Origin of the sequence: Sphaerothrix gracilis Ecp01 (assembly GCF_030405905.1) — a bacterium.
Classification (GTDB): Bacteria; Cyanobacteriota; Cyanobacteriia; order Phormidesmidales; family Phormidesmidaceae; genus Sphaerothrix; species Sphaerothrix gracilis.
Map to the genome: position 1 here is coordinate 1 of NZ_JASATW010000006.1, position 48,503 is coordinate 48,503.

The 48,503-nt window shown below is 53.3% G+C and carries 48 protein-coding genes and 1 tRNA gene; 13 read left to right on the forward strand and 36 right to left on the reverse strand.

What is annotated here, in order from left to right:
- From QJQ48_RS07805 to QJQ48_RS07850, 10 genes are all read right to left on the reverse strand, one after another.
- A partial coding sequence (locus QJQ48_RS07805; protein WP_346290658.1) for an AAA-like domain-containing protein occupies window positions 1–1,470 on the reverse strand: 1,470 nt, incomplete at its 3' end.
- The gene (locus QJQ48_RS07810) at window positions 1,463–3,604 is read right to left on the reverse strand and encodes an AAA-like domain-containing protein (RefSeq protein ID WP_346290659.1); all 2,142 of its coding nucleotides are present in this window, start codon (window positions 3,602–3,604) and stop codon (window positions 1,463–1,465) included. The genes QJQ48_RS07810 and QJQ48_RS07805, both read right to left, overlap by 8 nt.
- Window positions 3,605–3,668: 64 nt before the next feature.
- Window positions 3,669–4,745: an ABC transporter ATP-binding protein gene (locus QJQ48_RS07815; protein WP_346290660.1), complete on the reverse strand. Its 1,077-nt coding sequence runs from the start codon at window positions 4,743–4,745 to the stop codon at window positions 3,669–3,671.
- A 45-nt stretch (window positions 4,746–4,790) separates the two neighbouring features.
- Window positions 4,791–5,681, reverse strand: coding sequence for a carbohydrate ABC transporter permease (locus QJQ48_RS07820; protein ID WP_346290661.1), 891 nt, complete (start codon window positions 5,679–5,681; stop codon window positions 4,791–4,793).
- The gene (locus QJQ48_RS07825; RefSeq protein WP_346290662.1) at window positions 5,678–6,589 is read right to left on the reverse strand and encodes a carbohydrate ABC transporter permease; all 912 of its coding nucleotides are present in this window, start codon (window positions 6,587–6,589) and stop codon (window positions 5,678–5,680) included. The genes QJQ48_RS07820 and QJQ48_RS07825 overlap by 4 nt, the downstream gene beginning before the upstream one ends.
- Window positions 6,590–6,598: 9 nt before the next feature.
- Window positions 6,599–7,936: an ABC transporter substrate-binding protein gene (locus tag QJQ48_RS07830; protein ID WP_346290663.1), complete on the reverse strand. Its 1,338-nt coding sequence runs from the start codon at window positions 7,934–7,936 to the stop codon at window positions 6,599–6,601.
- Window positions 7,937–8,090: 154 nt separating this feature from the next.
- The gene (locus tag QJQ48_RS07835; protein ID WP_346290664.1) at window positions 8,091–8,525 is read right to left on the reverse strand and encodes an NUDIX hydrolase; all 435 of its coding nucleotides are present in this window, start codon (window positions 8,523–8,525) and stop codon (window positions 8,091–8,093) included.
- A gap of 141 nt (window positions 8,526–8,666) precedes the next feature.
- Complete coding sequence (locus tag QJQ48_RS07840) at window positions 8,667–9,143, reverse strand: hypothetical protein (protein ID WP_346290665.1); 477 nt, start codon at window positions 9,141–9,143, stop codon at window positions 8,667–8,669.
- 105 nt (window positions 9,144–9,248) lie between these two features.
- Window positions 9,249–10,592 carry a TRAP transporter large permease gene (locus tag QJQ48_RS07845; RefSeq protein ID WP_346290666.1) on the reverse strand — a complete coding sequence of 448 codons (1,344 nt, stop codon included), beginning with the start codon at window positions 10,590–10,592 and terminating at the stop codon, window positions 9,249–9,251.
- Complete coding sequence (locus tag QJQ48_RS07850; RefSeq protein ID WP_346290667.1) at window positions 10,589–11,131, reverse strand: TRAP transporter small permease subunit; 543 nt, start codon at window positions 11,129–11,131, stop codon at window positions 10,589–10,591. The genes QJQ48_RS07845 and QJQ48_RS07850 overlap by 4 nt, the downstream gene beginning before the upstream one ends.
- A gap of 108 nt (window positions 11,132–11,239) precedes the next feature.
- On the opposite strand from QJQ48_RS07850, the gene QJQ48_RS07855 reads away from it, so the two are divergent.
- Window positions 11,240–11,764: a TrmH family RNA methyltransferase gene (locus QJQ48_RS07855; RefSeq protein WP_346290668.1), complete on the forward strand. Its 525-nt coding sequence runs from the start codon at window positions 11,240–11,242 to the stop codon at window positions 11,762–11,764.
- 10 nt (window positions 11,765–11,774) lie between these two features.
- On the opposite strand, the gene QJQ48_RS07860 is transcribed toward QJQ48_RS07855, so the two are convergent.
- The 4 genes from QJQ48_RS07860 to QJQ48_RS07875 all read right to left on the reverse strand — a co-directional run bounded on the left by QJQ48_RS07860 (window position 11,775) and on the right by QJQ48_RS07875 (window position 17,079).
- The gene (locus QJQ48_RS07860) at window positions 11,775–12,218 is read right to left on the reverse strand and encodes a GAF domain-containing protein (RefSeq protein WP_346290669.1); all 444 of its coding nucleotides are present in this window, start codon (window positions 12,216–12,218) and stop codon (window positions 11,775–11,777) included.
- A 150-nt stretch (window positions 12,219–12,368) separates the two neighbouring features.
- Window positions 12,369–12,439, reverse strand: a tRNA-Gly gene (locus QJQ48_RS07865).
- 65 nt (window positions 12,440–12,504) lie between these two features.
- Window positions 12,505–13,605, reverse strand: coding sequence for a hypothetical protein (locus QJQ48_RS07870; protein ID WP_346290670.1), 1,101 nt, complete (start codon window positions 13,603–13,605; stop codon window positions 12,505–12,507).
- A gap of 6 nt (window positions 13,606–13,611) precedes the next feature.
- Complete coding sequence (locus tag QJQ48_RS07875) at window positions 13,612–17,079, reverse strand: response regulator (RefSeq protein ID WP_346290671.1); 3,468 nt, start codon at window positions 17,077–17,079, stop codon at window positions 13,612–13,614.
- Window positions 17,080–17,327: 248 nt separating this feature from the next.
- On the opposite strand from QJQ48_RS07875, the gene QJQ48_RS07880 reads away from it, so the two are divergent.
- Together QJQ48_RS07880 and QJQ48_RS07885 are read left to right on the forward strand one after the other, a co-directional pair.
- Entirely contained in the window at window positions 17,328–17,924 is a 597-nt protein-coding gene (locus QJQ48_RS07880; protein WP_346290672.1) for a GNAT family N-acetyltransferase, read from the forward strand.
- A gap of 360 nt (window positions 17,925–18,284) precedes the next feature.
- The gene (locus QJQ48_RS07885; RefSeq protein ID WP_346290673.1) at window positions 18,285–18,719 is read left to right on the forward strand and encodes a hypothetical protein; all 435 of its coding nucleotides are present in this window, start codon (window positions 18,285–18,287) and stop codon (window positions 18,717–18,719) included.
- Here the strand turns inward: QJQ48_RS07885 and QJQ48_RS07890 are convergent.
- From QJQ48_RS07890 to QJQ48_RS07910, 5 genes are all read right to left on the reverse strand, one after another.
- A complete protein-coding gene (locus QJQ48_RS07890; protein WP_346290674.1) occupies window positions 18,716–19,819 on the reverse strand; it encodes a histidinol-phosphate transaminase in 1,104 nt (367 codons plus the stop codon). The genes QJQ48_RS07885 and QJQ48_RS07890 overlap by 4 nt on opposite strands.
- Window positions 19,820–19,945: 126 nt before the next feature.
- Complete coding sequence (locus tag QJQ48_RS07895; RefSeq protein WP_346290675.1) at window positions 19,946–20,578, reverse strand: TenA family protein; 633 nt, start codon at window positions 20,576–20,578, stop codon at window positions 19,946–19,948.
- A gap of 25 nt (window positions 20,579–20,603) precedes the next feature.
- Window positions 20,604–21,362 carry an HAD family hydrolase gene (locus tag QJQ48_RS07900; protein WP_346290676.1) on the reverse strand — a complete coding sequence of 253 codons (759 nt, stop codon included), beginning with the start codon at window positions 21,360–21,362 and terminating at the stop codon, window positions 20,604–20,606.
- A gap of 45 nt (window positions 21,363–21,407) precedes the next feature.
- Window positions 21,408–22,319 (reverse strand): AAA family ATPase, encoded by a 912-nt coding sequence (locus QJQ48_RS07905; RefSeq protein WP_346290677.1) that lies wholly within the window; start codon window positions 22,317–22,319, stop codon window positions 21,408–21,410.
- 32 nt (window positions 22,320–22,351) lie between these two features.
- Entirely contained in the window at window positions 22,352–23,428 is a 1,077-nt protein-coding gene (locus tag QJQ48_RS07910; protein ID WP_346290678.1) for a bifunctional riboflavin kinase/FAD synthetase, read from the reverse strand.
- A gap of 20 nt (window positions 23,429–23,448) precedes the next feature.
- Here QJQ48_RS07910 and QJQ48_RS07915 point away from each other — a divergent pair, with 20 nt between their 5' ends.
- Entirely contained in the window at window positions 23,449–23,640 is a 192-nt protein-coding gene (locus tag QJQ48_RS07915) for a hypothetical protein (RefSeq protein ID WP_346290679.1), read from the forward strand.
- On the opposite strand, the gene QJQ48_RS07920 is transcribed toward QJQ48_RS07915, so the two are convergent.
- Together QJQ48_RS07920 and surE are read right to left on the reverse strand one after the other, a co-directional pair.
- Window positions 23,637–24,509, reverse strand: coding sequence for an MBL fold metallo-hydrolase (locus QJQ48_RS07920; protein ID WP_346290680.1), 873 nt, complete (start codon window positions 24,507–24,509; stop codon window positions 23,637–23,639). The two genes, QJQ48_RS07915 and QJQ48_RS07920, sit on opposite strands and share 4 nt — an antisense overlap.
- Window positions 24,510–24,785: 276 nt before the next feature.
- Entirely contained in the window at window positions 24,786–25,658 is an 873-nt protein-coding gene (gene surE, locus QJQ48_RS07925) for a 5'/3'-nucleotidase SurE (protein ID WP_346290681.1), read from the reverse strand.
- 227 nt (window positions 25,659–25,885) lie between these two features.
- Here surE and pheS point away from each other — a divergent pair, with 227 nt between their 5' ends.
- The 3 genes from pheS (at window position 25,886) to thrS (ending at window position 29,740) form a co-directional block, all read left to right on the forward strand.
- Window positions 25,886–26,887 carry a phenylalanine--tRNA ligase subunit alpha gene (pheS, locus tag QJQ48_RS07930; protein WP_346290682.1) on the forward strand — a complete coding sequence of 334 codons (1,002 nt, stop codon included), beginning with the start codon at window positions 25,886–25,888 and terminating at the stop codon, window positions 26,885–26,887.
- Window positions 26,888–27,045: 158 nt separating this feature from the next.
- Window positions 27,046–27,783: a DUF6585 family protein gene (locus QJQ48_RS07935; RefSeq protein WP_346290683.1), complete on the forward strand. Its 738-nt coding sequence runs from the start codon at window positions 27,046–27,048 to the stop codon at window positions 27,781–27,783.
- A 142-nt stretch (window positions 27,784–27,925) separates the two neighbouring features.
- On the forward strand, window positions 27,926–29,740 hold the full coding sequence (gene thrS, locus QJQ48_RS07940; protein WP_346290684.1) for a threonine--tRNA ligase: 1,815 nt from the start codon (window positions 27,926–27,928) through the stop codon (window positions 29,738–29,740).
- A gap of 183 nt (window positions 29,741–29,923) precedes the next feature.
- Here the strand turns inward: thrS and QJQ48_RS07945 are convergent, their stop codons facing one another.
- The 7 genes from QJQ48_RS07945 to QJQ48_RS07975 form a co-directional block, all read right to left on the reverse strand.
- Complete coding sequence (locus tag QJQ48_RS07945; protein WP_346290685.1) at window positions 29,924–30,796, reverse strand: class I SAM-dependent methyltransferase; 873 nt, start codon at window positions 30,794–30,796, stop codon at window positions 29,924–29,926.
- 454 nt (window positions 30,797–31,250) lie between these two features.
- Window positions 31,251–31,625: a nucleotidyltransferase family protein gene (locus QJQ48_RS07950; RefSeq protein ID WP_346290686.1), complete on the reverse strand. Its 375-nt coding sequence runs from the start codon at window positions 31,623–31,625 to the stop codon at window positions 31,251–31,253.
- 340 nt (window positions 31,626–31,965) lie between these two features.
- Window positions 31,966–32,253, reverse strand: a complete 288-nt coding sequence (locus QJQ48_RS07955; protein WP_346290687.1) for a hypothetical protein — start codon at window positions 32,251–32,253, stop codon at window positions 31,966–31,968.
- A 237-nt stretch (window positions 32,254–32,490) separates the two neighbouring features.
- Window positions 32,491–32,904: a response regulator gene (locus QJQ48_RS07960; protein WP_346290688.1), complete on the reverse strand. Its 414-nt coding sequence runs from the start codon at window positions 32,902–32,904 to the stop codon at window positions 32,491–32,493.
- A 255-nt stretch (window positions 32,905–33,159) separates the two neighbouring features.
- Window positions 33,160–33,795, reverse strand: coding sequence for a Crp/Fnr family transcriptional regulator (locus QJQ48_RS07965; RefSeq protein ID WP_346290689.1), 636 nt, complete (start codon window positions 33,793–33,795; stop codon window positions 33,160–33,162).
- Between the two features lie 163 nt (window positions 33,796–33,958).
- On the reverse strand, window positions 33,959–34,384 hold the full coding sequence (locus tag QJQ48_RS07970) for a response regulator (protein ID WP_346290690.1): 426 nt from the start codon (window positions 34,382–34,384) through the stop codon (window positions 33,959–33,961).
- A 209-nt stretch (window positions 34,385–34,593) separates the two neighbouring features.
- Window positions 34,594–35,274: a M28 family peptidase gene (locus QJQ48_RS07975; RefSeq protein WP_346290691.1), complete on the reverse strand. Its 681-nt coding sequence runs from the start codon at window positions 35,272–35,274 to the stop codon at window positions 34,594–34,596.
- 490 nt (window positions 35,275–35,764) lie between these two features.
- Between QJQ48_RS07975 and QJQ48_RS07980 the strand changes: the two genes are divergently transcribed.
- Window positions 35,765–37,192 (forward strand): septal ring lytic transglycosylase RlpA family protein, encoded by a 1,428-nt coding sequence (locus QJQ48_RS07980; protein ID WP_346290692.1) that lies wholly within the window; start codon window positions 35,765–35,767, stop codon window positions 37,190–37,192.
- A gap of 130 nt (window positions 37,193–37,322) precedes the next feature.
- Here QJQ48_RS07980 and QJQ48_RS07985 read toward each other — a convergent pair whose 3' ends face one another.
- From QJQ48_RS07985 to uvrB, 5 genes are all read right to left on the reverse strand, one after another.
- Window positions 37,323–37,640: an AzlD domain-containing protein gene (locus tag QJQ48_RS07985; RefSeq protein ID WP_346290693.1), complete on the reverse strand. Its 318-nt coding sequence runs from the start codon at window positions 37,638–37,640 to the stop codon at window positions 37,323–37,325.
- A complete protein-coding gene (locus tag QJQ48_RS07990) occupies window positions 37,637–38,371 on the reverse strand; it encodes an AzlC family ABC transporter permease (protein WP_346290694.1) in 735 nt (244 codons plus the stop codon). Before QJQ48_RS07990 ends, QJQ48_RS07985 begins: the two co-directional genes overlap by 4 nt.
- 112 nt (window positions 38,372–38,483) lie before the next feature.
- Window positions 38,484–39,302, reverse strand: coding sequence for an AraC family transcriptional regulator (locus tag QJQ48_RS07995; RefSeq protein ID WP_346290695.1), 819 nt, complete (start codon window positions 39,300–39,302; stop codon window positions 38,484–38,486).
- 10 nt (window positions 39,303–39,312) lie between these two features.
- Complete coding sequence (locus QJQ48_RS08000) at window positions 39,313–39,705, reverse strand: cysteine hydrolase family protein (RefSeq protein WP_346290696.1); 393 nt, start codon at window positions 39,703–39,705, stop codon at window positions 39,313–39,315.
- A gap of 215 nt (window positions 39,706–39,920) precedes the next feature.
- The gene (gene uvrB / locus QJQ48_RS08005) at window positions 39,921–41,978 is read right to left on the reverse strand and encodes an excinuclease ABC subunit UvrB (RefSeq protein ID WP_346290697.1); all 2,058 of its coding nucleotides are present in this window, start codon (window positions 41,976–41,978) and stop codon (window positions 39,921–39,923) included.
- A 183-nt stretch (window positions 41,979–42,161) separates the two neighbouring features.
- Here uvrB and QJQ48_RS08010 point away from each other — a divergent pair, with 183 nt between their 5' ends.
- Window positions 42,162–42,734 (forward strand): Uma2 family endonuclease, encoded by a 573-nt coding sequence (locus QJQ48_RS08010; RefSeq protein ID WP_346290698.1) that lies wholly within the window; start codon window positions 42,162–42,164, stop codon window positions 42,732–42,734.
- Window positions 42,735–42,825: 91 nt separating this feature from the next.
- On the opposite strand, the gene QJQ48_RS08015 is transcribed toward QJQ48_RS08010, so the two are convergent.
- The gene (locus QJQ48_RS08015) at window positions 42,826–43,149 is read right to left on the reverse strand and encodes a nucleotidyltransferase domain-containing protein (protein WP_346290699.1); all 324 of its coding nucleotides are present in this window, start codon (window positions 43,147–43,149) and stop codon (window positions 42,826–42,828) included.
- A 109-nt stretch (window positions 43,150–43,258) separates the two neighbouring features.
- Between QJQ48_RS08015 and QJQ48_RS08020 the strand changes: the two genes are divergently transcribed.
- Entirely contained in the window at window positions 43,259–43,918 is a 660-nt protein-coding gene (locus tag QJQ48_RS08020; RefSeq protein WP_346290700.1) for a chromophore lyase CpcT/CpeT, read from the forward strand.
- On the opposite strand, the gene QJQ48_RS08025 is transcribed toward QJQ48_RS08020, so the two are convergent.
- Window positions 43,915–45,108 carry a D-Ala-D-Ala carboxypeptidase family metallohydrolase gene (locus QJQ48_RS08025; RefSeq protein ID WP_346290701.1) on the reverse strand — a complete coding sequence of 398 codons (1,194 nt, stop codon included), beginning with the start codon at window positions 45,106–45,108 and terminating at the stop codon, window positions 43,915–43,917. The genes QJQ48_RS08020 and QJQ48_RS08025 overlap by 4 nt on opposite strands.
- A 317-nt stretch (window positions 45,109–45,425) precedes the next feature.
- Here QJQ48_RS08025 and QJQ48_RS08030 point away from each other — a divergent pair, with 317 nt between their 5' ends.
- From QJQ48_RS08030 to crcB, 3 genes are read left to right on the forward strand one after another with little or no spacing between them, the layout of a single operon-like run.
- Complete coding sequence (locus QJQ48_RS08030; RefSeq protein WP_346290702.1) at window positions 45,426–46,838, forward strand: DUF4231 domain-containing protein; 1,413 nt, start codon at window positions 45,426–45,428, stop codon at window positions 46,836–46,838.
- Between the two features lie 5 nt (window positions 46,839–46,843).
- Entirely contained in the window at window positions 46,844–47,044 is a 201-nt protein-coding gene (locus QJQ48_RS08035) for a hypothetical protein (protein WP_346290703.1), read from the forward strand.
- A 3-nt stretch (window positions 47,045–47,047) separates the two neighbouring features.
- Window positions 47,048–47,449, forward strand: a complete 402-nt coding sequence (crcB, locus tag QJQ48_RS08040) for a fluoride efflux transporter CrcB (protein ID WP_346290704.1) — start codon at window positions 47,048–47,050, stop codon at window positions 47,447–47,449.
- Between the two features lie 93 nt (window positions 47,450–47,542).
- Here the strand turns inward: crcB and psbA are convergent.
- The coding region (psbA, locus tag QJQ48_RS08045; RefSeq protein ID WP_346290705.1) for a photosystem II q(b) protein at window positions 47,543–48,503 on the reverse strand (961 nt) is incomplete at its 5' end.

Sequence of the window (48,503 nt, forward strand, 5' to 3'; positions counted from 1 at the left end):
GACACTACCGCCACTATCTTTTAGCTGCTGACGCTCTCGAAATCCATACGACTGTTCTAAGTTAAATGCTTTGTAGTGATAAACAGCTTGCCTGAGCGCTGCTATAGCTGGAGTTGCTGTAACGGAATCTTGCAGGTTTTCTTGTTTGGCTAGCTGAACTGCATTGGTAGCGGCTACTAATGCTTCTAACGATTGATCGTCTAGCAAAAATCCTTTCGAGGCATTTGCTTGGGCCAAAATGGTTTGTTCCTGCGCTGTCAGCCGCAGCGCCTCTGCCTCTCGCCGCCGCACCTCCGCCACCACCCCAAACGGTACCGCCACAAACAGCACCGTCGCCATCACCGCCAGCGCCGCCCTCGCTCGCTGCAGCCGCTTCATCCAGTTCACCGGCAGGTGTTCCTTCACCCACCCCTCATCAAACACCGCCCGGTAAATCGGGTTGCGCACCTGCAAGGTTCCGGTTGCTGCCTCTCGCCGCACCGCCCCCGACAGCTTCAGGTGCGATTTAATGATTGACTGCTCCTCATCCAGCACCGGCTGACGGCCCCGCCACACCTGCCGGTACACGCTCAGCACCTCGTAAGTGTCTGGAGCGCGCTGCGTCAGCATGTCCCGCACAAACTGCAAATTGTTGTCCTGTCGCTGACTGGTCGCGCTCAAAAACGTGCTTTCCACCAGGCCGTCAATGTCAGATTGGGCCACCGCCCCGTCAGGCCGCTGCTCCACAAACGTTTGACAAAGCCGCTGCGTCAGATAGGGATGGCCGTGAGTCCAGTCCAGCACCCAGCCCAACACCTGATCCGCATTTGTCACCGCCAGCCCAGTAGCAAAGGGCAGTGCCTCTTCCAGGCTAAAGTCCGTCAGATCCACCCGCTGCCCCACATTAAAAGGCGTCCGCTGCGGATCGCGGATTAAATCCCCCGGCGTCGCCACCCCAATCAGCACAAAAGAAAGTCTCTTTAGCTCTGGGTTTTGCGCCCGCGCCGTGTAGAAATAGCGAATGGCGACAAAAAAGTCGTCCGTGAAGCTGAGGCTCAGCGTCGTGTCGATCTCATCGACAAAAATGACGATCTGCTGCGTCACCTCTGCCAGCAATACCCCCTGCACAAACCGGGTCAGTCGCTGCGTCACCCCCAAATGCTCGTGCTGCTGCCACCAGCCATAGACATCGGTATCCAGCATTAGCTGGTCTTCGATTTCCGTCAGCAGCCCCAGATACCAAGACTCAGCCGTGACCTCAGTGCCGATTTTGGTCAAGTCAATAATGACGGTTTGAATGCCCTGCTGCTGCAGCCGTTCCGCCGTTTGCACCATCAGGCTCGACTTACCCATCTGCCGGGGCGTCAGCACATAGCCAAACTGGCCCTCCTGGCAGAGCTGTAGCAGTTCCTCATCCGCCCGCCGCGACAAGTAGACGCCGCCGCCCGCCTGAACCGTCCCGCCCGTGGTGAAAAAAGCCAGATCAGCCATTGAGGTGCTCCCCAAAATAATCCGCATAGAGCTGACAGCGGGGGCTTACCGTATGGCCCTCCCGGCAGACTAGCCCCGCCCCGTGTAGCCGAAAGAAAATACGTTCATCCGGGCAAGTCCGTCGCCGCAGCACCTGCAAAAAGCCTTCCACCAGCGCCTGCTTGCCGTAAATGCGAAACAGATGATAACGCAAATGATCGCCAAACGGGCCGCGCTCATCCGTAGCGCTAGCAAACAGTTCGGCTGCCGTTAGACGACCACTGGCGACCAGGTACAAAGCGCGTCTCACTAAGTAGGGATGCCCGTTTACCAGAGCCATAAGCTGCACCTCTTCGCGCAGATTTAAGGGCGTGCCATGTAGCATATTGAGGCCACGCACCTGCTCCGGGGTAAAGTCATCCAGCCGCAGCACCTGCCCCACATTAAACGGCGACTGATTGAGATCGTCAATCAGTTGATAAGGCTCAGTTGAGGTCACCAGGGCTAGATCGAGCTGTTTCCAAATGGGGTTAGTGGCTCGGTTGTTGTGCCAGCTCCGCAACATGCTGAAAAAGTCATTGCGAAACGGCGTATCAAAAATACGCTCTACCTCGTCCATCGCCAGCACCAGCGGCTGGCCCACCCCCTTCAACAGATGCTTGCCGACGTAGCGCGTGCAGCGCTGATTGTTGCTGACAGGACGCTGCCAATACTCGGCCACATGATCATCAAGATCTAGCTCATCGGTGAGACAGGTGCAAAATTGCTGGTAGAAGTCATCGGCATTTTGCAGCGCCACGCGGTCAAAAAGCTGAAAATCTAGAAAAACAACTTGTTTACCCACCTCTCGGGCCGCCGCGATCGCCCGAATCAGCAGCGAACTTTTACCCATCTGCCGGGGGCCTTTAATCGTCACCGTCACCCCCTGCCGCCGGATAGTTTCCAGCGCCACGGCATCGGCAGGACGCTCCACATAAAATCTGGACTCTGGATCCATCGTGCCTTCCGGCAGCTCCAGCGGCTTGGCCGTTGCGGCTTGGGGCTGGGCCGAAGGCGAAGGTCGCGGAATGGGTTCAGTCGGAGTGAGCTGGAGTACCTGCGTTTTGGCCGCTAAGTTATCTAAGGGCAGAGAGCCGCCCGCGATCGCCTGCTGCAGCTCAGCCACCAGCCGGGGCGTATCAGTCGCTTGCTCCCATATCGCCCAGTTAATCGGATCAAGATACACGCTCAGGGGATACTGAAACGGTTCTCGATAGGCTAGGCGCACAGGCAAGAGCTGGGGCTTGCCCTGCCGCTCACGGGCGACCTCATGGGCAAGGCTCACCTCTTGCAAAACCATCTCACTCTGGACGGACTGCTCAGAGAGCAAGACGATTAGGGCATCAGCCTGACGAATTTCTGTTTCAATGCGCTCGGCCCAGCGCGTCCCCACCAGCATTGTCTGATCAATAAACACCGAATGCTGTAGTTCTAGCGCTTCAAAGAGAGCCATTGCTACCGATTCATCCGGCATTACGTTGCGTTTGTAGCTGATGAATAAGCGCTGTGGCGGCGTTGGTGGCGGCGGGTCAGCGATCACGACTGTCTGTGCATTCAAGACGGGTACCGACGTTTCGGGGATGCCTTCTAAATCAATCGCACTCAGACCAAATTCAAAGGCATCTGTGTAGCTGCGCTCATAGCCCAGCGCATCATAAAACCCAATAGCAAACTTGCGGGCCGCCACGTCGCCGATCGCCTGCCGCATTCCCACCACGTAGTCAACATGCTCGGCGATCGCTTCAGCCTGCACCACCGAGTAACAGGCATTTAGCACCACACACTTAACGCTGGGACAGAGCTTAAACAAGCGCGCTAAAGCCTCAGCGCTGACTAGCTTGGCCTCACCATTCCGGTCTTCAAGCGCTAACCCATTCTCACCTACCCCATGCCCAGAAAAGTGCACGATCTGAGGTTCATGTTCCAGCAGCGATCGCCGCAGATCATCCGTTCGCACCGCCCACTGCGCAATTAGCTGAAACTGATCGCGTCCCCTCGAGAGCTTTAAGCCTTCCTGAATGTCCCGCACCTCTTCATCAAGGCGCCGTTGTTCTGTATCAAGCGGGTTAGCCGCCAGGATCAGAATTTTACGGACAGCAGCCTTGTTTGCAGACATGGGTCAATTGGTAGTGAGTTAGCCCATATTCATCATATCCAGTGAATCTGTTCTGATTTCAGGCTCAAGTCGACTCAATCCGCTCCTCCGTCTTGGCATGGAACCAATGAATCCGATCGCTCGGCAGCGCCAGCGTAATGTCCTCATTGTTCCAGTGAGCATCAGACGGCAGCAGCGCCCGCAGCGCCCTATCCGGCTCACCGTCCACGTGAATGCTGAGCAAATAGCTCATGCCCAAATTCTCCACCAAAAAGACCTTGCCGTGTGCCTTCGTCACGTCTTCCTCTGGCTGGGCCAAGCGCACATGCTCCGGGCGAATGCCTAGAATAATTGCCTGGGGCGATCGCGCCGCTTTGGGCAGCGGTATTTTGAACTCTCCCAGAACAGCATGATTGGCCTGACAGGGCAGCGACATCAGGTTCATCTGAGGACTACCAATAAAGCCCGCCACAAACCGATTGGCGGGGTTGGTATAGATCACCTCTGGGGTATCGAGCTGCTGCAACAGCCCCTTATTCAACACCGCCACCTTAGACGACAGCGTCATCGCCTCAGTTTGGTCGTGGGTAACATAGACCACCGGCGACTTCTGCTTTTGAAAAATTTGCTTCAGATCTGCCCGCACCTGCTCTCGCAGCAGCGCGTCTAGGTTACTCAGCGGCTCATCTAGCAAGAATATATCTGGCTCCCGCACCAGCGCCCGCCCCAGCGCTACCCGCTGCCGCTGACCGCCAGAGAGCTTGGCCGGCTTGCGATCGAGCAGCTCATCAAGTCCCAACACTTGGGAGGCTTCCTGAATGCGGGTCTGAATTTCACCAGATGAGAGATTGCGCAGCTTCAGCCCAGACGCCATATTGTCATGCACCGTCATGTGGGGATAGAGGGCATAGCTTTGAAAGACCATTGCAATATTGCGATCGCCCGGCGCTAGGGAAGTCACATTGCGATCGCCAATAAACACCTTGCCGCTGGTAGGCTGCTCCAGCCCGGCAATCAGCCGCAAAATCGTAGACTTACCACAGCCCGATGGCCCCACCAGCGTCAAAAACTCTTCATTTTCCACCTGTAAATCCAGATCTTTTACAGGCACAATCTGACGGCTATAGGCTTTTCTCAGGTTTTTAACTTTGAGCTTTGACATGGCTTACGAATTTTTGAATTGCAAAATTTTGAGTTCGAGGCTGAATTATCCCTTCACCGATCCGGCAGTCAAGCCCTGCACAATCTTGCGCTGGAAAAACAGCACCAGCACAATTAGGGGCAGCGTTCCGATAATGGTAGCCGCCGCCAAAGGGCCATAGGGCACCTCAAAGGAGGTCGTACCGCCTAGCTGAGCCGCCGCCACCGGAATCGTCTTCATGCTCTCGCGGGTGATGAAGGTGAGGGCAAAGATGTATTCGTTCCAGGCAAAGATGAAAGCCAGGATGCCCGTAGTCACCAACGCAGGCAGCGTCATCGGTAGCACAATCTGCCACAGCATTCGCACCGTATTGTAGCCGTCCACTTTGGCCGAATCTTCCAGGTCTTTGGGCAGCTGTTGGAAAAAGCTGCGCATCACCAAAATTGTCAGCGGCAGATTGATCGCCGTATAGGGAATGATCAGCGCCAGATAGTTGTTTGCCAATCCGGCCAGGCGAATCACCTCTAGCAGTCCCAAAAACAGCAGAATATAGGGAAACAGCGTAATCACCAGCACCACGGCTAAAATAATACGCTCCCCCGGAATTCGGAGCCGCGCTAGAGCATAGGCTGCCGGAGAGCCAATCGCCAAGCACAGCACCGTAGAGACAATCGACACCAAAGCGCTGTTGAAAATATAGATATAGAAGCGATTGCGCCGAAAAAGATCAACGTAGTGATCCCAGGTGAGCTGGTCAAAGCTGGGAAAATAAACAACCGAATCCGCCGTGATCGCCGCCGTCGTTTTAATTGAAGTGAGCAGTTCCCAGAGGACTGGCCCCAGGCTGAACAAAACGACAAAGATAATGGCAACCCACTGGAGAATTTTCATCCAGGCAATTCCCTGACTGGGAGCTTTGGCTGACTGAGGGGTTTGCGGTTCTTGAACGGTGGTCATGAGCTTTCAGTTCCTGTGTTGCTGCGTAGCCGCGAGATGTAGAGTCCAGCCAGACCGACAACGGCAATCAAAATCAAAAAGGTGATCACCACCAGCGCCGCGCCGTAGCCAAAGTCCAGGTAGCGCATGACGGTGGCATAGATATAGAGGGAAACCATCTCAGTGGCACCGCCGGGGCCGCCCTCGGTCATCACCTGAATCAGGTCGAAAATGCCGAAGGCTTGGGCAAAGCGAAACAGCATGGCAATTAGAATCTGCGGCATCAGCAGCGGCAGCGTAATCTGCCGGAAGCTCTGCCAGGGGCTAGCGCCATCAATGGCATGGGCTTCGTACAGGTCTTCTGAAATTGACTGCAATCCGGCCAGCAGCAAAATCGCAATAAACGAGGTGGTTTTCCAAACATCTGCCGCAATCACGGACACCATTGCCCAGGTGGGATTCCCTAGCCAGTTGACTGGCTCATCAATGATGTGAAACCAGTTCAGCAGCATGTCGTTCCAGACACCATACTGGTCGTTAAAAATCCAGCGCCAAGCCAGGGCAATCAACGCTGTCGGTAAGGCCCAGGGCAAAATGGCGATCGTCCGCACGGCGCCACGTCCGCGAAAAGCCTGGTTTAGCGCCAGGGCCACACACATACCCAAAATTAGCTCGGTGACGAGGGAAACGCTGGTAAAAATCGCCGTATGCCAGATACTGCCCCAGAAGCGGCCATCGAGGGCCATGCGCACATAGTTGTCAAAGCCAATGAAGACCGTGTCTAGCTCAGTGCTAAGGTTCTGAGCATAGAGGCTGAGCACAAAGGCGCGGAGGATGGGATAGGCATAGACCAGCAGCAGCAGCAATATGGCTGGCAGAGCCAGCAGCCAGCCTGTGCGCACTTCTCTGGCGCGAAGCTTTCCTTGCATGAAGATCTCCTATGACTGCTCAGTTACGTCTCGACCCAGCACCCGGCGCGTCTCGCCGGCGGCGGCGTTCATGGCGTCTTCAGCACTCATCTGGTCGGTGAGGGCGGCGCTGAGGTAGCGCTGCAAAATATCAGAAATTTGAGCGTATTGACCGACCGGCGGGCGCGGCACCGTATTGTTTGCCACCTCCAAAAGCTCCTGGTAGTGATCGTATTTAGCCAGGATTTCAGGCTCGGTAAACAGGTCGCGGCGACTGGGCACGTAGGAGTATTCCAGCGCAAACTCTTTCTGGGACTCGCGGCTGGTCAAAAATTCGACCACTCGCCAGGCTTCATCCGGATGGGCCGCCGTCTTAGAAATGGCAAAGCCCCAGCCGCCTAAACAAGCCGCCGCGTTTTCATCGGGGGCATGAACCATCGGCTTCAGGCCAACCTTACCCTGCACAGTCGCTTCCGCCCGATTGACCTGGGCCCAGGCATAGGGCCAGTTGCGCATAAAGGCGGCATTGCCGTTCTCAAACAGGCGCAGGGCGTCTTCTTCGATGTAGTTGGTGACGCCGGCAGGGGTGATGTCTTGGGCAATGAGTTCTCGCAAAAACTCAACCGCCTGATAGCCCGCTGGGGTATCTAGCCCTACTTCCAAGGTGTCAGGGTTGACCCAAAAGCCGCCATACCCTGCAATCACTTCCACAAAAACGGTTGCGAGTCCCTCATACTGTTTGCCCTGCCAGGAAAAGCCCCAAGGAACAAGACCTTGCTCCTGTAAAGTTTGGGAAGCCTGCTGCAGTTCGGCAAAAGTTTCGGGTGGCTCTAGGCCCGCCTGCTGCAGCAGGTCGGTGCGGTAATAGAGCATCCCCATGTCAGAGCGGAAGGGCATCCGGTAAAAACCGCCGCGATAGCGCCCTGCCCGGACGTCAGCATCTAGAAAGGCAGAGAGGTCTTCCTCACTGACGCGATCGCTCAAATCCATTAGCCATCCCGCCGCCGCAAACTTGGGAATCCAAACCACGTCGGCGTAGACAATGTCATAGGGAGAATCACCTAGCAGAAAGGAGGTGGTGTAGAGGTTTTCCACCGCGTCAGTCGCATTCGGCCCTCGAATCATATCCAGGTCGATATCGGGGTTCTGAGCCTCAAACTCCTGCTCCAAAATTTCTAGCTGATCGACTTCTAGCGATCGCACCAAGAAAGAGACTTGCACCCTTTCCTGGGTGAAGGCATTGAGGCTAGAGAAGAGAATGCCCCCGCAGGCAATCAGCGCGATCGCCAGCCAGCCCAAGCGCGATCGCCGCCAGCGGGGCGAAAACTTTCCGGCTCTAAAGACTCTTAGCAGCGTTTCCCAAATCATGATTTCTGTACTTAAAAGCAGGCCGACAAACGGCTATGACCCGAAGCTAGCGTTCAGGTACGGAATTCACTCTATTGTAAAGAGGGATATCTTTACTAAACGAATAAGGCTATATAGGTTTGCATCTGTTAAGAAACCGAAACCTTACTCAAAGCTAAGCCTGAGACTGAGCCATAAAATCTAGCAAAATCTGCTGATGAGGCTGGCCCAGGGGCCGATCTTCCCTCAGCTTGGGCGCATAGCGATAGCCCCGCCGGATATCGGCAACCGAGCACAGCCCCAGGTCTTGACCTTCATTCAGAGTGAGGCGCTCAACCGGAACGGTGAGCGGGCCGTGATAAATATTGCGAATGACGTGGCTGTAAACGCGGCGATCGAAAAACTTGAGATCTGAGGCCGTATAGCCGATTTCCTCTTGTAGCTCTCGTACTACAGCCGTATCTGCTGACTCTCCTGGATCAATATGTCCGCCAAAAAAGCTCCAGTGCCCTGGATAAACAATGGTAGGCAGATCGTCTCTTAGCTGCATTAGAAACTGATCGTCCCGGTACAAAATAGCGATCGCAACTTCGACCGGCGCGTTAGGCATGGGTAGACCCGGAATTGTTAATTTCTTTCACCCGCTAATATAGCGGTTGCCACAGCAGCATAGGTAGTTTCTAACCGAGGTCATCAGCAGGCGGCAGGCATGGCCCGCCCTACCTGCCGAAGCGGCTCCCGGTTTAGCAGCTTATTTTTTGGTGGTGAGGTTGATAGTGGTGATGTCTTCCCCCGCCGCGATCGCCAGTGCTAGGCCGCGCTCCCCCTTCTGGGCTCCAAAGAAGCCACCCTCGGCAGTTTTCGTAGTGACGCTGATTTCCCAGCCGTCTGCCGCTAGTTCCTGCTCATAGAAGGTCATCACTTCCGCTGGCGTTGCCTTCACTTCTAGCCCCACCAGACTGCCCTGCGGCGCATTGGCAACCGTAGTAATGAGGGCATCGGGATAGAGCGGGATGTCTTCAGGAAAATCTTCTGGCAGTTCCACGCCGGTAGCGTCACTGGAATACTGCACCTCCCCTTCTGCTGACTGAATATTCACTTCGGTCGTGTCTCCCTTCTGGGAGACAGTAGCCTCATTGCCTTCACTATCGCTAAAGGTGCGGGACTGGCCGCAGCCCATCATCAGGGCGATCGCCGGCACTAAGACTAACCCAGCTAGCTGTTTCATCTGCAAACTCTCTGATTCACCACAGGCACAATCTTTCAGTTAAGACTGACGCCCTACTACTCACTCAGGTTGCCACGGCCACTTTCCGCACGTTTGCCAGATTTATTAACGACTGAGCGAGGGCAGATAGTTCACCAAAGCCGGAAAGGCAATAATCAGTATCAGCACCCCAAGCTGCAGCAGGATAAAAGGCAGGGCACCGCGATAGATGTCACCCGTGGTCAGAGTCTTAGGAGCGACACCGCGCAGATAGAACAGGGCAAAGCCAAAGGGCGGTGTCAGAAACGAGGTCTGCATATTAGCCCCAATGATGACGCCGTACCAGACCAGGCCGCTGAGGCCATAGAGCTGCTCGGCAATCGGAGCAAACAGGGGCACCACAATAAAGGCAATTTCAAAGAAGTCAATAAAAAAGCCTAGCCCAAAAATCGTCACCATACTGACGACCAGAAAACCCACCTGTCCCCCCGGCAGATTGGTCAGCAGATCAAAAATGAAGCGATCGCCGTTGAGGCCGCGAAATACCAGGCTAAAGGCGGTCGATCCTAGCAAAATAAAAATCACCATGCTGGTGGTGCGCAGGGTACTGTCGCAGACCTGCCGCAGGCCGTCCCAGCTCAGCTGACGGTTTACTGCCGCTAGGGCCAAAGCGCCCGCCCCGCCCAAAGCACCCGCCTCTGTCGGCGTGGCAATGCCGAAGAAAATACTGCCCAGCACCAGTAAAATCAGCACCAGCGGCGGCACCATCACCTTCAGCACTTTCAAAGCGAGCGATCGCCCCCGCACAGCCAGCAGCTCTTTTGGCAGCGCCGGAGCCAAATCGGGCCGCAGGGTAGCAATTATCAGGACGTGCAGCGCAAAAGCCCCCGCCATCATCAGTCCCGGAATCACAGAGCCTAAGAATAAATCTCCCACCGAAATGCCGAGCTGATCGGCCAGCACCACCAGCACGATACTGGGGGGAATAATCTGTCCCAGCGTGCCGGAAGCGGCAATCACCCCAGCGGCCAGAGACTTGTCATAGCCATAGCGCAGCATCGTCGGCAGAGAAATTAATCCCATCGTCACCACGGTTGCGGCCACAACGCCGGTCGTCGCCGCCAGCAGCGCCCCCACTACCACCACCGCTAGGGCTAGCCCGCCGCGCACCCGGCCAAAGAGCTGCCCCATCGTTTCTAAGAGATTTTCCGCGATGCCCGATTTCTCCAGCATCGCCCCCATAAAAATGAAATAGGGAATTGCCAGCAGCGTGAAGTTCTGCATAATGCCGAAAATTCGCTGGGGCATCGCCGTCAAAAACACAGGCTCAAACACGCCCAGAGAAATGCCGATCAGGGCAAACAGCACCGCCACTCCGCCCAGGGAAAAGGCCACCGGATAGCCCAGGGACAGCAGCACCAGCGCCCCACCAAACATAGCGGGGCCAAGCCACTCATAGGCAAAGGTCATTGCGGCTCCTCCGATTCAGGCTGATGATTCGTCAGCACGGCCAGGTTTTTAATGGCCTCAGAAAATCCCTGCAAAATCAAAAGGACAAAACTGACGATGATGAGACTCTTGATCGGGTAGCGCGGCAGACCGCCTGGATCAGGAGAAGTTTCGCGAATGGCCCAAGAGGCGGCGATCGCCTCCCAAGAGAAAAAGATCACCAGGGCGCAAAACGGCAGCAAGAACAGCAGCGTCCCCACCAGTTCTGCCAGCGCCTTGCGCTTGCCCTGCCAGCGCGACTGAAACACATCCACCCGCACGTGACCGTTGTGCTTCAGCGTGTAGGCCGCCCCCAGCAGAAAGACAATGTCAAACAGATACCACTGGCTTTCAATCAGGGCATTGGAGCTGAGGTTTTGGCCGACAAAGTAGCCCAGATAGCGCCCCACCACGTTCCAAACGCCGATGCCCAGCATGACGAGGATGAGCCAGTAGGCTAGGCGGCCAATGCCCTCGTTGAAACGGTCAATCCAGCCAGCAATTTTGAGCAGCGTTTGCACAGCAATTTGCGATCAGAATAACGATTAGGCGCGATCGCGCCCGCCAGCCGATACAGTAGGAACTTGGCTAACAAATCCCTGTCAGGGACGATGTAGTATTTTACAGCGATGCCGTTCCCTTTCCCTGAACCTAGACAATCTGTAAGACAGCGCTACTCGCAGCTACCGCGCCATCCTTTAATTGTCTGCGCCTCGCTGGTGGAAAATGTAATGAACTTGGGGGCACTGTGCCGCACGGCGGAAGCTTTTCGGCTGCAGGCTTTGGTATTGCCGACACTTGCTGTGACGCAAGACTGGCAGTTTCGTAAGCTGGCCGCCTCCGCCCAGCACTGGCAGCCGTTGCAGGCTTGCGCCAGCGATCGCCTCTTGGAACAAATCTTCCACTGGCAGCAGCAGGACTATCGCGTCTATGCCCTAACCCTCAGCTCTGATGCGGTGCCGCTGACGCAGCATACCTTTCCGGCCAAGTCGGTGCTGGTGCTGGGCCGAGAGCTAACTGGCATTCCGGCAGAAATTGGGCAGGTCTGCGATGGGGCGATCGCCATCCCCCAGTTTGGCCTAGTCGAGTCGCTCAATGTCAGTACGGCAGCGGCGATCGCGGTTTACGAATACATCCGCCAGCAAACGGGCTAAACAGCTTTTTCTATTCGGCGTTTGCCATAATCTCAGCCACTTGCCCTCCTATCTCAGCCGCATAAGCCGCTAGCTGGGCCTCATCCTGCCCGTCAAACGGACGCCCATCCTGACGGTTTAGCACCATCAGCGCCCCCAAAATCTGTTCGTTCTGCCTGATCGGCACCGCCAGAGCTGAGTCGATGCCCAGCGCCGCCACCTGATCTTGCCGTACCCGCAGGTCTCCCTGGGTTTGAGCCACCAGCACTGGACAGCTCTCCTGCAGCACCACGCCGCACAGCCCTGACGTAGCGATTTGGCCGCGTTTGCCAGCGATCGCCCCAGCATGTTTTCCGGCAGCAGCAGCGTAGTAAATGGTTTCCGTATCGGCTTCAGCCAGGGCAACGACAGCGGTTTCAGCCTGCACCAGATTTTGAGCCTGCTGAGCCATTTGTTCTAGAGTCAAAGCACTCATAGGATTTGAAATTAATCGGGGACGCGCTATTGCTTTACATAGACACTAGCGCGATGTTTCGTTTTCTGGCCTAAAAGCGGAGTTTAGTCACCTCAATCGCTTCCTGCAACTCTGTCAGGAGTTTCTCGCGGTTCTTGTACAGACTTAAAAAGCGGGTGGGGGGAATCGAACCCCCATCATTAGCTTGGAAGGCTAAGGTTTTACCACTAAACTACACCCGCAAGTTGGCTGCTTGAGCATATGCTAGGTTAGCACAGTTTCTCGTCAAATGAGGCGCCAGTATGACTCAGTTGGCAGTTACGGCGATGGTCAAATCTGCGTTGGCGGCTGTAATTTGACCGTCGCTTTGGGCTGGATTGAATTCGAAGGTTTGATCCTCTACCAGAAGACACTGCATCAAGCTGTCTACGCCCCCGTCACCGCTGGTATTCATCACAAAAGCATTAGAAACTTGACCGTCAGGTTCTACGGTAATTCTCAGGGTTACAGAAGTTCCGGCCTGGATCGCCCGCAAAGTTGCCGGATTCTCAATTGTGCAAGTCCCTTGCAGAGGATCCAGCTCGATCAGCTGTGGTGCGGAATCCATCAAAGTGGGTTGCTCGCCTGGAATATCACCGGCATCAGGGGTAGGATCTAAGGATAGCTGAGCCACAAAAGCCGCGTTTTGCCCTGTCGCACTACCGCTGACGTTCACCGTCCCTAGGCCATCATCTGATTCTGTCTCCCCCTCGCTATCGTCGCGAGTCTCTTCTGTATTCGCAGCCCCCGTGTCTTCTGAACCAGCAGCGCCACTGTCTTCGCGATTGGTGTTCTCTTCAGGTATGCCTGTGTCACCCGTATTGCGGTCTGGGCGATCGCCCGTGTTTTGGCCCGTATTTTCACCTGCCCGCTGTCCGGTGTCGGCTGCACGCCCTTGCGGCTGACCGACTGCATCCTGAGTTGTTTGGCGATCGCGCGTTTGCGTCCCGCCTGAGGTCGAAGTTTCAACCTCACGAGTCTCCTGGTTCGTGTCTGAGATATCTGAGGAGCCTGTCGCCTCAATAGCCTCTTGGGTGTCTGTAGGCTGAGGTTCTATGGCAGGGTTAGGGGCAGTAGATGATGGGGGGGGAGCTGGCGTATTGGCTTCTGTCGCTGAGGTGGTTGCGGCGGCTGAGGGAGCAGTAACGGCGGCTTCTGTCGCTGTGTCAGTGGGGGTATCAACTAGCTCAATTGGTACGACTGGCGATCCTGACTGTGTCAATGCTGGCTGCGATCGCAGTAGAATCGGCCAGCCCAGCAGCCACACTAGCCCATGCAGCAAAACGGCTAAAGCGGTCAGCTTGGGCCATAGGCGACGCGGATCTCGGTGCCGCAGCCAGATTGGGGCATCAGGAAAGGACACGGCCATAAATTGCTAGCGAGACAGCAGCGTAGAGGATTCTGCCTGAGAATAAACCCTCATTCCAAACGTTAACACTGCTTCGTCAATTCCTCGTAGCTGCAGCGATCCCATTGGCTGCATCTGAGCCTCCGGCAAAAATCGCGCCACCGACTGCGACAGCAAAATACAGTCGGCCTCAGCGGCTTCCTGCAGCCGCGCCGCGATATTGACGCTGGGGCCAATTGCCGTATAGTCAGTTCGTTCAGCACTGCCAAACATGCCGACAACGGCATGGCCTTGATGAATGCCGCAGCGGAACTGCAAAGTTCCTAAGCCTTGAGCCTGCCAGCGCCGATTGAGCTGGTCTAGGCTGTGATACATTTGCTGAGCCGTGGCGATCGCTCGTCGTGCCTGCTGTTCGGGCAGCAGTTCCTCTGGCGCACCGAACAGGGCCAAAATGCCGTCTCCCATAAACTTGTCTACCGTGCCGCCATTGTCAAAAATGACCTGACTCATCGCCACTAGATACTCATTTAGCATGGCGGCTATGCGCTCTGCCTGCAGGCGGGTCGAAAGCTGGGTAAAGCCAATAATATCGCTAAAAAGAACGGTGACTAAGCGCGGTTCCGGCTGTAGGTCGAGCTGTAAATTTCCCTGAGCCGCTTTTTGCACTAAGGCTGGCGGCAGAAATCGCTTCAGCACAGATTCAGTCAGATAGGTATTGAGTTCGGCGACGCGACGCTCATTGGCTTTGAGGGCTAGCAAATTGCGAACCTCAGCTAGCAGTTCCCGATCGTTGAAGGGTTTGGACAGGTAGGCGTCAGCCCCTTCCTCCGCCCCGCTAATTCGGGTGGCGTCGTCAGCTTTAGCCGTTAGCAAAATGATGGGAATGCCCTGAATAGCCTCGTCAGCACGCACCTGACGAATCAGCTCCAAACCAGAGATTCCCGGCATCATCAGGTCTGTCACAATTAGGTTGGGGAGCCACTGCCGAATTGCCGTCAAGCCCATCTCGCCGTCCGCCGCCACCCGCACGCTGTAGCCCGATCGCCGTAAAATATTTGCTACATAGGTTCGCAAATCAGGATGGTCATCCACCACCAAAACGCGAGATTGATGGGGGGAAGCCGGATCGTCTTCAACTTCAGCCAGCGCTTCAGCAATACTTTCTGACGACTGCAGCGCCTCAATGTCGGCTAGCTCAACAGCAGCGCGTTGAATATCAAAGTCAGCCGCATCTTTGAGCAGGCGATGAGGCGGCAAATGCTCTGTGCCAACGGGGAGCTGCACGCTGAAGATAGTCCCCTCGCCATACTTTGAACTGACGGTAATCTGACCGCCATGCAGCTCTACCAGCTCCTTAGCGATCGCTAGGCCCAGCCCCGTCCCCTCAGACTGTCGGCTGGCTGAACCATCTGCCTGACGAAAGCGCTCAAACAAATAGGGGATTTGGTCTGCTAGAATCCCAATGCCCGTATCTTCTATCTGCAATACAACTTGCTGCGGCTCAGCTATCAGCCTCACTATAATCCTGCCGCCAGCAGGCGTAAACTTCATGGCATTTGAGAGCAGGTTGTAAATGACCTTATCAAACTTTTCTAAGTCCAAATACAGGATGGAGCGGGCCGCGGGTAAATCAGTCAGCAGCTCTATCGCTTTGCGATCGCAGTAGGGACGAAAAGCCTCAACCACCCGGCCAATAAACGGTACTAGCTCACAAGGTCTAAAGGTGGGCTGCATCTGCCCTGCATCCAAACGCTGCAGGTCTAAAAGCTGATTTACCAGCCGCAGCAGCCGCCGACCGTTACGCAGGGTTATCTGAGACTGCTCGTAGCTCAGCCCTTGTCCTTGGGCGATCGCCGCCTCTAGCGGACCAATGGTCAGCGTCAGCGGCGTGCGAAACTCATGGGAAATATTTTGAAAGAATTCCGTCTTGAGGCGATCGAGTTCTAGCAGACTCTCAGCCTGCTGGCGCGTTTTTTGATACAGACGGGCCTGCTGCACCGCGATCGCCGCCTGCGCTGCTACAGACTGAGCCAGGTCAATTTCATCTTGCTGCCAAACGCGGGGGCCGGACTGCTCCAAATAGATGCTGCCAATAATGCTACTCTCCGCCAGCAGGGGAACTGCCAGAACGGCGGTTGTAGGGTCAGCTGGGTGAATGCCATTGTCCCCGGCTTCATCATTTTCAGCCTTATGCACATCAATGACGACGGGGCGCTGGGTGGTATTAAGCTGCTGCAAAATGGCGTCATCGGCAATGGCGCTGAGAGCCATCCCAGCGTCAGAGGTTGACTGCGCTGCAGCCTGCATTTCAGGTTCAACCTCAGCAAATGGAGCAGCCGCAACCAAGTCTTCCTCTAAAGCCCGATAGCGGCTAACACAGCGGACATAGCCCGCCTCTGGGAACCAGAGGGAAAGGGCGCATTTATCCACCTTTAAAGCCAGACCCAGCTTTTGAGTAATGGCTGCAAAAATCTGCTGAGGATCTAAGCTGGAGCGAATTGCCTGAGTAATGGTGTTGATTAAGACTTCTCGCTGAGCCAGAGACTGAATCCGCTCGTAAGTCGTCATTTGAGTAACCGCTAGAGCAGCCTGGTCAGCCATCGTCACCAATAGCTGGACTTCATCATTACTCCAGCTGCGGATCTGCCCGCACTCATGCAGCGCTAGAACAGCAACCAGTTCCTGCTTGAAAATCAGCGGTATCAGCAGACTTGATTGAATGCCCAATGACTGATAGACCTGCAGCACATCGGCATCAACCGTCTCTGCCTGCAGAGTAGACCAGTCTGAGCAGCTAACCTGCTGCACTATCTGAGTCTGCCAGATAGTATGCTGCAGCTTGCTGAAGTCTGAAGGCTTGGTTTTAGCAAGCTGATCGGGCTTGCCGTAGACGAAGTAGGGCGAATCGCGGGTAATGTCAAACGTCAGCAGAATACACCAGTCAACCTCAATGGTTTGACCCACTGTATTCACAATAGTCTGCAGCATCTGACGCGAGCTTTCAGCACTATGAATAGTGCTGGTCACCGCGTTGAGCAGGGTTTCCTGGCGCAGCACTCTAGCCAAATCTGCCGTGCGAGCTTCTAAGACACGATGGGTTTCCACCGCCTGCTGCACGATGTTTTTGAGATCGCTTTCTTCCCAAGGCTTCGTCACATATTTGAAGACCTTGCCAGCATTAATGGCCTCTACCAGGTCTTCAACATCCGTGTACCCCGTCAGCATGATGCGAATGATATTGGGATATCGCTCGGCCACCTGACTCAGAAGCTCAGTGCCGCTCATACCCGGCATCCGCTGGTCAGAAATAACCACCGCCATATCCGGCTGCGCTGCCAAAATTTCTAGCGCCGCTGAACCGCTATTAGCCCGAAAAACGCGAAAGCTACGAAAAAATGTGCGATAGAGCAGATCTAGATTGTCTGACTCATCATCGACAACCAGAATTTTAGCTTTAGCAACCGACTTGTCAAAACTTGGCTGAGAGATAACCATGAACTACAGCACAAACCTGGAAAAGCTGTTTATCGATCATTGACTAGCAAAGCTGCCCGCTTTTGAGCTGTTTACGACACCTGCGCTAGACATACGGAAGCGCCCATTAGAACAAAAATTAGGTAGATGCCTTGGGTAATCTATGCTGACTTTGAGTAAGCTAATCAAAGATTCCTCTGAGGGCAATTCGTCACAATACCGTTATTAGACTACTAACCAGCATTCCCATCTGGCCTAAAACTTCCACTATGTCTATTTCTCATCCTCACGTATCCTTCACATATTCCGGCGAGTCTGTTTCGTTTCAGGTTAGACCTGCAGGCGCTGAGGATTTAAGCCAGCTAGCCGACCTGTTAGCAGCTAGCTTCTACTCACGAGCCGGCTGGATGTATTTTGGCTATCCTCTACTACGTTTGGGCATTTATGAAGATCTAAAGCATCGTTTTCGCTCGCAGCTAGCTTTTTATGCCTGTTTTGCTGTGCAATCAGCAGGTTCCGCTCTCTTCAACCAGCATCAGATTGTCGGTACGGTTGAAATCTCATGCCGTCCCGCTCAGACCTGGCCCTTTAGTTTTGCCAAATATCCCTACGTTTCTAATTTAGCGGTTGATCAGAAATTTCGGCGACGGGGAGCTGCCCGTCAGCTCCTGCAAGCTTGTGAACAGGCGGCTCGTAGCTGGGGTTTTCATACTTTGTATTTACATGTAATGGAGGACAATCAGCAAGCTCGTCAGCTGTACAGCAAAATGGGATACAACCTAAAGCAGGCTGAATGGAATCCTTTAGCAGCTCTGCTAGGTAAGCCTCAACGTCTTTTACTCTACAAACAGCTAGCTTCTAAGTAGCCTCACTCATAACGATGCCGACGAAGCAAGCACCAATCAAGACCAGCATATTAATTAGCCAGCGCTGCTGATTGAACACACTTTTTTTTGAATCTTTATAGCTGCTTTACACCCGCTTCAGAGATTTATAACAGACGTTCCATACATCTTCAGAATCATTACCCTACAATGAGTGAGTACAAATTCTGATTCTCAGATTGGAACTTATTACGAACCTAAATGTACGTAGGCAACTATACGCAAAAAGCTACCCGCTCAGCTATAGATCCCAAGCCTAGCCCTGTTGAACCGCTGATACGGTCAAAGTCATGGTCTGAGAGTGCCACCCCCTACTGTAATCATCCAACTGCCGATCGATCTGTGAATCAGAACTTGGAGGCCAAGGAAATTCTGACCCAGTTTGAAGAGGACAAATTTTGGGTTGTGAATAGTCGGCGACGCAATGGCATTATTGTGGTCAAGCAGTTTCATGCCGAATTTGCTGGCCCAGGAGCCGCTGTGGGTGGCTCATTTGATCTCGGCTGCCAGAAAATTATTCCTTTAGGTAATCTGTCTTTAATTCCCCCTGAGTCTCATGAGGATCAGCAGAAGGCGCTGCGAATTCGGCTGCAGTGGATTCGGCTAACCCAGAACTTTACCGACAAGCCCGTGCCAACAGAGCGAGCACGAATGATTTTAGAGCAGTTCAAGAGCTATTTTGACGCCAGTATGGTTGAGCAGGTTCCCGACGAAGCCTTTGCGCTGCTGGTCGGTGTTTTACCCTACACGATTCGGCTGGCCCGTACCCTGGTTTAGCTCAGCGATCGCCTCAAATGCTCTTGAGTCCGCTGGTTCTCAGCCGCCGTGCCGACGGTAATTCTCAGCCCTCCCCCGGTTTGGCGAATCAGGGTACCTTGATCCTGTAGCGAGGTGAAAAGCCGCTGCAAGGTCATGGTGGATTCTGGCTGAGGCCGAAGATAGATAAAATTGGCCTGACTGGGCCAGACTTTGAGCTGTGGCAGGGCTGTGAAAGCAGCTAGCAAGCGATCGCGCTCTGCAATAAGTTCAGGCATGACGCTGAGCAGACTTTGACGATGGGCCAGGGCTGTTAGGGCAGCAGCCTGGGAAAAGCCGGGCAGGTTGTAAGGCAGTCTGACTTTTTCTAACACCTGAATTAGCTCAGGCTGGGCGATCGCGTAGCCAACCCGGTGTGCCGCCAGCCGAAAAGCTTTAGAAAAAGTGCGCAGAATGACCCAGTTGGGCCGCTGCAGTCCGATTTCTAGCGTGGTCTGCTGGCTAAATTCAAAGTAAGCTTCGTCAATGACCACAAGTGTCTGATCGGGCAGGCTTTTGAGCCAGTCTAGCTCAGCGGCTGTCAGCGCATTCGCCGTAGGGGAATTGGGATGCACCATAAAGACTACCCGTACGGGCTGGTCTGCGATCGCGGCCTGGGCCGCCTCCAAGTCTAGGGCAAAATCGGCCTCCCGGCGCTCTACCGCGATCACCGGAATCCCTAGGGTCTGAGCCAAAATGCCGTACATGGAAAAGGTTGGCTGGGCCACCAAAATAGCGCCGTTGCCCTGTAGGCAGGTGGCAATGAGCAGAGAGCGAATCAGTTCGTCAGAGCCATTGCCTACCGAAATATGGCGGGTAGACACGCTATCTAAGCTGGCAGATTCATTCACATAGGCCGCGATCGCCTGTTTGAGGGCTGCGTGGCTGCCATCGGGATAGCGATTAGCCGCGATCGCCTCCTGATATGTCCAGGCCAGCTTTTCTTTCAAATCAGCAGGCAGATCGTAGGGATTTTCGTTGGTATCAAGCTGATCTAGAATTGTCGCTGCTTGAGCGCTACCGCCGGGGTGGGGGGTATAGGCAGTTAACTGGGCCAAATCAGCGCGAACAAAAGGCAGCATAGCAACGGCTAGAAACGAGGCAACAGCAATATTATGACAGCGGAGCGTCAGGCGTGCGTCAGGCAGCTCAACCATTTGTTCGTTAGAAACGCCCAAGAGGCGATCGCAGAACTAAATTCATTTGACTTACTTCGAGCCTGACGCCTCCCACGCCGCCTGAAAAAAGTCGCGCTCACACAGCATGGCATAGCGATAGGTTTCTCGTACCTGAGCGGTGTCTGACGCATACTGCTCCACCAGAGCCTCCAGCTGCTCGGCTAGCGGCTCAAACAGATCGCTGCTGTAGGTGGTGATCCAGTCGCTGTAGAGGTGGGTCGGAATGCCGTTTGCCGCCAGCGACTGCCCCAGAAAGGCGTAAAGCCGCATACAGGGCGACATCGCCACTGCCGTTAGACCAATGTTCTGGCTCCAGGCAGTAGAAAGCAAAAAGTCCGTATATCGCCGCGTTGCCGCTTCCGGCTGCACCATTTGCAAATCGACCTGCCATGCTTGGGCATAGCCGTCATGCAGCTTCAGCTCAGCTAGGACACCTTCCGCTAGCTCGTGAAAAAGCTGAAATGTTTTCCAATCAGGCGCTTTAGCAGCGGCAATGCTATAGGCCCGCGCAAAAGACTCTAAAAAGAAGGCATCCTGCCCAACGTAGTAAGCAAATTTGGCTTTATCCAGCGAGCCATCGCTAATTCCTTGAACAAAGGGATGCCGGAGTGAAGCTTGGGCCAGATCCTGATTGGCCTGCCAGAGAGTTCGACTAAGAGACATGGAAGTTAAACGCCTAAGTACACAGCTATTGCAGCAGCCGCTGGGCTAAATCTAGCGTAAAGTAGCGATCGCCGCCGGTATCACCAGCAATCACCTGAAAAGGCTGATCCGGCTCTCCTAAGTGATCTAGCACTAAGGACGCCTGCGGATACTCATAGCGACAGGTATAGCTGTTGACCGTAATTACCGTTTTTAGACCGGCTCTGGTGGCAGCCGCCAGTCCTTGGGGGCTGTCTTCAATCACCAGGCAGTGGGCTGGGGCGATCGCCATTGACTCCAGCACATACTGATAAATATCGGGTTCTGGCTTTTTATGGCGCACAATGTCGCCTGCGGCAATCACCTCAAACCAGTTGGGGCTATCGGCAGCTAGCTGAGTGCGCAGCAGCGGCATGACGCTGTGAGAGGCGCTGGTTGTGGCGATCGCTAAGCGCAATCCGGCCTGGCGGGCCGCCGTTAGCAGTCGCTGCACGCCCGGTCGGAGCGGAATTTTGCCCTGTCGTAGCCGCTGTTGGTACTGCTGGCTTTTCAGGCCGTGGAGCTGGGCCACAAAGGCAGCAGTGCGCTTTGTGGTAGGCAGGTGAGACTGATACTGGCGGATATAGTGACGAATGCGTTCCTTCCCCCCCGCAACTTCTAACAGTTCGCCGTATTGCTCCACTGACCAGTGCCAGTCTAGGCCAGCCTCCGCGAAAGCCTGATTAAAGGCAACCCGGTGGCCGTTCTGCTCAGTTTCAGCTAAGGTTCCATCTACGTCGAAAATTAGGGCTTTCAGGTCAGGCATAGGTTAGATTGCAGCCGCAATTCTGATCTACCGCAGCGGCAGCTTCTATAACGCTACTGGAACGGTGTTGAGCAGTCTAGTCACAATCGATAAGCCTGCCTGTCCCGCCGTGGGAATCAGCCGATGGGCCAAAACCGGAGCGGCTAAGTATTTAACGTCATCCGGCGTGGCATAGTCTCGCCCCTCAATAAAGGCTAAAGCCTGAATCGCCCGGTACAGGGCGACGCTGCCGCGCGGACTCACCCCCAGCGTAATGTCTTCATCGCTGCGAGTTGCCCGTACTAAGCGTAAAATGTATTCCTGTAGGGAAGCTTCTACCCGTACCTGACGGCACTGATGCCGCAAAGCCTGCATTTCTTCCAGGGTTAGGCAGGGCTTCAGGTCATCAGGATTGATGCCTGTTTGCAAGCGCTGAAGCATCTTAAGTTCTTCATCTGCAGTCGGATAGCCCAAGCTAAAGGCGAGGGCAAAGCGATCCATCTGAGCCTCCGGTAGCGGGAAGGTGCCCTGATACTCCACCGGGTTTTGAGTTGCAATCACAAAAAAGGGATTGGGTACCGATCTGGAAACTCCATCTGTCGTCACCTGATGCTCCTCCATCACCTCCAGCAGGGCTGACTGGGTACGGGGGGTGGCCCGATTAATTTCATCTGCCAGCAAGATATGAGTGAAGACGGGACCTGGCATAAACTGAAACTCCCCTGAACTGGGATTCCAGATGTTTGTGCCGGTGATGTCGGTGGGCAACAAATCAGGCGTACACTGAATTCGCTGAAATTTACTATCTAAGCAGCGAGAAAGCGACTTAGCCAGCAGCGTTTTACCCACGCCGGGGACATCTTCTAGCAGCGCATGTCCACCTGAAATCAGCGCCACCAGCACTAGACGAATTGCGTCCGTTTTGCCGACAATGGTTCGATTCAGGTTTTGAACTAGCTGGTCAACACGCTCTCTCATAGGAATACAAGATGACTTTAAGTTGTCTAAGCTTAACGGCGATCGCGGTTAGATAGCACAGTTAAAGCAGCTTGGCAGTCGGCTTGAATCTGTTCTTTGAGGCTGTCTAAAGCGTCAAATTTCTGCTCAGGCCGCAGAAAAGCTTCCAGGCTAACCGTCAAGTTTTGCTCATAGAGATCGCCCGACCACTCCAAAATATGCACCTCAATCGTCTGCTGCTGCCCGTCCACCGTAGGCCGACAGCCCAAATTCATCACGCCCAGCAGCGGACGGGTTGCTAAGTCATGCCCCCTGAGATACACCCTCACCGCATAGACCCCCTGACGCGGCAAAAACTTATCGGCTGGCAGTTTGAGGTTAGCGGTCGGAAAGCCTATTGTCCTGCCCAATTTTTGGCCGGTCACCACGCGCCCAGTGAGCGTGTAGGGTCTACCCAGCAGCTTCCGAACGCGAAATAGATCGCCTGCTAGTAGGGCCTGACGGATACTAGAGCTGCTAATTCGCTCTCCTGCTAGCTTTTTAAGAGACACAATCTCTACGGGAACCCCCTGGCGGGCCGCGATCGCTCTCAGCTTTTCGGCGGTGCCTGCCCGCTGGCGGCCAAAGCGAAAGTCTACGCCCACGCTAATCTGCTGGGCCTGGAGCTGCTGCAGCAGTACGTCTTCGACAAAAGCTTCAGGCGATAGCTCGGCAAGCTGGTGATTGAAGGGCAGCAAGATGAGCTGTTCAACGCCCATGCGCTTGAGCTGCAGCGCTTTTTCATCCAGCGGCGTCAGCAGCGGGCGCGACTGCCTCGAAAAGAATTCGCGGGGATGGGGAAAAAAGGTCAGAACGGTGGCGTGAGGGGGACGAGACGGCGGCGCTGAGGCAGTGGCTGATACCGAATTCTCGTGGTTAGCAAATTCAGATAGGAGATGGCTATAACCGCGTACCGTAGCCGTCGCTGGGTTTAAGGCCAGATCGCCAACAGCCAAGTCTTGTGGCTGGCGATCGCTCCGCTGCAGAATCGGTTCGATCACCTGCTGATGGCCTAAATGAACGCCATCAAAATTGCCCAGCGCGATCGCCGTCGGTGTTTTAGCCGTGCTTGTCGAAGAAGTAACCCACACGCTTTACATTTTTACACATTATGAATAGCCTACCGCTATTTTGCGGTGAATCAGCCGCTTTTGACCGGGCCGCGATCGCACTTTCCCCTAAAATCCTGAGGACAATCGAGGCTCTCGATGTCCAAGCATGCTGTCAGCTAGGGGCGACGATCCTCGCCTCGAGCAATGAACGGCTCGCCTCAGCAGTCGAAATGCAGCGGTTGACTGTCTAAGCAGCGGCTGTTTTAGCCGTGGCTAGCAGGTCTAGGGTCATCCCTTCACGGGCAATGGTGCTGTTGGGAAAAGCCGCCGCCGTTTGCTCACTGATCTCATCCATAAAGTCATCGCTGTGGAGCGGATCGTGGTGAAAAATAATCAGCCGCTTGGCCTTGGCTGCTTTGGCCACCTTTACAGCTTCTTGCCAAGTCGAATGGCCCCAGCCAACCTTGCTGGTTTTGGGATTGTGATACTCTTCGTCGGTGTAAGTCGCGTCGTAGATAACCAGGTCTGCCTCGCGGGCGAGCCAGAGGACGTTTTCGTCTAGGCGATCGGGGAAATGCTCGGTATCGCTGATGTAGGCGACTGAATGGCCGTTCCAGCTCACGCGGTAGCCAATGGCCTCGCCAGGATGGTTGAGCAGCGCGTTCTCAATTAGGACATCGCCAAGCTGCACTTTCTCACCAATTTCGAGATCGCAAAACTTGAGTTCAGCCCCCATAATCTGCAGCGGCACCGGGAAGTTGGGGTGCAGCATTTGATCGTTGAGGCGCTGCTCGATTGTAGAGCCGTTGGGAGCGATCGCCCCGTAAATATAAAACCTATTGCTGGGGACAAAAGCCGGCACAAAGAAAGGAAAGCCCTGAATGTGATCCCAGTGAGAATGGGTGAAGAACATATGAGCTTCAATCGGCAGTTCTGCCATTAGCTGCTGCCCTAATTCTCTCAGGCCAGTTCCCCCATCAAAAACCAGGCGCTGCCCGGCAATTTGCATCTCAATACAGGAAGTGTTACCGCCATAGCGCACTGTTTGAGGGCCAGGACAAGCGATGCTGCCTCGCACGCCCCAAAACTTGACTAAAAACTGATTCTGCACGTTAGACATGAGTCCTTATCTGCGCCAACTGGTTAACAAGTTCGGTAACGGCACCACCCTTTTCTGTTGTCTTCTCCATATTAATAAAAAATTAATGGAAATCTATTGCAACAGAGGCACATTTGCGGAAGTTAGTGCTTATAGAGAGTGATGGGAAGTCAGGCACTCCGGGGCTTTTCATACGCTAGCTTAAAACAGACAGACAGGCTGCCAGAAATTCGTAATTTTTGCTAAAGCTTACGGGGCACCTGGTAGCTGTTTTACGTTGGGCTTTAACCCTAGACTTTACTCTGGGTTTACCTGATTTTGCGCTAGGCCAGGGAGCGCCGCTAGCCACTGATTCAGCACCGACAGGCCCGTAGCCGAGGTGAGATTATATTGCAGTGGCGTGATTGTGATGTAGTTTGCTTGAATAGCCTGGACGTCTGCAGGTACGGAAACTTTTCCGGTTTTGACAGACGTGGTCTGCAGCTCTGACTCCGGTTTACTTTGCCAGCTATCTGCAGGATTATTCACCTCTTCCATCACTTCCCCAGCTAGCCAATAGTAGGTTTTACCCCGTGGATCAACCCGCTTCTCAAACAGATCGACATATCGGCGTAGCCCTTGGTGGGTAATTTTGACACCCTGGATATCAGCCTCATCTACAGGCGGGATATTGACGTTCAGCAATACCCCAGCGCCGAGCGTATTGTTCCCTAAATGATCGACTAATATCCGAGCAAAATTAGCGCCAGGCTGAAACTCCTGCGACTTGAAGCCAGCCAAACTGAAGGCCACCGATGGAATTCCCTCAATCACGCCTTCCATCGCGGCTGAGACTGTCCCAGAATAGAGAACATCAGTGCCTAAGTTAGCGCCGTGGTTGATGCCAGAAAGGACAAAATCTGGCGGCGTATCTAGCAGGGCTCCCAGGGCCAGCTTAACGCAGTCTGAAGGCGTACCAGAGCAGGCCCAAGCCTGAACTTGAGGATGAAAAACCGATTCAATCACTTCGGCGCGAATGGGTTTGTGCAGCGTCAGACCGTGGCCCGTGGCCGATCGCTCGCGATCGGGGCATACCACTGTTACTTCGTGCCCGGCGGCGGCTAGCGTATTGGCCAGGGTGCGGATTCCTAGGGCAAAAATACCGTCATCATTGCTGACTAGAATTTTCATAGTTGATTCATGATTCAGTAAGCTAATTCGGCTAGGGCAAAAAGTAGAGAGAAGCTATGAGTCTGAACCCTGAACCCAATACACTGGGTAATATAGAGGGACTCTGTCAACATAGCTTAACTGCTTTAGTCAACGACCTGACAGTTGCATGGGCCAACCGCTTGAGATTGAGACGGATATTTGAAACAGTAGATTGAGACTATATTGTTTAGCCGAAGTTCACGAGCATGACCACTGCCCATCCCGATTTAGAAACCCAGCTACAGTCGCTAGAGCAGTCAGCCCAGACGGCGATCGCCCAATCGACTACCCTAGACGAGTTAGAGCAGCTTAGAGTGGGCTATCTCGGCAAAAAGGGGCAGCTTTCTAAGGTGCTAGGCGGCATGGGTAAGCTACCTGCAACAGAGCGGCCCCGCATCGGTGCGGCAGCCAACACGGTTAAAACCACTTTGCAGACGGCCTTAGAGCAAAAGAAAGCAGCCCTGCAGGCAGCCGAAATTGAGGCGCAGCTAGCGGCTGAAGCCCTAGACGTGACGATGCCGGGTGTGTTTGTGCCCCAGGGGCGAGTCCATCCGATTAACAGCATCATCGATCAGATTGTCGATATTTTCGTGGGCTTGGGCTACACCGTGGCGCAGGGGCCAGAAGTGGAGACTGACTACTACAACTTCGAGGCGCTCAACTTCCTGCCCGATCACCCCGCTAGGGACATGCAGGACACGCTCTATCTGCAAGACGGTCAGCTCATGCGGACGCACACGTCTAACGTGCAAATTCGCTACATGAAGGAACACGAGCCGCCCCTGCGGGCAGTGGCGATTGGTCGCTGCTACCGCCGCGATACGGTTGACGCTACTCACGCGGCAGTCTTTCATCAGATTGAGTTTTTCGCGGTTGATAAAAACCTGACTTTTGGTGACCTGAAGGGCACGATCAAGATCTTTTTGGAGGCGCTGTTTGGCGAAATTCCGGTGCGGTTTCGGCCTAGCTTCTTTCCGTTTACCGAACCTTCGGCTGAAGTAGACGTGCAGTGGCAGGGGCAGTGGCTAGAGATTTTGGGCTGCGGCATGATTGACCCCAATGTGCTGAAGGCAGTGGGGTATGACCCAGAGGTCTATTCAGGCTTTGCCGCTGGCTTGGGGGTGGAGCGGCTGGCAATGGTGCAGAACAAAATTGACGATATTCGGCGGCTATACGCCAGCGATCTGCGCTTTCTGCGGCAGTTTTGAGCCGGATTGACTGCTGAGCGATCGCGCTATAAATCTACCAGCGAGAAGGGGGCTGCCATGAGCGGCCCCGACTTTTTCTCGATCGCCCTTTAGCTTTTTAACGGTAGGGGTTAATGCCCCGGTTCTTACACAACGACCGTTAGCAAAGGAGCACAGACATGAGCGCGATCGCAGAAACAATCTCTTCGCAGCTAGGTTATGCCGTGGGTGAGCTGGGCTGGAATAAACAGCGGGCCAAGTTTTTATTAATTCTGTGGAGCGCATTTTTGCCCATTTCGCTCTTTTCGGTGCTGCTGATTGTGGGTCTGCCCGCTTTCTTAGTTAATCTGTGGCTGGTTGGGCGCAGCTTTCGCCGTCTGAGGAGTTCTAAAACGATTATCCATCTCTGCGAAAAAGGACTTTTGGATACCCGTGGAGAACCCACAGTGCTGAGATATGCCCAGATCGCTGAACTCTATACCGGAATTGACCAGGCTAAGGTTGGGCCTGTGTTCTATCGCTATGGGGTGAAAATGCAGAATGGTCGTCAGATGCAGTTTGGCATTGAGGTGGCTAATCCTAAAGCCTTGGGAAATGCGCTGCAGGAAGGCATGGTGATAGCCCAGCTACCACAGCGGCTATCAGAGGTGGAAAAAGGTGCAGAAATTGGCTTCAATCGCCTGAGCCTGAGTCGGCATGGCCTGTCGCTAGGGAAAAAGCAGCTAACATGGTCAGAATTTGACCAAGCCAAAATTGTGACGCTGAAGGGTTACAAGTCAAGCCAGTCTGTCTTCTTAGATATTTATGCCAAAGGACAAACTCACTTCTGGGGCAGATTTCAGCGCGATCGCTTTCCCAACCTGGCCCTGTTTTTTGCCCTAGTAGAACAGCTGTGCTGCAACAATCTGCCAAACTGACACTGCATCTCTCAGTTAGGCTAAGGAGTAGGGCTAAAATGCAGTGCCATCCAAATATTCGATAAGCTTTGATTAAGGCTGTGCTGTTGCCCTGCCTAACTTATTAATTCATCTCTTTTCTCCTTAAATTTTCTCATCGCCCATGTCTCAAGCAGAAGCTAACGTCGTCCCCGCTCAGGTAGACAAAGTGTACTTACCGCGCACTGACGAATCAGATCAGCTCAAGCGCATTCGCCATACCTTTTCCCATGTGATGGCGATGGCAGTGCAGCGGCTATTTCCCAAGGCGCAGGTGACTATTGGCCCTTGGATTGACTACGGCTTCTACTACGACTTCGACAACCCTGAGCCTTTCACCGAGAAAGACCTCAAGGCGATCAAAAAAGAGATGATCAAGATCATCAAGAAGGGGCTGCCGGTTGAGCGGGAGGAGCTGAGCCGCGCAGAGGCGAAGCAGCGCATTGAGCAGCTTGGCGAACCCTACAAGCTAGAGATTCTGGAAGGACTAGAAGATCCAATTACGCTCTATCACCTCGGGGAAGAGTGGTGGGATCTCTGCGCGGGGCCGCACGTCACCAGCACCAAAGACCTCAATCCTAAAGCCTTTGACTTGGAAAGCGTCGCCGGGGCCTACTGGCGCGGCGACGAGAAGCGAGCCCAGCTTCAGCGCATCTATGGCACTGCCTGGGAGACGCCAGAACAGCTTCAGGAATACAAGCGGCGGCGGGAAGAGGCCAAGCGGCGCGACCACCGCAAGCTGGGTAAAGAGCTGGGGCTGTTTGTCTTTGCCGATGAGGTGGGGCCGGGGCTGCCCATGTGGACGCCGAGGGGAACGATTTTGCGATCGACCCTGGAAGAGTTTCTTAAGCAGGAGCAGATCAAGCGAGGCTATCAGCCCGTGGTGACGCCCCATATTGGCCGGGTGGAGCTGTTTAAGCTGTCGGGGCACTGGCAGAAGTACAAAGAAGACCTGTTTCCGATGATGGGGGAGTCGGAAGAGGAAGGGTTTGTGCTGAAGGCGATGAACTGCCCCTTCCATATTCAGATTTATAAATCGACGCTGCGTTCTTACCGGGAGCTACCGCTGCGTTTGGCCGAATTTGGCACCGTCTATCGCTATGAGCAGTCAGGGGAACTGGGGGGGCTAACGCGGGTACGCGGCTTCACCCAGGATGATGCTCACCTGTTTGTGACGCCAGAGCAGCTTGACGATGAATTTTTGAAGGTGGTGGATCTGATTCAGGCCATCCTCAAGGCGCTGCGGTTGGACAAATCCTTCCGGGCACGGCTGAGTTTCCGCGACCCAGATTCAGACAAGTACATTGGCTCAGATGATGCCTGGAACAAGGCGGAAAATGCTATTCGCCGCGCCGTAGAAACGTTGGGGATGAGCCATTTTGAAGGCATTGGCGAGGCGGCTTTCTACGGGCCGAAGCTGGACTTTATCGTCACGGATGCCCTCGATCGCGAGTGGCAGTTAGGCACGGTGCAGGTGGACTACAACCTGCCGGAGCGCTTCAAGCTGGAGTACGTCGCGGAAGACGGCAGCCGCCAGCGTCCGGTAATGATCCACCGCGCTCCTTTTGGCTCCCTGGAGCGGCTAATTGGCATTTTGATTGAGGAATATGCGGGTGATTTTCCCCTGTGGCTGGCTCCGGTGCAGATGCGGCTGCTGCCGGTGACGGAGGAGCAGCTTGGCTTTGCGCAGCAGGTGGCAGAACAGCTCCGGCAGAAGGGGGTACGGGCGGAAGTGGATACCAGCGGCGATCGCCTGGGTAAGCTGATCCGCAATGCCGAAAAAGCCAAGATTCCGGTGATGGCAATTGTGGGGGCTAAGGAAGTAGAAGGCAATAGTCTCAGCATCCGGACGCGGGCCTCTGGAGAATTAGGCGCAATTCCGGTGCCGGAGGTTGTGGAGAAGCTGGAACGGGCGATCGCTAATCACGATGATTTTTAGCGTTTGCTCTAAGGCGGGCAATGCCCGCCCTACTGATTACTAAGCGCAATTCCGGTGCCGGAGGTTGTGGAGAAGCTGGAACGGGCGATCGCTAATCACGATGATTTTTAGTGTTTGATGTAAGGCGGGCATTGCCCGCCCTACCTATCACTTTACGTAGGTAGGCATTGTCTGCCCTGCTGATTACCAGTTGTAAGCGTCAAAGCTATAAATTAAGCAATGACTGCGAATGCCGCTACGCTTGAGGTAATCATTAATACATCTGGCTAGCGGTACTTTTTGCTTGCCGATGTGTCTAGGAATTAGCACGTATTGACCATCCGATTTAACTTTGATGGAACCGATCTTGTTGGTTAAACCGCTGTTCTCAAATAGCGTTTTAATCTCCGATAGCGAGTATTGCTGCAAATAAATTGCATTTCGATTAGGAGCAAGCTGACGAATTAGGTTGTGGATGATATGGCCAATGCAGTCTCGGTTATGGAAGGAATTGCGCAGGCCAATTACTCCGTGAGGCTTTAAGGTTCGGGCAATTTCACTAAACAAAGTTTCCGTATCTTTTTTGGCCAGATGCATGAATACAGAATCTGAAATCACCAAATCTACTGAGTTGTCTGCTAATGGTAATTGCCGGACTGACATACAAACCAATACAAATCGGGCTGAGGGATAAAAGTTATAGGCTTGCTTAAATATTTGCAGCCTTCGTAACTGAGGCTCGGAGATATCTATGCCGTAGTAAACTTCGCAGCTTAAGTTTCGGTTTTTAGATAAGTGAATTGAAGCTCGCCCATCGCCACAGCCAATCTCCAGAATGGTACTAAAGTGCTGATGAGCAGGAAATTTGTTCCATAACCCGCTTGGCCGACGGATGACTTCAGCATAGTCCGGCGGCGTAGCAGTCTCAAATTGGCGGCGGTTGTAATAATTCTGACCAATCTTGTCCCATAGCTGTTTTTGCTTCGGACTACCGTAGTCAGAGTTATTCCGAGGCAACCAAATTCCGTCTTTCTGGTAAAACTGATGAACGATCTGATGAGGCGGCTCAAATGTCATCGGTTAAGTTTCCGAATATCGCGTCAATATCCTACCAGTTTTGACTTTCTAAGATATCTTGCGAGGGCTTAGCACTGCCAAGCCCCCTACTAGAAACATAGAAACGTCTCGTTATATTTTCTGTTAACAAAGCGACCGTGGATATCTGCCTCTTTAAAGGTGTTATGAGTAGTGGCACGACACTAAGGAAGTAGAAGGCAATAGCCTCAGCATCCGGACGCGGGCCTCTGGAGAATTAGGCGCAATCCTGGTGCCGGAGGTTGTGGAGAAGCTGAAACGGGCGATCGCTAATCACGATGATTTTGAGCGTTTGATGTAAGGCGGGCAATGCCCGCCCTACTAGGCACTCTGTATATCGGTATCTTGTATATCCCCAAGTTTCTTACGCAATTGCTCCGTTTGGTTGACTACCCTCTCAGCTCTTGATGGATTCGCACAGTCAGAGCAGATTTATTCATAGATCTGTTCCTTGCTGAATCGCTTCTAAGATATGGGGGGGAGCTGAATCTGGATCTATCAAATTGATTGAAAAAGGCTGCTCTCTTTCAATGGCGGCTCCTGCTCGGAGATAATTTGACGCATCTACTCCCCAAACAGCTAGGTCAATATCCGAATACCAGGTCATGCCCTCATGATCAAGCAGTGAACCGAAAAGAACGACTCGCTGGGCTCCAAACTCTAACTTGAGACACTGGGCCGCTTTTCGAGCGACTTGCCAACCTTGTTGTTGACGCTGCTTCATCTGGGCTAAAAACGTCGAACGATCTTTTCGTGCGGTCAGCACTCTGGCAATGATTTCCTGACGAGTTTGGGCGTCAATGGGCGTCATAAGCTATTTGCAGGTCAGGAAAACGTTTGATGGAGGTCAGTAAAAGACGGAAAGCAGCTTCTTAAATATTCAGGACTGACACGCTTGACCAGGTTTTAGCTGAAGGTTTTAGCTGATCGCGAGATCCCCCCGGCTATCGCCACCTTGATAGGGGGGCAGGGGATCCTACCTCTATCATTTTAGTGTCCCCAACTTCGGACTTGGATTGCTTGCCGATCGCGTTAGCATTTTGGCAGTTTCAGCTTCCTGGGATATTTCGTTAGGGCTTGGCAGGGCAAGCCCTTGCCGGATTTTCTCTACTGGCAACGCAATAATTCTGAGGATCGCCCCTTTTTAGGGGCTAGCTCCGCGATCGGTAGCGCAGCAGATAGCTAAACACCTCGCCCTGCTCCGGCGTTAGCAAAATGCCGGAGGGCGGAATTGTCAGAACCGGACTCCACAGTCCTTGCTCGGCGTAGTTCAGCCTGTGCAGCGCGTTGATAGCCGATCGCACCCCTTCGGCTGAACCCATGATCAGGTGACGCAGGCGCTCTCGCTCAGGCTGGGCGCGGGGAATGTTGAGGCGCAAGGGGAGATTGGCCTCGGTTTCGGGGGAAAACCGGGGAGACGGGTTGATATAGAGCAACATTTTGGGATTTCTCCGTAGATTGGGTAGGAAATCCCAAAAATTTAGCCGCCCCAGACATAGCAGTTCGGGGCGGCCTGAGTATAATTACTCTAGCCTCCGAGACAGCTTACTCTGTCGAAGGGGTCAGGTGTCGGGTGTTGTTGCTGCAACTTCCGGCACCGCGCGACCAAATTTTTGGGGTGATAGACAAGCTGCGTACAGACAGCTATAGCTCCAAACGCTATCCGATTTGACGGATCAAGTCAAGTCGAAATTTTGGGCGCAAAGCTGAGTCAGCAGGTCTATAAGCTGCTGACCGTCTTCTAAATATGCGATGTATTCGTAGTTGCCAACCTGCTGGTTTTGCCCGGTTAGTTCCTTGGCAAAATGCTCGGCAATTACCACAATTGGCATACTTTCTGAAAAGTTTAGCTGCGATCGAATTCGCAGGCCCATCTCAATAAAACCGTTAGCAGATGAGTTCACCTGATTGAGTAGAATCAAATCAGGAACGTCTGTAGCGTCTTTCATCCGAGCGATCGCATCTTTTTCTTCCAGTGTAACAATGACATCAAAACCTTCATTCTCTAAGTTATGGCGCAACAAAGGACGGGTTTCATCATCCATTTCTACGAGTAGAATTTGAGGCGCTTTTGCTCCAAGATTTGCCATTGACTGTGCTAGGAAAGTACGTGTATGAGCTGGTTGACTACAACCATATTTTTATTTGCTTTCAATAAATATTAATAATTTATAAAGGAATTGAACTATAAAGCTGGGAAAATTAAGTTCGTTCGGCATTTAATTAGGGAACCTCGAAAAATACAAATCTCGTTGTCAATCTCAACAGGATTTGAGTGGTTTTAGGCCACAAAATTTCTCAACCAGGCAATTAATCGAGATGCCCAACAGTTTTACCTAATACTATTAATAAAGCCAGGGTGAGTGATGCTGACCTAGCAGGCGATTATATTCTGCTTGGACTGTTGCAAAACACTCACAGCTAGCGGCTTCTAAACCTGGTCGATCCATGATTTTTACAAAGCCGCTGCGATACTGAATTAGTCCTTGACTTTGCAGCTTCTGGGCGGCCTGCGTCACACCCGCTCGGCGGACACCCAGCATATCAGCCATAAATTCCTGGGTTAGATTTAGCTCATCAGACTCTGTTCGTTCACTGGCTTCCAACATCCAGCGAGCCAGACGCTGCTCTAGAAGATGTAATCGATTGCAGGCAGTCGTCTGGGAAATTTGGGCAATGAGTGCTTGAGTATAGCGCAGCAGAATATCACGCAGTTCCTTATTGGTATCAAACTCTTCTAGCAACGGCTTGGCCGGAACCTTGACTGCCTCACCTGCAATTTGCACTACATATTCTGTTTGAGTTGTCTCACTGCCCCCCATAAAGGCATTGACACCTAAAATTTCACGGTTACCAATAACTCCGGTTTCAGCGGTATTACCATTAGCCATTGTGATGGTCACTGAAAGCAAGCAGTCAAGGGGAAAATAAAGAAACTCCAAAATATCTCCCGGTTCATGCAAAATAACTCCTTGTTCCAAATATACTTTTGTTAAGTTAGGTTCTAATTTTTTATAGAGTTGAGGAGACATTACAGCTAGCAGCCGATTTTGACGGATCAATTCATTGGCCTATAGAAGGGCATGTTGCAGTTATTAACCTTAAGCGAAGATCACGCCAACTGTAAACTAAGTTATCAAAAGACTACAAAGTGCGACGACGAGTTAGGGAAACAATGTTTGAAATTAGCTCATCAAAATTAAATGGCTTGGCTATGTGACAGCAAAATCCAGCGGCGATCGCCTGATTGCGATCGCGGGGCCAAGCAGAAGCTGTTAAGGCAATAGCTGGAATACTTAACTTTAACTTTCTCTTAATTTGACGAATCAGCGTACAGCCGTTGGTGTCAATTAAGCGCAGTTCGCTAATTAGAATATCAGGCTGAATTTGTTCAAGGATTTCTAAAGCTTCTTGAGCAGTGGTAACAACAATTATTTCTGTGCAACCATATTGTTCAAAAACAGTCTGTAGTAAAAGCAGAGAATCTGGATCACTATCTATAGCAAGAATACGGATTCCAGCTAAGGCTGAGCAGTCATCACTTGTAGACACTAAGCATTCGCTTCGCATAGGTCTTTTCCTCAGACATAATCCTGTAGATGCTTCATTAAAGCTAGAATGTTGCCATTTACTATTTCGATGTCTAAAGCCTGATCAAATGCACGCTATTTAAGTACGTGAATAGACTATCGTTGCCCTTTGCAAAGATGCCGTACGGAACCGTACGATTCGACGCAAATGTCATCAAAACTCGACTAATCTTAATAATTAAGCAAGGATTAAAGAACGCGAATCCCTTGAAATAGCCCCCAGCAGACCTGAGCCAGGCGGTCGAGATCCAGAGTTTCGAGGCGATCGCTGGGCTGGTGATAGTGAGGATTGCGCAGATTGGCCGTGTCCGTGACCAAAATGGCCGCATAGCCCGCATCCCAGAAAGGGGCGTGATCGCTGCGGCGAGTATCGGGCAGCAGTTGGCCTCGCTGTCCGGCGGGGAGCCACCAGGCAGGCACACCAGCCCCAGAGACTTGCCGAGACAGACGGATCAGATCAAAGAGCGATCGCCAATTACCAATTAGCCCAATAAAGTTGCCGCAGTTGGGGAAAAAATACTTCAGTCCGGGAGGATAGCGTTGTGAGCCGGGCCTATCGTCGTAATAGCCCAACATTTCTAGAGACAGCATCAGCCGCAGAGGCTGGCCTGACTGCTGCAGTTGCTCTACGCAGAATTGACTGCCAGCTAAGCCATATTCTTCTAAATCAAAGGCCACTAGCGTTAGCGGCGATCGCCCCGGCTGCCCAGACCAGAGACGGGCCAGTTCCAGCAAAACAGCGACCCCAGAGGCATTGTCATCCGCACCGGGGGAGTTGGGCACCGTATCGTAATGCGCCCCCACCAAGATCGGCCAAGCTGCGGAATTTCTAAACCCATTCTCCTCAGGGACAGCCGCACTCGGCGGCAAATCCAGCCTCCAGTTGATGTGGCTGCGGCCCTGAAACTCAAACTGCTGAGCCTTGACAGACTGCCACTGACCTAGCTGCTGCTGAATATACTGCCGAGCGAACTGGTAGTGAGCCGTGGCAAAAAACGGATCGCGTGGCTGAGACAGTTGCTGTAAATGCGCCTGTAGCTTATCTTTCAGCTCTATTAGGCAAATCTGACTAACCCAAAACTAAATTCAGCGAACTGGCCGACCCTATCACCTATCTGCAATGTCTATCATCAGGGAGATCTGCTGGTCTGTGTTTTAGGTCACACTAGACAACACTTTGTCCTCACAAGGCGATCGCCTAAAGAGCGGTAAAGTCTACCTTGTCCGGGTAAACTCTATTCGGCAGCACCGATCCCAAGCTGACATAAAGTTGATACACTGCTAATCTCTGATTCTGCATCATAGATTACAAAAGTGAGTTTAGACAGTCCTAAGTGAGATCGAATTCCAAATAATAGCAATGAGTTTTTTAGGATTTGTTTGGTTAGCGTCGCTGTTAGGGAGTTTTTTCACTCCCCAGCATCTGACTCAACCTCCCAACAAAGAAGCGCCCCAGCGGTCTTTAATCCCCACTTCTATCGGTCACATCTTGACCCTAGTGGGGCAACACCTCAAACCCAGCGATTCTGTTTTACGAGTTTCAGCAGCCCACAGCTCTTACACGCCACACGGAAGCTTTTTGGGCAGCTCCACAGCATTTTCTAGCCAGCCCGCCGTCTCTTCCAGTTACCTTTTACATCCAGATTCGGCCTCATCCGGTAATTTTTCAACTTTCTTAACTGTTGGAGAAGACTACTCGCCCCCTGTCCAGGCTTGGTTTCAAGGGTTTGAGCGGCTGATTGTCCGGGCAAAGCTGATTGAGAACGCGGCGTTTGCGAGCGCAGATGTGGTATCCCCACCCGTCGGCCAAGACGCTTTGGCGTTTGATCCTGGGGCTGCTATCTCTCTAGAGCAGCCTGAAGAGGAAGAAAGCGGCGGCGTTCTACTGTCGGGCACAATAGCGCAGGCTTCCACCGTCAAGGCGTCTAGCCTGCAACGCTGGACTTCTATCGCTGATATTCAGGTCATTGAGGCCAATACAAAGTCGGCGACTACCGCAGCCCGTCCATCGTCAGCAAAATCCCGGCAGCTAGCCTTGCTAAAGCAGTGTTCTAAGTGGCGTCCTAGTCATGCTGCTGAGCGCTCCCGGAATCAGGCAGTGCATCAAATCTGGGTGAAAGGGCGTCTAATAGGCGGCCTGCCCGATGAAGCCCAGGCTTATCAGCTCGCCAATAGACTACGGCACCTGCTGCAAGAGCAAGTTTTGCGACCTGAAGCCCTGAAGCTCGGACGCCTGAAGGGCAGTCCGGCAGTCCGGATAGACAACGAGATCCTTTTTGCCACCGATGAGCTAGCGGCAGACTTAGAGCAGCAGCAGTGGCTGGCGATTAAGTGGGTGGATCAGCTACGCATGGCTCTCGGCGGTGAGCCACTGGATTTAGGATCAATTCAGGCGTTTTTAGCAGGTTTGACTGAGAGCCAAGATCAGTTCTATGGCACCGCTTCCTGGTACGGCCCCTACTTCCACGGTCGGCAAACCGCAACTGGCGAAATCTTTGACCAAAATGCCCTCACAGCCGCTCATAAAACCCTGCCTTTTGGCACCCGTCTAAAGATTACCAACCGCCTGAACGAGCGCAGCGTGGTAGTCCGCATTAACGATCGCGGCCCTTACATTGGTCAGCGCTCTATTGATCTATCACGCGCCGCCGCCCGCTGCTTGGGCAGTGAGGGGACTGGCGTTATTCCCTATGAGGCGGTGATTTTACAGCCTGTACCCGAAACAACGGGGGCCGAAGAAACGCTTGACGCCTCCAATCGCCGCCGTGAACTACAGGCTCGGCGGTAGGGCGTTTCTATGAAAAACCCCAGCGGTCAAGCAGCATGAGGGTGTGCTGGCAGAGCTGGGGTAGTCAAGTCATTCTCCTGCTTTGAGGATGCCCACTTGGCTAGGGTAAGCAACAGGCTAGAGCGGGAGATTAAACTACAGCCTGCCACAGCAGAAAAGCCCCCATGCCGACAATAATTGTCAGCAGCAGATTTTTGCGCCAAAGTCCTACAGCGAGTGCGGCGATCGCCCCGATGAGGCGCGGATTGTCTAGTCCTAGCCAAACTGCGTTCTCCTCAACTAGCACCGCAGGCACGACAATTGCAGTCAGCACCGCTGGCGGCACGTAGTTGAGAGCCTGCAGCAGGCGCGGCGACAGGGTGAAGCGTCCGCTCATGGCCAGTAGCGGATAGCGAATTAAAAAAGTGACTAGGGCCATACCGCCAATCAAAGCGATTTCCGGCATCATTGGGCTTGCCCTCCTGGCTTGAGTTGGCTTTCAGTAAGCATGCCGGTGGTCACGCCCGCGATCGCCGCTACGATCAGTCCGAGCTGGTGCGGCAGCGATCGCGCCGCTACAGCCGTCACTCCGGCCACAACGACGGTCGCCACCATAGGGCGATTCGTCAGGTAGGGAATCGTCATACCGATAAAGGTCGCCACCATAGCAAAGTCCAGCCCCCAAGCAGCGGCATTGGGGAGGTTTTGGCCTAGAGTAAGTCCCAGCAGAGTGCTGAGCTGCCAGTTGCCGTACATCGCCAAGGCCGAACCCAGATGGAACCAGTGTTTGTAAGGGGAGCGATCGCCTTGACGATAGCGCTGAATTGCCACCATGAAGGTTTCATCAGTGAGCCAAAAGCCCAGCCCTAGCTTCCAACTTTGAGGCAGCGTCTTTAAATAAGGCACTAGCCCCACTGAATAGAGCAGGTGCCGCAGATTCACCACCCAGGTCGTCAGCACAATGAGGCCAACGGGCGTACCCGCGCCCAGCAGCCCCAAGGCAATGAACTGAGAAGACCCGGCAAAGACAAAGGCTGACATGGCTAAGGTGCCGACAAAAGACAAACCGTTAGTTTGGGCCAGCGTGCCGAAGATGATGCCAAAGGGAATGGCCCCGACAATCAGAGGAATTGTCTGCCTCGCCCCGGCCCGAAACTCCTGCCAGGGAGACAGTTCAGAAGTATTAGACGCGATCGCCATCATTCACCAGTAGGCTCCAAACCTATCGCTACGCCCCAACTTTAAGCTGGCGGTTCTGGCAGCGTCTTGAACGTTTTTGCAGTTTCTAAGCAGAGAAAAGAAGGGCGATTTGCTAGCAGCCTGCCTGATACTGCCCCGGCGTTACCCCGACCCATCGTTTAAAGTGCCGGGTTAAATGACTTTGATCGGCAAAGCCGGTATCAGCTGCCACCACGGCCAGCGGTACACCCGTGGCAATTAATCGCTTAGCCTGCTGCACCCGCACTTGAATCAGGTATTGGTGGGGCGGCAGCCCCCACTCGCGCCGAAACAGTCGCAGCAGTTTGAGCGGCGGCAGGTTGACGGTTTGGGCTAGCTGATCCAGGGTGATGGGGTCTAAATAGTGATCGGTTAAATAGGCTCTGGCCTGCTGGGCCAGTGGGCGATCGCGGTGGGTTTTAGCAATGGGCGATCGCGTGTCGCCGTATTGCTGCACCATGTAGCTGGCTAGCCACAGCCACTGGGATTCCCGCGCCAGCGGGTCAGCCTCTTGTTCTAGCATGTGATGAAATATCCGAAACTGTTGCACCAAGGCGCGATCGCAAATAACAGGCTTTGCAAAGAAGGGCACCTGAGTGGCTGGTAGGTTTAGGGCAGCGGCGGCCTGCTGCATCAGCGCAACGGGGGGATAGATCATGCGGTAGCGCCAGCCGTCCTCCTGACCGGCATAGCCCGTATGCACTTCACCTGGATGAATCACCACCAGTGCCCCGGCGGGAGCCTGATGGGTACTGCCGCGATAGGCAAAGGCTTCGACTCCCGACTCAATCACGCCGATGGCGTACCCTTCGTGGCTGTGGCGGCTAAAGGAATGGGTAATGTAGGTTGCCTTGAGCACCTCCATTCCAGCAAGGAGGCGATCGCGCCAAAAGGTAACTGATTCTTGTCTCATGTCTAGGTGCCTATGCTAGCAAAGGCAGTTGTTGCAGAATCTCTTCAGTTGACAAAATTGTGGCATATTCACCCGATAGGTTTGCTAAGGACATGGCGTGAACCGCTGCGGCTGGATGCCATGTGCCGTCAAAGTCAGCTCTGCCGAAGGTAAATGTGGCATCAGCTACTACCAGGGTCGTGAAGCCCAAGTCGCCTGTCTGACCGGGACGATAGGGGGAATCAGGCTCTGTTGACATGTGTTTGACGTGCAAAACAGGCATTTGACTCTGCCGCCAGGCGGCGAGGAGCTGAACGATATTGGCCTCAGCTTGCGGATTATTGCGATCGCCCCATCTTGGATCATCGATCGCCTTTTGCAGGTCAATTAGTAAAAGCAGTGAGTTGCGGCTGAGGAGAGTCATTGCAGCTTTTGAGACTCCAAACTATATCAGCTTGGCCTATTTCAATTTTTCAATTTGTTCTCTAAACCATAAGGCTGTAGCAGTATTGGAGCGATCGCTCAACTGTTCTAGGGTGGTTTCTAATAGTGATGCTGTTAGCCCAGTCAAAAGAGTTGACTGAGCAACTTCTGTATACGTACCATCCGCTCGCAGGCAAAACATAAAAACCTGACAGCCTAACGCTTACCAATTAGCTTATCGCGCAGGTTTTTAATGCGATCGCGGTATTTAGCCGCTTCTTCAAATTCCAGACTCTTGGCCGCTTCTTTCATCTGCTTTTCGAGCTGGCCGATCAGTTCTGGGATATCTTCTAGGGGCATCTCGTCGCTTTGCTCATAAACTTGCTCTAGCTCCTGAGCGTTGAGCTTACGGGAGACTTCTAAAAAGGCCAGAATCGCGTTTTGCTTGCGGCGAATAATCGGCTTAGGCACGATGCCGTGTTCTTCGTTATAGGCAAGCTGAATAGCGCGGCGGCGATCGGTTTCTTCAATCGTGCGGGCCATACTATCGGTGAGGTTGTCGGCATAGAGAATGGCCTGTCCCTGGACGTGACGGGCGGCGCGGCCAATGGTTTGAATCAGCGATCGCTCGGCCCGCAAGAAGCCTTCTTTGTCAGCATCGAGAATCGCTACTAGGGACACCTCTGGCAAATCCAGTCCTTCCCGCAGCAGGTTCACTCCCACCAGCACGTCAAAGTTGCCGTCTCGCAGATCTTGCAAAATCTCAATCCGCTCAATCGAGTGAATTTCTGAGTGCAGGTAGCGCACCCGCACCCCATGCTCATCAAAATATTCTGTCAGGTCTTCAGCCATGCGCTTGGTCAGCGTCGTCACCAACGTCCGTTCCTGCCGCAGCACCCGCTCTTTGATTTCACCCAGCAGATCGTCCACCTGGCCGTCCGTAGGCCGAACAAAAATTTCTGGATCCACCACCCCCGTGGGTCGAATCACCTGCTCAGCCACCCGGCCAGTGCCGTTGATGTAGCTTTTTTTCTCGTTTTTGCCGTTGAGCTTAGTTTCCAGCTCGCCCCCGGACTGCTCTAGCTCCCAGGTACCCGGTGTCGCTGACACAAAGACACACTGGTTCACCTTTTGCCAAAACTCTTCTGCCTTTAGCGGGCGGTTGTCGGCAGCGCTGGGCAGGCGGAAGCCGTGATCGATCAGCACCATTTTGCGGGAGCGATCGCCGTTATACATGGCGTGGATCTGAGGAATGGTGACGTGGGATTCGTCAATCACCAGCAGCCAGTCTTTAGGAAAGTAGTCCAGCAGACACTCTGGCGGTGAACCGGGCAGTCGAGCCGCTAAGTGACGGGCGTAGTTTTCAACGCCGTTGCAGTAGCCGACTTCTTTGAGCATTTCCAGGTCGTAGCGGGTGCGCTGCTCTAGGCGCTGGGCTTCTAGCAGTTTGCCCTCAGTTTCTAGTTCTTCCAGGCGATCTTTCAGCTCGGCTTCAATATTGAGACATGCCTGCTCTAGCTTTTCATCGGGGGTGACGAAGTGCCGCGCCGGGTAGATATTTACCGCTTCCATGCTCTGAATCGTGGTGCCCGTAATCGGGTCGATGTAGCGGATGGCGTCAATCTCATCGCCAAAGAACTCGACGCGGATTACCCGGTCTTCGTAAGCGGGGCCAATTTCTAGCACGTCGCCCTTGACCCGAAATCGGCCTCGGCCTAAGTCTAAGTCATTGCGGGTGTACTGCACTGAAGCCAGATCTCTTAAGACCTGTCGCTGATTCACCTCCATGCCCACCCGCAGCGGAATCGAGGCTTTCAAATACTCAGAAGGAATGCCCAAACCGTAAATGCAGCTAATAGAGGCCACCACAATCACGTCTTTGCGCTCAAACAGCGATCGCGTGGCCGAGTGCCGCAGCATGTCGATTTCTTCGTTGATGGAAGCGGTTTTGGCGATGTAGGTATCAGTGACCGGGATGTAAGCTTCTGGCTGGTAGTAGTCGTAATAGCTGATGAAGTATTCCACTGCGTTGTCGGGGAAAAACTCCCGCAGCTCGTTGCAGAGCTGGGCTGCCAGGGTTTTGTTGTGGGCTAGCACCAGCGTTGGCTTGCCAATCTGGTCAATCACCCGCGCCATTGTGTGGGTTTTGCCGGTACCCGTGGCCCCCAGCAAGGTCTGGTAGCGATGACCCTGGCTGAGGTACTGAGAAAGCTGGGCGATCGCTTTGGGCTGATCGCCTAGAGGCTCAAACGGCGCTTGAATGTTGAAGTCCATAGCAGCTTGGGAATGAAAGAGTCTGAAACGCAGCGGAGTCGGGTCTAGGACTGACTGTTTGTACTCCTCTCTTATCATGACGAATTCAGCCGCATTTGCCTGTCATCTAGCCATCAAAATCCCGGCAGATAACCGAACTTTATGCCGCCATAATAGGAGTATTGCAGTTTGAGGAAAAAGCCGATGACCTCAATGACTAATCCAATTTGCTGGACAGTCAGTGATTTAGAAGGCTTTCCCGATACGGGCAACCGTTACGAAATTATCGCGGGAGAACTGCTGGTGACTCGTGCGCCTCACCTAGGACATCAGGATGTAATCGGACTAATGTATGCCGCTTTGCTGCAATGGTCGCTTCAGTCGGCAGCTGGCAAACCCTATATCTCTCCGGGAATAATTTTTGCTGAGACGGATGCGGTAATTCCCGACCTGATTTGGATTAGCCACGAACGACTAGCCCAGCTGATGGATCAGGCAGGACATCTGACAGGTGCCCCTGAACTGGTTGTCGAAGTGTTGTCTAAAACCGAGAAGGATAAAAAGCGCGATCGGGAGACCAAGCTCAAGCTCTACTCGACTGAAGGCGTACTTGAGTATTGGATTGTGGATCGAGACCAGGCCGCGATCGAGGTCTACCGCCGTCAAGAGGGCTTTCTCAAAAAGGCAATGACGCTCTACGCAGCCGACACCCTAACGAGTCCGCTTTTGCCAGAGTTTAATTACTCGCTCAAATCCTTATTTGCAGGGTGTTCCTGAACTGAAAACTCTGACAGTCCTTCTACTTTGAGTTGCTTAGCAGCTTTTAAGCTGCGTTCCGCTTTCTGTAGCAAAGCGGTTTGTTCGGGAGTCACAGCAATATTCCCTCTCGTCGAACATTCATGAAGAAAGGTGTCTGCTCGGTTTCTAGGCGTGAGGCAGACACAAATATTAGAGAAACCAAAACCGCTCTTTCAAGACATAGCTCTGTGATAAAGTCGCTAGTGCGCTTAACTTCCTCTATAAAACTAAATGACTTGTCTAGCGCAACCAATACATCAATATCTGAATCGGTTTCGGCATCCTGCCTAGCTTGTGAGCCAAACAAGACTATTTTTGCCAAACTTCCCTGATACTCGCGTTCTAGATACTGCTTCAGTTCAGCCAGAATTTCCTCAAGGCAGGGGTGAGTCATAGTAAGCCGTTATGTGCACTTGCCCGCGAGTTGGAACAGTTAGGTCGCGATCGCGGTTAGCCTTATTCTCTATAGTTTATAAAGCAGACTCCACTTAGACGTTTGGGCTATGAGAATTTTAAGGCGATCGCTTGTTTCGATTCTTTTGCTAACCGTCAGTACAGGGGCGATCGCGCAAACTGAACCGGTCTCTGTAGAAGGTGACCCCCTAGCCCAGCAGGTTGCCAATCATCTTATCGGCGTGATGGACACCGCCGAGCAGGCAGCCTCCAACCCCGATCGGGTCAGCGTGCAGATGACCACCTGCGAAGCTGAGTTATCTACAGATTTAGGGGAGGGGGGCTATCTGCTTTATCAAGAGCAAGCCCTATCGGAAAAGCTCGATCAGCCCTATCGCCAGCGGTTTCTATGGCTGGTGTCTGCTGTTGATAACCAAGTTGAGTCCCGTGCTTATCGTCCCACAGTACCAGAGCAGTGGATTGGACTGTGCGATCGCCCCTTGGCTGAGCGCCAGGTAGCCGAACTGGGAGACTATACCTGCTCGGTGTTTCTCAACCCCTCAGTCTTAGGCTTCGTGGGGATGACGCCGCCAGCGGGCTGCCCAACCGAGGTGCGGGGCGCAACCAGCATCACCAATACCATCGTGCTGCACAGCCAGGGCATGGACACCTGGGATCGGGGCTTCGACCCTGAGGGCAATCAGGTGTGGGGGGCTGAGGATGAACCGTATCGCTTTCGCTGGCGTGATGAACTGCAGGGCGATCGCTAAAAGCCATAGCTCCAGCGAGCCCGATAGCCCCTAGCATCAATGTGGGTAAAGCTGCTGGCGCTGGCTAGTCCCCCCCGGTTATTCCACCAAGCTTCGAGCTGGCGGTTGACCTGGGGCGGGGCAATTCCCTGGACGACGAAATCGACGGCATCACCACTGAGATGCCGGGATTTGGAAGCACCCCCCACCCGGCGGTTGGTAGCCGGATCACGGTACCAGGAATTAACCTGAATTGGCCGATTGCCCAGATATTCCCGTACCTCTTCCATTACCTCGGCAATCTTAAGAATGCCGTCTACCACCGTGGCATCGACTGGGATGCGACTGCCGTTTTTAGTCGCTTCAGCCCAGCTGAAATGGCCGCCTTCAATGATCGGTTTGCCTAGATACACCATCCCTAGCTTGGGCACATTAATCGACGGACCGGGATCGGGGTCTTCAATTTTGGTGACGGGTTCTTCGGGCTGATCTTGCGGCTTGTTATCGGGTTCAGTGCCCTCTACATGAACGTGGCCCGCAAAGATATACCAGTCGCTACGGTTGTTTTGGCCTAGTAAAACACCATCTGGCAGCTTCACCTTCATATGGTTTGCCTCGGCAGGCTCATCTTCTAAAATTTCTAGGCGAGTGCCCTTGTGAACCGAGAGCTTGTCCTCAGCCCCTAGCTTAAAAGACTGCTGGGGCTGCGTTTTAAAGAGCGTATCGGCCAAAACAATTAGCCGCTGGCCCTGATCGGGCTTAGGCATATCAACAATGCCTTGCTCTTGCAGATAAACCAGCAGGGCTGCCGCTCCAACTTTGTCCGAGTCTTTTGCCAGAACGTTGGTACCCGCCCAGATCCACTCTGATTCGTCACCAGCGCCATCTCGAAAGCCATTCCACAGGTCTAAACCCCACAGATAGGCACCTAGGGTACGGTTGCGGGCTTGATGGTACTGCTTTGCCATCAGCACTTCTACCGCCTTTTTTTCAAACAAGGCAGGTTCTCGAAAATTCCAGTCATGAAAATGCAGCAATCCGGCAAACCACCAGGGAATCCCCGTTGCTTGCTCGACGACTTCATAATGCGATCGCAGTTCTACTAAGCGATCGCCAACGGTTTTAACTTCTGATTCAGCTCCCTGCTTGAGGCGGCAGGACAGGAAAACTTTCTCATACTGAGGCTGCAGAGTTTCTAAGCGCAGATCCATAGGGCGAGCCGATTAGACACGTCCTTATCGTAACCAATCGCTATCACCCAGTCGCTTAAATTATGCAAACAGCGGCTGAAGCCTGTCGGCAAGTGAAATTTTTGTAAACTTCATCTAAGCAGATAGAGACAGACAAGTATTTTTAGCGCATTATTGTCCTGAATGTAGAGCGTTCAAGCCGTGTACCAGGCACCGTAACGAGCCTAGGCACAAACTGGTTGGTATCCATTGCGTTTGGGTTCTCGACCCTAAAACGTCTACTTCTGAGCTGCGGCGTGGATGTAAATGCTGTTACAACTCAGGGTGTAACTGAACTCATGGCTAAGAAAAACGACTATCGCCAATATCTGAAGCAGACGCTCGGTGAGATTATCGATCGCCTAGATCTGGCTGATTTACGCAAAGACTTTTTGAAAAGCCGCTGGCTAGACCAGGTACTCTGGCTAGAAAGTCGGGCCAATAAGGAGCGCAATCGCCACTATTTTCTGAGGATGGTGACGATTGTGGGGGGCGTAATTGTTCCGGCTCTAGTGGGATTGAACAATCAGGGGGATGCCAGATTTAAAGCAGCTTTAGGCTGGACCGCATTTGGCCTGAGCCAAACCGTAGCTATTTCGGCGGCGGTTGAAGAATTTTTTGCCCACGGCGAAAAGTATCGCAACTATCGCAATACAGCCGAGGGCATGAAAATTGAAGGCTGGCAGTTTTTCCAACTGACGGGGCCATACCGAGATTTTGCCTCCCACGACAACGCCTATAAAATTTTTGCCAACCGAGTCGAGCAATACATTCAGCAAGATGTTCAGGGATTCTTAGCTCGCCTGGAAGATAAGCAGGAAGAAGATCAGCAGAAAACTCAGGCAGTGGTAGCTCAAAATAGCGAGCTAGCGCTGAAAGAGTTGAATAGCCGCTTAGAAGAACAGGCCCGGTTCTTTGAGCAAGAACGCCGTCGCCTAGAGACGGAGAAACAGCAAGCAGAGCAAAAAGCACAGACCGCTTCTGAAGCACAGGCCGTTCTATCTAATCCCAACGGAGCCGCGCCCAGCAGCACCGGCCCTGACGACCTGCCAGCCGATTTACCGCCTCTAGGGGCGGCTGCTTTGGTATGGCACGAGGAAATTATCATCCCTGAGCTACCCAAACCCGCTACCAGCCAAAGCGGGCAAAACGGAGCGGCAACGGCGACCAAAGATGTACCTCAGCTCGTCAGCGCTGCAGAAGTCGCCCAGGCGCTGGAATGCCCGCTCTCAGACTGTCAAACTTATTTGCCCGGTATCTTAGAGGCGCTGCAGGAATATGACATTTTAGACAAGAATGTCTTAGTGGGCATGTTGGCAACCGTACGGGTAGAGACGGGCGGCTTTCAGCCGGTTCATGAGTGGGGCGGCGAAAAATACTGGCAGCGCTATGAAGGCCGCAAAGACTTGGGTAACATCAGCCCTGGCGATGGTGTGAAATATCACGGTCGGGGCTATATTCAGCTCACTGGACGGGCCAACTATCGCACCTATGGCAAAAAGCTGGGAGTTGATTTAGAAAATAACCCTGATTTGGCAATGGATCCCCAAGTTTCCGCCAGAGTCTTAGCGTCTTACTTCAAGGATCGGGGCGTGGCAACAGCGGCGCGCGCCGGGGACTGGCGGCGGGTACGGAAGCTGGTCAATGGCGGCTATCACGGCTGGGATGTGTTCTCTCGCTATGTCGATCGCGCAAAAGCAAGGATTGTTTAATGGAAATGGATGAAAAACTAGAGCAGTTGATGAACGAAATTTTGTCGCTCAGAGACCAGATACAGGAGATGCGCAGCATTCAGCAGGCTCAGCAGGAGTCAATTAGCTCGCTGATTGCTCTGTCACAGCAGCAGACCGCTGTCATTGAGCAGCAAAACTCAACCCTGCAGCGCGTAGTGACTAACGGAACCCAGATGCCACTCTAGAATATGCTAAGCGACCTGACCTGGCGAGCACCGCTAGCAGTCTCCCTGGGGGCGATCGCCGGAGCGCTTAGCCGCTATTATCTAACGCTATTTGTGACAGCTCGGCTCGGCGCAGATTTTCCTTACGCCACCTTGATGATTAATCTAACTGGCTGTCTAGGAATGGGACTGGCAGTGACGCTGATTGCCGAACGCTACCCTGACCTGCTGCCAGATCTAAAGCTGCTAGTCACGACGGGCTTTTTGGGAGCCTACACCACGTTTTCAACCTACGGCTTGGAAAGTATTTTTTTGTTCAAAAACTCAACGACGGCGATCGCTAGCCTTTACTGGCTAGGCAGTGCGGGGTTAGGACTGCTCTGTATTCAACTCGGCGCAGCGATCGCTCACTGGCTCAACCGCTAAATACTGACTGAATACTAAAAAGGTGCACCCCCTTAGGAACGCACCTTCTTTTTGGCTCAGTTCTAGCAGCTCAAGGAGCTACACAAAACTAAATTAGCCGTGAATGGCCGGAGCAGTCATTGCCACCGGGGTTGCTTCACCGGCAGAAGCAAGGTCAAGCGGGAAGTTGTGAGCATTGCGCTCGTGCATGACCTCAAAGCCGAGGTTCGCCCGGTTCAGTACGTCCGCCCAGGTGCCAATCACACGACCTTGGCTGTCAATCACTGACTGGTTGAAGTTGAAACCGTTCAGGTTGAACGCCATCGTGCTGATGCCGAGGGAGGTAAACCAGATACCGATTACAGGCCATGCACCCAAGAAGAAGTGCAGCGCGCGGCTGTTGTTGAAGCTGGCATATTGGAAGATCAAACGACCGAAGTAGCCATGAGCCGCCACGATGTTGTAGGTCTCTTCCTCTTGGCCAAACTTGTATCCATAGTTCTGAGACTCGGTCTCGGTGGTCTCACGCACCAGAGAGGAGGTCACCAAAGAACCGTGCATCGCACTGAAGAGCGCTCCGCCAAACACACCGGCTACTCCCAGCATGTGGAAGGGGTGCATCAGAATGTTGTGCTCTGCCTGGAAGACGAACATGAAGTTGAACGTACCAGAGATACCCAGAGGCATACCGTCAGAGAATGAACCCTGGCCCAAAGGATAAATCAGGAAAACCGCAGTTGCTGCAGACAGCGGGGCGCTGTAAGCAACGCAGATCCAAGGACGCATACCCAAGCGGTAGCTCAGTTCCCACTGACGTCCCATGTAGGCGAAAACGCCTGTGAGGAAGTGGAAGATAATGAACTGATAAGGGCCGCCGTTGTAGAGCCACTCATCTAGAGAAGCAGCTTCCCAGATGGGGTAGAAGTGCAGACCGATGGCGTTGCTGCTAGGAACAACCGCACCGGAGATGATATTGTTGCCGTAGATTAGAGATCCGGCTACTGGCTCACGGATACCGTCAATGTCAACCGGCGGAGCCGCGATGAAGGCGATGACGAAGCAGGTGGTGGCAGCT

What these genes read in the sequence shown, in the direction of transcription:
- QJQ48_RS07810 (WP_346290659.1), bottom strand. Translation starts at nt 3,604, where the DNA reads ATGTCTGCAAACAAGGCTGCTGTCCGTAAAATTCTGATCCTGGCGGCT.
- QJQ48_RS07815 (WP_346290660.1), bottom strand. Translation starts at nt 4,745, where the DNA reads ATGTCAAAGCTCAAAGTTAAAAACCTGAGAAAAGCCTATAGCCGTCAG.
- QJQ48_RS07820 (WP_346290661.1), bottom strand. Translation starts at nt 5,681, where the DNA reads ATGACCACCGTTCAAGAACCGCAAACCCCTCAGTCAGCCAAAGCTCCC.
- QJQ48_RS07825 (WP_346290662.1), bottom strand. Translation starts at nt 6,589, where the DNA reads ATGCAAGGAAAGCTTCGCGCCAGAGAAGTGCGCACAGGCTGGCTGCTG.
- QJQ48_RS07830 (WP_346290663.1), bottom strand. Translation starts at nt 7,936, where the DNA reads ATGATTTGGGAAACGCTGCTAAGAGTCTTTAGAGCCGGAAAGTTTTCG.
- QJQ48_RS07835 (WP_346290664.1), bottom strand. Translation starts at nt 8,525, where the DNA reads ATGCCTAACGCGCCGGTCGAAGTTGCGATCGCTATTTTGTACCGGGAC.
- QJQ48_RS07840 (WP_346290665.1), bottom strand. Translation starts at nt 9,143, where the DNA reads ATGAAACAGCTAGCTGGGTTAGTCTTAGTGCCGGCGATCGCCCTGATG.
- QJQ48_RS07845 (WP_346290666.1), bottom strand. Translation starts at nt 10,592, where the DNA reads ATGACCTTTGCCTATGAGTGGCTTGGCCCCGCTATGTTTGGTGGGGCG.
- QJQ48_RS07855 (WP_346290668.1), top strand. Translation starts at nt 11,240, where the DNA reads ATGCCGTTCCCTTTCCCTGAACCTAGACAATCTGTAAGACAGCGCTAC.
- QJQ48_RS07860 (WP_346290669.1), bottom strand. Translation starts at nt 12,218, where the DNA reads ATGAGTGCTTTGACTCTAGAACAAATGGCTCAGCAGGCTCAAAATCTG.
- QJQ48_RS07870 (WP_346290670.1), bottom strand. Translation starts at nt 13,605, where the DNA reads ATGGCCGTGTCCTTTCCTGATGCCCCAATCTGGCTGCGGCACCGAGAT.
- QJQ48_RS07875 (WP_346290671.1), bottom strand. Translation starts at nt 17,079, where the DNA reads ATGGTTATCTCTCAGCCAAGTTTTGACAAGTCGGTTGCTAAAGCTAAA.
- QJQ48_RS07880 (WP_346290672.1), top strand. Translation starts at nt 17,328, where the DNA reads ATGTCTATTTCTCATCCTCACGTATCCTTCACATATTCCGGCGAGTCT.
- QJQ48_RS07890 (WP_346290674.1), bottom strand. Translation starts at nt 19,819, where the DNA reads ATGCTGCCTTTTGTTCGCGCTGATTTGGCCCAGTTAACTGCCTATACC.
- QJQ48_RS07895 (WP_346290675.1), bottom strand. Translation starts at nt 20,578, where the DNA reads ATGTCTCTTAGTCGAACTCTCTGGCAGGCCAATCAGGATCTGGCCCAA.
- QJQ48_RS07900 (WP_346290676.1), bottom strand. Translation starts at nt 21,362, where the DNA reads ATGCCTGACCTGAAAGCCCTAATTTTCGACGTAGATGGAACCTTAGCT.
- QJQ48_RS07905 (WP_346290677.1), bottom strand. Translation starts at nt 22,319, where the DNA reads ATGAGAGAGCGTGTTGACCAGCTAGTTCAAAACCTGAATCGAACCATT.
- QJQ48_RS07915 (WP_346290679.1), top strand. Translation starts at nt 23,449, where the DNA reads ATGAATAGCCTACCGCTATTTTGCGGTGAATCAGCCGCTTTTGACCGG.
- QJQ48_RS07920 (WP_346290680.1), bottom strand. Translation starts at nt 24,509, where the DNA reads ATGTCTAACGTGCAGAATCAGTTTTTAGTCAAGTTTTGGGGCGTGCGA.
- surE (WP_346290681.1), bottom strand. Translation starts at nt 25,658, where the DNA reads ATGAAAATTCTAGTCAGCAATGATGACGGTATTTTTGCCCTAGGAATC.
- pheS (WP_346290682.1), top strand. Translation starts at nt 25,886, where the DNA reads ATGACCACTGCCCATCCCGATTTAGAAACCCAGCTACAGTCGCTAGAG.
- QJQ48_RS07935 (WP_346290683.1), top strand. Translation starts at nt 27,046, where the DNA reads ATGAGCGCGATCGCAGAAACAATCTCTTCGCAGCTAGGTTATGCCGTG.
- thrS (WP_346290684.1), top strand. Translation starts at nt 27,926, where the DNA reads ATGTCTCAAGCAGAAGCTAACGTCGTCCCCGCTCAGGTAGACAAAGTG.
- QJQ48_RS07945 (WP_346290685.1), bottom strand. Translation starts at nt 30,796, where the DNA reads ATGACATTTGAGCCGCCTCATCAGATCGTTCATCAGTTTTACCAGAAA.
- QJQ48_RS07950 (WP_346290686.1), bottom strand. Translation starts at nt 31,625, where the DNA reads ATGACGCCCATTGACGCCCAAACTCGTCAGGAAATCATTGCCAGAGTG.
- QJQ48_RS07955 (WP_346290687.1), bottom strand. Translation starts at nt 32,253, where the DNA reads ATGTTGCTCTATATCAACCCGTCTCCCCGGTTTTCCCCCGAAACCGAG.
- QJQ48_RS07960 (WP_346290688.1), bottom strand. Translation starts at nt 32,904, where the DNA reads ATGGCAAATCTTGGAGCAAAAGCGCCTCAAATTCTACTCGTAGAAATG.
- QJQ48_RS07970 (WP_346290690.1), bottom strand. Translation starts at nt 34,384, where the DNA reads ATGCGAAGCGAATGCTTAGTGTCTACAAGTGATGACTGCTCAGCCTTA.
- QJQ48_RS07980 (WP_346290692.1), top strand. Translation starts at nt 35,765, where the DNA reads ATGAGTTTTTTAGGATTTGTTTGGTTAGCGTCGCTGTTAGGGAGTTTT.
- QJQ48_RS07985 (WP_346290693.1), bottom strand. Translation starts at nt 37,640, where the DNA reads ATGATGCCGGAAATCGCTTTGATTGGCGGTATGGCCCTAGTCACTTTT.
- QJQ48_RS07990 (WP_346290694.1), bottom strand. Translation starts at nt 38,371, where the DNA reads ATGGCGATCGCGTCTAATACTTCTGAACTGTCTCCCTGGCAGGAGTTT.
- QJQ48_RS07995 (WP_346290695.1), bottom strand. Translation starts at nt 39,302, where the DNA reads ATGAGACAAGAATCAGTTACCTTTTGGCGCGATCGCCTCCTTGCTGGA.
- QJQ48_RS08000 (WP_346290696.1), bottom strand. Translation starts at nt 39,705, where the DNA reads ATGACTCTCCTCAGCCGCAACTCACTGCTTTTACTAATTGACCTGCAA.
- uvrB (WP_346290697.1), bottom strand. Translation starts at nt 41,978, where the DNA reads ATGGACTTCAACATTCAAGCGCCGTTTGAGCCTCTAGGCGATCAGCCC.
- QJQ48_RS08010 (WP_346290698.1), top strand. Translation starts at nt 42,162, where the DNA reads ATGACCTCAATGACTAATCCAATTTGCTGGACAGTCAGTGATTTAGAA.
- QJQ48_RS08015 (WP_346290699.1), bottom strand. Translation starts at nt 43,149, where the DNA reads ATGACTCACCCCTGCCTTGAGGAAATTCTGGCTGAACTGAAGCAGTAT.
- QJQ48_RS08020 (WP_346290700.1), top strand. Translation starts at nt 43,259, where the DNA reads ATGAGAATTTTAAGGCGATCGCTTGTTTCGATTCTTTTGCTAACCGTC.
- QJQ48_RS08025 (WP_346290701.1), bottom strand. Translation starts at nt 45,108, where the DNA reads ATGGATCTGCGCTTAGAAACTCTGCAGCCTCAGTATGAGAAAGTTTTC.
- QJQ48_RS08030 (WP_346290702.1), top strand. Translation starts at nt 45,426, where the DNA reads ATGGCTAAGAAAAACGACTATCGCCAATATCTGAAGCAGACGCTCGGT.
- QJQ48_RS08035 (WP_346290703.1), top strand. Translation starts at nt 46,844, where the DNA reads ATGGATGAAAAACTAGAGCAGTTGATGAACGAAATTTTGTCGCTCAGA.
- crcB (WP_346290704.1), top strand. Translation starts at nt 47,048, where the DNA reads ATGCTAAGCGACCTGACCTGGCGAGCACCGCTAGCAGTCTCCCTGGGG.